54 protein-coding genes (1 of these 54 cut by a window edge) are annotated in these 55,726 nt (G+C 64.2%); 15 read left to right on the forward strand and 39 right to left on the reverse strand.

All coding sequences use genetic code 11. The features are described from left to right. Both Q0105_RS08790 and Q0105_RS08795 read right to left on the reverse strand, forming a co-directional pair. Positions 1-502, reverse strand: a 502-nt coding sequence (locus Q0105_RS08790) for an amidohydrolase family protein (protein ID WP_298210852.1), incomplete at its 3' end; no start/stop codon positions are given. A gap of 22 nt (positions 503-524) precedes the next feature. Beyond that, positions 525-1,217 (reverse strand): substrate-binding domain-containing protein, encoded by a 693-nt coding sequence (locus tag Q0105_RS08795; protein WP_298210854.1) that lies wholly within the window; start codon positions 1,215-1,217, stop codon positions 525-527. A gap of 168 nt (positions 1,218-1,385) precedes the next feature. Here Q0105_RS08795 and Q0105_RS08800 point away from each other — a divergent pair, with 168 nt between their 5' ends. Next, positions 1,386-2,345: a LysR substrate-binding domain-containing protein gene (locus Q0105_RS08800; protein WP_298210856.1), complete on the forward strand. Its 960-nt coding sequence runs from the start codon at positions 1,386-1,388 to the stop codon at positions 2,343-2,345. A 155-nt stretch (positions 2,346-2,500) separates the two neighbouring features. Here the strand turns inward: Q0105_RS08800 and Q0105_RS08805 are convergent, their stop codons facing one another. The 7 genes from Q0105_RS08805 to Q0105_RS08835 form a co-directional block, all read right to left on the reverse strand. Next, positions 2,501-3,415 (reverse strand): NAD(P)-dependent oxidoreductase, encoded by a 915-nt coding sequence (locus Q0105_RS08805; protein WP_298210858.1) that lies wholly within the window; start codon positions 3,413-3,415, stop codon positions 2,501-2,503. A 30-nt stretch (positions 3,416-3,445) separates the two neighbouring features. Then, positions 3,446-4,177 (reverse strand): ABC transporter ATP-binding protein, encoded by a 732-nt coding sequence (locus tag Q0105_RS08810; protein WP_298210860.1) that lies wholly within the window; start codon positions 4,175-4,177, stop codon positions 3,446-3,448. After that, positions 4,170-4,940: an ABC transporter ATP-binding protein gene (locus tag Q0105_RS08815; RefSeq protein WP_298210862.1), complete on the reverse strand. Its 771-nt coding sequence runs from the start codon at positions 4,938-4,940 to the stop codon at positions 4,170-4,172. The genes Q0105_RS08810 and Q0105_RS08815 overlap by 8 nt, the downstream gene beginning before the upstream one ends. Beyond that, positions 4,937-5,899 (reverse strand): branched-chain amino acid ABC transporter permease, encoded by a 963-nt coding sequence (locus Q0105_RS08820; protein WP_298210864.1) that lies wholly within the window; start codon positions 5,897-5,899, stop codon positions 4,937-4,939. The genes Q0105_RS08815 and Q0105_RS08820 overlap by 4 nt, the downstream gene beginning before the upstream one ends. Continuing rightward, positions 5,896-6,768, reverse strand: coding sequence for a branched-chain amino acid ABC transporter permease (locus tag Q0105_RS08825; protein WP_298210866.1), 873 nt, complete (start codon positions 6,766-6,768; stop codon positions 5,896-5,898). The genes Q0105_RS08820 and Q0105_RS08825 overlap by 4 nt, the downstream gene beginning before the upstream one ends. A gap of 244 nt (positions 6,769-7,012) precedes the next feature. After that, positions 7,013-8,197 (reverse strand): ABC transporter substrate-binding protein, encoded by a 1,185-nt coding sequence (locus tag Q0105_RS08830; protein ID WP_298210868.1) that lies wholly within the window; start codon positions 8,195-8,197, stop codon positions 7,013-7,015. Positions 8,198-8,334: 137 nt separating this feature from the next. Beyond that, positions 8,335-9,111, reverse strand: a complete 777-nt coding sequence (locus Q0105_RS08835; protein WP_298210870.1) for a GntR family transcriptional regulator — start codon at positions 9,109-9,111, stop codon at positions 8,335-8,337. A 289-nt stretch (positions 9,112-9,400) separates the two neighbouring features. Here Q0105_RS08835 and Q0105_RS08840 point away from each other — a divergent pair, with 289 nt between their 5' ends. Further along, the gene (locus Q0105_RS08840; protein ID WP_298210872.1) at positions 9,401-10,456 is read left to right on the forward strand and encodes an aromatic ring-hydroxylating dioxygenase subunit alpha; all 1,056 of its coding nucleotides are present in this window, start codon (positions 9,401-9,403) and stop codon (positions 10,454-10,456) included. Further along, the gene (locus Q0105_RS08845) at positions 10,453-11,430 is read left to right on the forward strand and encodes a PDR/VanB family oxidoreductase (protein WP_298210874.1); all 978 of its coding nucleotides are present in this window, start codon (positions 10,453-10,455) and stop codon (positions 11,428-11,430) included. The genes Q0105_RS08840 and Q0105_RS08845 overlap by 4 nt, the downstream gene beginning before the upstream one ends. A gap of 67 nt (positions 11,431-11,497) precedes the next feature. On the opposite strand, the gene Q0105_RS08850 is transcribed toward Q0105_RS08845, so the two are convergent. From Q0105_RS08850 to Q0105_RS08860, 3 genes are all read right to left on the reverse strand, one after another. After that, positions 11,498-11,848, reverse strand: a complete 351-nt coding sequence (locus Q0105_RS08850) for an HPF/RaiA family ribosome-associated protein (RefSeq protein WP_298210876.1) — start codon at positions 11,846-11,848, stop codon at positions 11,498-11,500. Between the two features lie 107 nt (positions 11,849-11,955). After that, positions 11,956-13,965, reverse strand: coding sequence for an adenylate/guanylate cyclase domain-containing protein (locus Q0105_RS08855; RefSeq protein WP_298210878.1), 2,010 nt, complete (start codon positions 13,963-13,965; stop codon positions 11,956-11,958). After that, entirely contained in the window at positions 13,937-17,506 is a 3,570-nt protein-coding gene (locus Q0105_RS08860) for a TonB-dependent receptor (protein WP_298210880.1), read from the reverse strand. Before Q0105_RS08860 ends, Q0105_RS08855 begins: the two co-directional genes overlap by 29 nt. Positions 17,507-17,816: 310 nt before the next feature. Here Q0105_RS08860 and Q0105_RS08865 point away from each other — a divergent pair, with 310 nt between their 5' ends. After that, positions 17,817-18,680, forward strand: a complete 864-nt coding sequence (locus Q0105_RS08865) for a type 1 glutamine amidotransferase (RefSeq protein WP_298210882.1) — start codon at positions 17,817-17,819, stop codon at positions 18,678-18,680. 35 nt (positions 18,681-18,715) lie between these two features. Here the strand turns inward: Q0105_RS08865 and Q0105_RS08870 are convergent, their stop codons facing one another. Beyond that, positions 18,716-19,687 (reverse strand): pyridoxamine 5'-phosphate oxidase family protein, encoded by a 972-nt coding sequence (locus Q0105_RS08870; protein ID WP_298210884.1) that lies wholly within the window; start codon positions 19,685-19,687, stop codon positions 18,716-18,718. 163 nt (positions 19,688-19,850) lie between these two features. On the opposite strand from Q0105_RS08870, the gene Q0105_RS08875 reads away from it, so the two are divergent. Then, positions 19,851-20,774 carry a LysR family transcriptional regulator gene (locus Q0105_RS08875; RefSeq protein WP_298210886.1) on the forward strand — a complete coding sequence of 308 codons (924 nt, stop codon included), beginning with the start codon at positions 19,851-19,853 and terminating at the stop codon, positions 20,772-20,774. Positions 20,775-20,841: 67 nt separating this feature from the next. Here Q0105_RS08875 and Q0105_RS08880 read toward each other — a convergent pair whose 3' ends face one another. The 5 genes from Q0105_RS08880 to Q0105_RS08900 form a co-directional block, all read right to left on the reverse strand. Continuing rightward, positions 20,842-21,210 carry a hypothetical protein gene (locus Q0105_RS08880; protein WP_298210887.1) on the reverse strand — a complete coding sequence of 123 codons (369 nt, stop codon included), beginning with the start codon at positions 21,208-21,210 and terminating at the stop codon, positions 20,842-20,844. A 3-nt stretch (positions 21,211-21,213) separates the two neighbouring features. Next, positions 21,214-21,684: a peptidylprolyl isomerase gene (locus Q0105_RS08885; protein WP_298210889.1), complete on the reverse strand. Its 471-nt coding sequence runs from the start codon at positions 21,682-21,684 to the stop codon at positions 21,214-21,216. Positions 21,685-21,798: 114 nt separating this feature from the next. Further along, positions 21,799-22,899, reverse strand: a complete 1,101-nt coding sequence (locus Q0105_RS08890; protein ID WP_298210891.1) for a pirin family protein — start codon at positions 22,897-22,899, stop codon at positions 21,799-21,801. A gap of 152 nt (positions 22,900-23,051) precedes the next feature. Then, the gene (locus tag Q0105_RS08895) at positions 23,052-23,537 is read right to left on the reverse strand and encodes a DUF1579 domain-containing protein (RefSeq protein ID WP_298210893.1); all 486 of its coding nucleotides are present in this window, start codon (positions 23,535-23,537) and stop codon (positions 23,052-23,054) included. A gap of 37 nt (positions 23,538-23,574) precedes the next feature. Further along, entirely contained in the window at positions 23,575-24,006 is a 432-nt protein-coding gene (locus Q0105_RS08900) for a VOC family protein (protein ID WP_298210895.1), read from the reverse strand. 102 nt (positions 24,007-24,108) lie between these two features. Here Q0105_RS08900 and Q0105_RS08905 point away from each other — a divergent pair, with 102 nt between their 5' ends. After that, positions 24,109-24,762 (forward strand): TetR/AcrR family transcriptional regulator, encoded by a 654-nt coding sequence (locus Q0105_RS08905; protein WP_298210897.1) that lies wholly within the window; start codon positions 24,109-24,111, stop codon positions 24,760-24,762. A 48-nt stretch (positions 24,763-24,810) separates the two neighbouring features. Here the strand turns inward: Q0105_RS08905 and Q0105_RS08910 are convergent, their stop codons facing one another. Next, positions 24,811-24,963 (reverse strand): WYL domain-containing protein, encoded by a 153-nt coding sequence (locus Q0105_RS08910; protein WP_298210899.1) that lies wholly within the window; start codon positions 24,961-24,963, stop codon positions 24,811-24,813. 4 nt (positions 24,964-24,967) lie between these two features. On the opposite strand from Q0105_RS08910, the gene Q0105_RS08915 reads away from it, so the two are divergent. Further along, positions 24,968-25,318 carry a hypothetical protein gene (locus Q0105_RS08915; RefSeq protein WP_298210901.1) on the forward strand — a complete coding sequence of 117 codons (351 nt, stop codon included), beginning with the start codon at positions 24,968-24,970 and terminating at the stop codon, positions 25,316-25,318. A gap of 35 nt (positions 25,319-25,353) precedes the next feature. Here Q0105_RS08915 and Q0105_RS08920 read toward each other — a convergent pair whose 3' ends face one another. Continuing rightward, a complete protein-coding gene (locus Q0105_RS08920; RefSeq protein ID WP_298210903.1) occupies positions 25,354-26,304 on the reverse strand; it encodes a hypothetical protein in 951 nt (316 codons plus the stop codon). 140 nt (positions 26,305-26,444) lie between these two features. Here Q0105_RS08920 and Q0105_RS08925 point away from each other — a divergent pair, with 140 nt between their 5' ends. Then, positions 26,445-27,491, forward strand: coding sequence for a serine hydrolase (locus Q0105_RS08925; protein ID WP_298210905.1), 1,047 nt, complete (start codon positions 26,445-26,447; stop codon positions 27,489-27,491). A 224-nt stretch (positions 27,492-27,715) separates the two neighbouring features. Here the strand turns inward: Q0105_RS08925 and Q0105_RS08930 are convergent, their stop codons facing one another. Beyond that, the gene (locus Q0105_RS08930; protein ID WP_298210907.1) at positions 27,716-28,306 is read right to left on the reverse strand and encodes a DUF1439 domain-containing protein; all 591 of its coding nucleotides are present in this window, start codon (positions 28,304-28,306) and stop codon (positions 27,716-27,718) included. 167 nt (positions 28,307-28,473) lie between these two features. Here Q0105_RS08930 and yjjJ point away from each other — a divergent pair, with 167 nt between their 5' ends. After that, entirely contained in the window at positions 28,474-29,814 is a 1,341-nt protein-coding gene (gene yjjJ / locus Q0105_RS08935) for a type II toxin-antitoxin system HipA family toxin YjjJ (RefSeq protein ID WP_298210909.1), read from the forward strand. Positions 29,815-29,855: 41 nt separating this feature from the next. Here yjjJ and Q0105_RS08940 read toward each other — a convergent pair whose 3' ends face one another. The 5 genes from Q0105_RS08940 to Q0105_RS08960 all read right to left on the reverse strand — a co-directional run bounded on the left by Q0105_RS08940 (position 29,856) and on the right by Q0105_RS08960 (position 32,406). Beyond that, a complete protein-coding gene (locus Q0105_RS08940) occupies positions 29,856-30,107 on the reverse strand; it encodes a hypothetical protein (RefSeq protein WP_298210911.1) in 252 nt (83 codons plus the stop codon). A gap of 166 nt (positions 30,108-30,273) precedes the next feature. Then, a complete protein-coding gene (locus tag Q0105_RS08945; protein WP_298210913.1) occupies positions 30,274-30,408 on the reverse strand; it encodes a hypothetical protein in 135 nt (44 codons plus the stop codon). Positions 30,409-30,514: 106 nt separating this feature from the next. Continuing rightward, positions 30,515-31,261, reverse strand: coding sequence for a tRNA-uridine aminocarboxypropyltransferase (locus Q0105_RS08950; RefSeq protein WP_298210915.1), 747 nt, complete (start codon positions 31,259-31,261; stop codon positions 30,515-30,517). Positions 31,262-31,268: 7 nt separating this feature from the next. Then, positions 31,269-31,877: a class I SAM-dependent methyltransferase gene (locus tag Q0105_RS08955; RefSeq protein ID WP_298210917.1), complete on the reverse strand. Its 609-nt coding sequence runs from the start codon at positions 31,875-31,877 to the stop codon at positions 31,269-31,271. A 148-nt stretch (positions 31,878-32,025) separates the two neighbouring features. Next, the gene (locus tag Q0105_RS08960) at positions 32,026-32,406 is read right to left on the reverse strand and encodes a VOC family protein (RefSeq protein WP_298210919.1); all 381 of its coding nucleotides are present in this window, start codon (positions 32,404-32,406) and stop codon (positions 32,026-32,028) included. Positions 32,407-32,667: 261 nt separating this feature from the next. Between Q0105_RS08960 and Q0105_RS08965 the strand changes: the two genes are divergently transcribed. The 3 genes from Q0105_RS08965 to Q0105_RS08975 all read left to right on the forward strand — a co-directional run bounded on the left by Q0105_RS08965 (position 32,668) and on the right by Q0105_RS08975 (position 35,176). Beyond that, positions 32,668-33,246: a flavin reductase family protein gene (locus Q0105_RS08965; protein WP_298210921.1), complete on the forward strand. Its 579-nt coding sequence runs from the start codon at positions 32,668-32,670 to the stop codon at positions 33,244-33,246. Between the two features lie 233 nt (positions 33,247-33,479). Beyond that, complete coding sequence (locus Q0105_RS08970; protein WP_298210923.1) at positions 33,480-34,607, forward strand: Fic family protein; 1,128 nt, start codon at positions 33,480-33,482, stop codon at positions 34,605-34,607. Between the two features lie 266 nt (positions 34,608-34,873). Further along, complete coding sequence (locus tag Q0105_RS08975; protein WP_298210925.1) at positions 34,874-35,176, forward strand: hypothetical protein; 303 nt, start codon at positions 34,874-34,876, stop codon at positions 35,174-35,176. A gap of 30 nt (positions 35,177-35,206) precedes the next feature. Here the strand turns inward: Q0105_RS08975 and Q0105_RS08980 are convergent, their stop codons facing one another. From Q0105_RS08980 to hsdR, 7 genes are read right to left on the reverse strand one after another with little or no spacing between them, the layout of a single operon-like run. Then, the gene (locus tag Q0105_RS08980) at positions 35,207-36,199 is read right to left on the reverse strand and encodes a DUF5655 domain-containing protein (RefSeq protein ID WP_298210927.1); all 993 of its coding nucleotides are present in this window, start codon (positions 36,197-36,199) and stop codon (positions 35,207-35,209) included. Positions 36,200-36,203: 4 nt separating this feature from the next. Then, complete coding sequence (locus tag Q0105_RS08985; RefSeq protein WP_298210929.1) at positions 36,204-37,040, reverse strand: hypothetical protein; 837 nt, start codon at positions 37,038-37,040, stop codon at positions 36,204-36,206. Continuing rightward, positions 37,037-38,659 (reverse strand): ATP-binding protein, encoded by a 1,623-nt coding sequence (locus Q0105_RS08990; RefSeq protein ID WP_298210931.1) that lies wholly within the window; start codon positions 38,657-38,659, stop codon positions 37,037-37,039. Before Q0105_RS08990 ends, Q0105_RS08985 begins: the two co-directional genes overlap by 4 nt. A gap of 2 nt (positions 38,660-38,661) precedes the next feature. Continuing rightward, positions 38,662-40,230 carry a restriction endonuclease subunit S gene (locus Q0105_RS08995; RefSeq protein WP_298210933.1) on the reverse strand — a complete coding sequence of 523 codons (1,569 nt, stop codon included), beginning with the start codon at positions 40,228-40,230 and terminating at the stop codon, positions 38,662-38,664. Next, entirely contained in the window at positions 40,223-41,296 is a 1,074-nt protein-coding gene (locus Q0105_RS09000) for a PDDEXK nuclease domain-containing protein (protein WP_298210934.1), read from the reverse strand. Before Q0105_RS09000 ends, Q0105_RS08995 begins: the two co-directional genes overlap by 8 nt. Then, the gene (locus tag Q0105_RS09005; RefSeq protein ID WP_298210936.1) at positions 41,293-42,876 is read right to left on the reverse strand and encodes an N-6 DNA methylase; all 1,584 of its coding nucleotides are present in this window, start codon (positions 42,874-42,876) and stop codon (positions 41,293-41,295) included. Before Q0105_RS09005 ends, Q0105_RS09000 begins: the two co-directional genes overlap by 4 nt. Before the next feature lie 24 nt (positions 42,877-42,900). Further along, the gene (gene hsdR / locus Q0105_RS09010) at positions 42,901-46,305 is read right to left on the reverse strand and encodes a type I restriction-modification system endonuclease (RefSeq protein ID WP_298210938.1); all 3,405 of its coding nucleotides are present in this window, start codon (positions 46,303-46,305) and stop codon (positions 42,901-42,903) included. A 721-nt stretch (positions 46,306-47,026) separates the two neighbouring features. On the opposite strand from hsdR, the gene Q0105_RS09020 reads away from it, so the two are divergent. Then, complete coding sequence (locus Q0105_RS09020) at positions 47,027-48,337, forward strand: MFS transporter (RefSeq protein ID WP_298210940.1); 1,311 nt, start codon at positions 47,027-47,029, stop codon at positions 48,335-48,337. A 7-nt stretch (positions 48,338-48,344) separates the two neighbouring features. Here the strand turns inward: Q0105_RS09020 and Q0105_RS09025 are convergent, their stop codons facing one another. Beyond that, a complete protein-coding gene (locus Q0105_RS09025; protein WP_298210942.1) occupies positions 48,345-49,100 on the reverse strand; it encodes a tyrosine-protein phosphatase in 756 nt (251 codons plus the stop codon). 112 nt (positions 49,101-49,212) lie between these two features. Here Q0105_RS09025 and Q0105_RS09030 point away from each other — a divergent pair, with 112 nt between their 5' ends. Then, positions 49,213-50,046: a helix-turn-helix domain-containing protein gene (locus tag Q0105_RS09030; protein ID WP_298210944.1), complete on the forward strand. Its 834-nt coding sequence runs from the start codon at positions 49,213-49,215 to the stop codon at positions 50,044-50,046. Here the strand turns inward: Q0105_RS09030 and Q0105_RS09035 are convergent. From Q0105_RS09035 to Q0105_RS09055, 5 genes are all read right to left on the reverse strand, one after another. Next, positions 50,016-50,354: a DUF2834 domain-containing protein gene (locus tag Q0105_RS09035; protein WP_298210946.1), complete on the reverse strand. Its 339-nt coding sequence runs from the start codon at positions 50,352-50,354 to the stop codon at positions 50,016-50,018. The genes Q0105_RS09030 and Q0105_RS09035 overlap by 31 nt on opposite strands. A 141-nt stretch (positions 50,355-50,495) precedes the next feature. Further along, complete coding sequence (locus Q0105_RS09040; RefSeq protein ID WP_298210948.1) at positions 50,496-50,846, reverse strand: DUF4124 domain-containing protein; 351 nt, start codon at positions 50,844-50,846, stop codon at positions 50,496-50,498. 73 nt (positions 50,847-50,919) lie between these two features. Then, positions 50,920-51,519: a YbhB/YbcL family Raf kinase inhibitor-like protein gene (locus tag Q0105_RS09045; RefSeq protein WP_298210950.1), complete on the reverse strand. Its 600-nt coding sequence runs from the start codon at positions 51,517-51,519 to the stop codon at positions 50,920-50,922. Positions 51,520-51,773: 254 nt separating this feature from the next. After that, on the reverse strand, positions 51,774-52,556 hold the full coding sequence (locus tag Q0105_RS09050; RefSeq protein ID WP_298210951.1) for a helix-turn-helix transcriptional regulator: 783 nt from the start codon (positions 52,554-52,556) through the stop codon (positions 51,774-51,776). A gap of 40 nt (positions 52,557-52,596) precedes the next feature. Continuing rightward, the gene (locus tag Q0105_RS09055) at positions 52,597-55,503 is read right to left on the reverse strand and encodes a DNA topoisomerase III (RefSeq protein WP_298210953.1); all 2,907 of its coding nucleotides are present in this window, start codon (positions 55,501-55,503) and stop codon (positions 52,597-52,599) included. 131 nt (positions 55,504-55,634) lie between these two features. Between Q0105_RS09055 and Q0105_RS09060 the strand changes: the two genes are divergently transcribed. Then, positions 55,635-55,726, forward strand: partial view of an SET domain-containing protein-lysine N-methyltransferase gene (locus Q0105_RS09060; RefSeq protein ID WP_298210955.1) — the beginning only. 463 nt of this gene lie beyond the right edge of the window; the window shows 92 of its 555 coding nt (coding positions 1-92); its start codon is at positions 55,635-55,637; the stop codon falls past the right edge of the window.

The raw sequence follows: 55,726 nt of genomic DNA on the forward strand, positions 1-55,726 counted from the left end.
CGTAGATGGGGTACCAGTGGCGGTCGGTCAGCGGCGGGCTGGTCCAGTGGCCGCCCGAGGGATCGGGGTTCAGGTTGATACCCACGGCGCCGTATTCCTTGACGCACTTTTCCAGCTCTGGGATGCAGGTGGCCGGATCGACACCGGGCGACTGCGGCAGCATGGCCACGGGCACGAAGTGGTCGGGGAACAACGTGGACACGCGGTAGCACAGCGCATTGCAAATAGCCGCCCAGGTGCTCGACACATTGAAGTCGCCGATGTGGTGGGCCATGAAACTCGCGCGCGGGCTGAACAGCGTGATGTCGCTGCCGCGCTCCTTCATCAGGCGCAGCTGGTTGGTCTCGATGGACTCGCGCAGCTCGTCGTCGCTGATGTGCAGATCGGCCACTTTGGGCATGGCCGCCGGGTCTTTGATGCCGGCGATCTGTGCATTGCGCCAGTTCTCCAGCGCTTTGGGGGCCGTGGTGTAGTGGCCGTGGCAGTCGATGATGAGGCTCATTCGGTGTTCTCCTGTCGATGTTCTAGGCGGGCTCCATGCCCTGTTTTCGCTTGGCATCAGCGGCCTGCGGCGATGCCATGTAGGCCAACAGCGCACGCGCCGCATCCATCTGCTGCGACTGCGCGCCGATGCCTGCAGAAAACGTGGTGGTGATCTGGATGGCGGGCGGCAGCGGGCCGACGATGGCGATGCCCGGCACATGCAACAGCTCGCTCAATTGTTGAAAGCCCAACGCCACTTCGCCTTTGGCCACCAGCGAGCCCACGGGCACGCCGGGGGGCGCCTGCACCATTCGGCTGGCGATCTCGCCCGCAATGCCCCAGCGCTCGAACAGTTGGAGCAGGGCCACGCCGCTGGGCCCGGTGGAGACGCTGATGCTGCGCGCCTCCCGCACGGCCCGGCGCACGGCGTCTTCCGAGCCAATGTCGGGCAGCGGCGCACCCGCAGGCACCGCCAGGGCTACGCCGGAGTGCACCCAGTCCACCTTGCTGCCCGGCAGCAGGTGGCCTGCTGCCAACAGCTTGCCGATAGCGTCGGACGCGAGGATGACCACGTCGAAGACCTCGCCTGCTTGCACGCGCTTGGCGGCATCTACACCGCCCACCGATTCAATGGCCGCCTGAATGCCCGACTTCTGCGAAAACCCCGCCACCAAGTCGGCCAGCACCTGGCGTGTGGCCATGGAGGAAATGCCGCGAACCAAGGGCTGCGTCATGGCCTGCTCCCAGTCACAACATGGGTGGCCCAGGCGGTACAAGCGGTTGTATACATCCCTTCGATTGTGGGCAGCAGCGGCCCAAACATGAAGGCGGCACCGCCACTACCAGATATATCATTCCGTGATCGTTGACCTACAGCTATTGCAAATAGCAGAGCCTTACCTATGGACCTCAAGCAGATCGAATACTTTGTGCGGGTGGCCGAGCTGGGCAGCTTCACCCGCGCCTCGGTGGTGCTGGACATTGCCCAGCCCGCGCTGAGCCGCCAGGTGCGCCTGCTGGAGGTGGAGCTGCGCCAGAACCTGCTGGTGCGCAATGGCCGGGGTGCCACGCCCACCGAGGCAGGCAAGCTGCTGCTGGAGCATGGGCGCGGCATCCTGCACCAGGTGGAGCGCGCCCGCGAGGAGCTGGGCCGTGTGCGCGGCGCCCTGGCCGGGCGTGTGGCGATTGGCCTGCCGCCCAGCATTGCCAAGGTGCTGACGGTGCCGCTGACGCGCGCCTTCCGCGTGAAGATGCCCGACGCGGCGCTGGCCATCAGCGAGGGCCTCACGGTGGCCATGCGCGAGTCGCTCACCACCGGCCTGCTCGACATCGCCCTGCTCTACAACACCACGCCCGCGCCCGGCATCGAGACCACGGCGCTGCTGGAGGAAGACCTGTTCCTGGTGCAGCGCCGCAGCAGCAGCGGTGAATCCACCGGGACCGATGCGCAGGCCCAGGCGGCGCTGCCGCTTCATGATCTGCCGCGCTTTCCACTGGTCATCCCCACCCGCCCCAACGCCATTCGCATGCTGGTGGAGTCGGAGCTGGCCGCGCGCGGCAAACACCCGCAGATCAGCCTGGAGATCGACGGCGTGGCCGCCATTCTCGACCTGGTGGCTGATGGCGCAGGCTGCGCCGTGCTGCCCATGAACGCGGTCACCACCTCGGGCAATCCGGAGGCGTTCAGCACCCGGCCCATTCACGTCGCCAGCAGCGATGGCGAGGGAGAAGAAGACGGCGCCCGCCTGCGCAGCAAGCTCTTCATGGCGGTCAGCTCGCAGCGCCCGGCCACGCTCACACAGCAGGCGATGGCGGAGTTGATTCGCAGCACGCTGCAAGCGCTGTATGAAAGCCCCACTTGAGGCATCAGGCCGGCCCGCTTTCCATCAACCGTTCAGGCTGAGCTTGCCTGTCCTGAGCTTTGTCGAAGGGTCGAAGCCTCACGCAGCGCTTCGACAAGCTCAGCCTGAACGGTAGGGGGTGGTTGCAGGGTGAAAAGGAACAGGCCGCTGCAACATCAACCCTTGATGGAATTGGTAGGCACGCTACCCAGCAGCCGATCCGCATAGTCCTGCCACGGCGCGTCCTTGGGCAGCCCTTGAAAGACGCCCTCGCGCGCCAGATCGGCCACCCACTGCTGCTTGGCGGCAATGGCCGATGCCATCAGCGGTGCCATGCCCGCCTCGTCCACCGTGTGGGCCGACTCGCGCATCTCTTCAGCGCGGCGCTGACCGTGTTGCACCACGCGGCTGAAGAAGTAGCTGCCTTGTTTTTGCCAGTCGATGGAGGGAAAAGTTTCGACCAACGTGGGCAGCACATGGTCTTCCACACCGTAGTGGCGGGCCGTGGCGTAGCTCTCGATCACCAGCGCCTCCAACCCCTTGATCATGATGCTGCGGCACATCTTGATGGCGCTGGCCACGCCCAGTTGCTCACTCACCGGCTTGGCATCCATGCCCCATCCCGCCAACACGGCCGCCAGCGCTGCGGCCTGGGGGCCACCCAGCAGCATGGGCACGCGGATGCCGTAGGGCGGCACCGAGGTCATCACGCCCGCCTCCACATAGTGCGCGCCCTGCGCTTCGATGAGTGCTGCCGCTTGCTGCTTGGTGCCGGGCGAGGCGGAGTTGAGGTCCAGGAACACGGTGCCTGCGCGGATGTGCTGCGCGGCCTCTTGCGCCACGGCCAGCGTGCTGGATGCGGTAACGGCCGAGATGATGCAGTCGCAGCGCTCGCACAGCGCACGCATCGAATCCACCGCCACCACGCCCGCTTGCGCAGCGTGCTGTCGTTGCGCATCGCGCTGCGCCAGGTTGGCAAACTTCAGGTCCCAGGCAGCGACGGACGCCACGCCCGGCCGACCCTGGAGGCCCGCGCTGAATATCTTGCCCACCTCGCCGTAACCGACGAGACCGATGTGCGCAATATTCATGGCCGTTGGCATCGTATGGCGTGGCTCGGCTTATCGGGCCACACCCAGCAGGCGGTCGAGCAGCTCGGGCTGCGCGCTCAGCTCGGCGGCCGTGCCGGTGTGCACCACCGTGCCCCGGTCCAGCACGGCGGCACGGTCGGAGATGGCCAGAATGGCCTGCGGATGCTGCTCCACGATGATGGCCGACAGGCCCTCTTCGCGCGTGATGCGGCGGATGGCGCGCAGCAGCTCTTCCACGATGATGGGCGCCAGGCCTTCGAGCGGTTCGTCGAGCAGCAGCAGGCGTGGGTTGAGCACCAGCGCGCGACCCACGGCCAACATCTGCTGCTCGCCGCCAGACAGTTGCGTGCCCAGGTTGGTCTTGCGCTCGGCCAGGCGCGGAAACATCTCATACACCCGCTCTGGCGTCCAGGGCCGTGCGGCGGAGCCCTTGCGGCCGGGGCGCGCCACGGCCGTGAGGTTCTCGTGTACGGTCAGCGACTTGAAGATGTTGCGCTCTTGCGGCACCCAGCCAATGCCCGCAGCAGCGCGCTCATGCGACGGCAGTTTGTGCAGAGCCACACCGCCCAAACTCACGGTGCCCGCATGCTGGCGCGTGGCCCCGGCCAGGGTGTTGATGAGCGTGGTCTTGCCCGTGCCGTTGCGGCCCAGCAAGGCCAGTGTGTCGCCTTCGGGCAGCGCCAGCGAGATGCCCTGAAGCACCACGGCCTCGCCGTAGCCCGCGCTCAGGCCTTCAATGCACAGCAATTCGGTTTTAGACATGGGCGTTCTCCCCATGGCCCAGGTACACCGCCTTGACCCTCGGGTCGTTGGCGATGGTGTCGGGGTCGCCCTCGGTAAGCACCGTGCCGTTGACCAGCACCGTCATGCGGTTGGCGAAGCTGAAAACCAGGTCCATATCGTGTTCGATCAAAAGCACCGACACGTCGGCGGGCAATGCCGCCACGGTCTGCAGCAGTTCCTCGCGCTCGCCTGCAGGCACGCCAGCCACGGGCTCGTCGAGCAGCAACACGCGCGGCTCGCAGGCCAGGGCGATGGCGATCTCGAGCAGGCGGCGCTTTCCGTAGGCCAGCACGCGCGTTTCCTCGGCCATCACCGAGGTCAGGTGGAACTGCTCCAGCAGTTGCTCGCAGCGCTCGGTGACGGCGCGGCGCGCGCCCAACGGCTGCCACCATTTACCGCCCAGACCTTGGTGCTGCGACACGGTGAGCGCCAGCGTCTCCAGCGGCGTGAGGGTGTCGAACAACTGGTTGATCTGGAAGGTGCGCACCATGCCGCGCTGCACGCGCTGGTGCGGCGCCAGGCGCGTGATGTCCCGGCCTTCGAGGATGATGGAACCTTCGGTGGGCTCCAGCACGCCGGTCAGCAGGTTGATGAGTGTGGTTTTGCCCGCGCCATTGGGCCCTATGAGCGCGTGGCGCGCACCTTTTTTCAGGTTGAGCGTGACGTTGTTGGTGGCGGTGATGCCGCCAAAACGCATGACCAGGCCCTGCGCGGAGAGCACAGTGGTGTTGTCGGTGTTCATGTTTTCCTCCCGAACCAGGTCCAGGGGCGGAACAGGCGGTCACGCCCCACCAGCACCAGCACCACGAGGAACAGGCCGATCCAGAATGTCCAGTACTGCGGCGTGACGGACGAGATCACGTCCTGCAGCAGCTTGAAGCCGATGGCGCCCAGAATGCCGCCATAGAGCCAGCCCACGCCGCCGATCACCAGGATCAGCATCACATCGGCCGAGCGGTGGAACTCGAACAGATCGAGCGACGCAAAGCCCGTGGTCTGCGTGAGCAACGCGCCCGCAGCACCCGCCAGCGCAGCGGCCAGCGTGTACACCTGCGCCAGCTTGGCCGTGACAGGGATGCCGATGGCCATGGCGCGCAGCCGGTTGTCGCGAATGGCTTTGAGCATGGCGCCAAAGGGCGATTGCACGATGCGCCGCGCGAGCAGGAAGAAAACGAACAGCACGGTGAGCGAGTACCAGGCGGCCGTGCGGCCATACAGATCGAACTCGAATTTGCCGAGCACGGGGCCCATCACCACACCCTGCAGGCCGTCGGCGCCGCCGGTCAACCAGTCGAGCTTGTTGGCCAGCTCCAGCATCACAAGGCCCACGCCCAGCGTGACCATGAGGCGCGTGAGGTCGGTGCCGCGCATGATGGTGAGCGATGCCACTGCCCCCAGCACCGTGGCGGCGGCAATGCCCACCACCAGGCCCACCAGCGGGTCGGGCATTACATGCTTGGCAAACAGCGCCGCCGCATAGCCGCCCAGGCCAAAGAAGGCCGCATGGCCCAGCGAGACGATGCCGGTGTAGCCCAGGATCAAATCCAGCGACAGGGCAAACAGCGCGACGATGGCGATCTCGTTGATGATGAGTGCATGGCTGGGCAGCGCCAGCGGCGCCACGAAGGCCAGCAGCCACAGCACGGGCTCCCACCAGCGGAAACGGCGGGCCTGCAACAGTGCGTTCTGCGAGGTCATCATTTGCCCCCCTTGCGCACAAAGAGGCCTTGTGGGCGCCAGATGAGGATCAGGATCATGAGGCTGTACACAATGAAAGCGCCCAGCTTGGGGATGTAGTACTTGCCAGCCACGTCGGCAATGCCGAGCAGCAGTGCGGCCAGCAGCGGGCCGGTGATGGACGAGGTGCCGCCCACGGCCACCACGATCAAAAAGTAGATCATGAACTTGAGCGGAAAACTCGGGTCGAGCCCCAGCACTTCAGCACCGAGCGCACCGCCCAGCCCGGCCAGTCCCGATCCGAACGCGAAGGTGGACAGGAACACGATGTTCACATTGATGCCCATGCCCGCAGCCACGCGCTGGTCGTCCACGCTGGCGCGCAGGCGGCTGCCGAAGCGGGTTTTGGTGAGCACGTACTGCAGGCCCACGGTGAGCGCCGCGCACACCGCAATGATGAACAGCCGGTAGTGGCCCATGCCCAGCATCAAGGCGCCGCTACCGATTTCGGTGCGGCCCTTGAGCCACTCTGGCAACTGCATGATCTGCTGCGTAGAGCCCACGAAGTAGTCCACGCTGGCCACGGCCATGAACACGAGGCCGATGGAAAACAGCACCTGGTCCAGATGGGGCTTGTTGTAGAGCGGGCGGTACAGCGTGCGCTCCAGCACCCCGCCCAGCAAGGCCGTGCCCACAAAGGCCAGCGGCAGGCAGACGAGGAAAGGCACATCCAGGCGCTGCATGAGCAGCACGGTGATGTACCCGCCCGCCATGGCAAAAGCGCCGTGCGCCAGGTTGATGAAGTTCATCAGCCCCATGGTCACGGCCAGCCCCACCGCCAGAATGAACAGCAGCATGCCGTAGGCAACGCCGTCAAAAAGAATGGTCAGCATGAAATCACTTCAATGAAGACAAAAAATGAGCCATCGCACTGAGGCCGTGGAGGTGCCGCGAACAGAAAAGGCTATCGGCTCAACGAGCCAGGCCCGGCTTCGACAGGCTCAGCCCGAACGGATCAAGAGAGAACACCGCCCGCAAATACTGGCCCGCCCCAGGCAATGGCCGCCCCGCCGCTCGGGCGGCAACAAAGGGTGGCCGCATCCGGCGGACACACCGAGCGGGTTACGGCTCAGGGAGTTACTTGGTTTTTCCGGGGTCCTTGACGTCCTTGATCACGTCGAACTCCACGTTGTAAAGCTGGCCGTTCACACGCTCCACCTTGCGCAGGTATACGTTCTGCACGATGTCGCGGGTCTGCGCGTCGATGAACACCGGGCCGCGCGGGCTCTCGAAGACCTGGCCCTTCATGGCGGCCAGCAGCGCATCGCCACCGCCCGCGCCCTTGGTGGTTTTGAGCGCTTCATAGATCACGCGCATGCCGTCATAACCACCCACGGCCATGAAGTTGGGGCGCAAGCCTTTGTTGGCCTTCTCGAAGGCTTCGACAAACTTCTTGTTCAGCGCCGAGGGGTGTGCAGCCGAGTAGTGGTGCGAGGTGACCACGCCCAGGGCGCCATCACCCATGTCGTTGAGCTGGTCGTCATCGGTCACGTCGCCGGTGGCAATCAGCTTGATACCGGCCTTGTCCATGCCGCGCTCCAGGAACTGCTTCATCACCGCAGCGCCCGCACCCGAGGGCACGAAAACGAACAGCGCATCGGGCTTGGCATCGCGCACTTTTTGCAGGAAGGGGGCGAAGTCGGGGTTGCGCAGCGGCACGCGCAGGGCCTCGGTCACCTGGCCGCCGTTGAAGGTGAGGCGCTGGTTGAAATACTTCTCGGCGTCGATGCCGGGGCCGTAGTCGCTCACCAGCGTGACCACTTTCTTGATGCCGTTCTTGGGTGCCCAGTCGGCCAGAGCCACAGACACTTGCGGCAGCGTGAAGCTGCTGCGCACCACATAAGGCGATGCCTCGGTGATGCTCGATGTAGCGGCAGCCATGACCACCAGTGGAGTCTTGGCCTGCGTGGCCAGCGGCGCCGTGGCCATGGCCGACGGCGTGATGCCCATGCCAGCCAGCACGTTCACCTTTTCGTTCACCACCAGTTCTTGGGCCAGGCGGCGCGTCACGTCAGGCAGGCTGGTGTCGTCCTTGATGATGAGCTGCACCTTCTTGCCCGCCACGGTGTCGCCGTTCTGCGCCATATAGAGGCGCGCGGCGGCTTCGATCTGGCGGCCGGTGGTGGCCTGCTGGCCCGTCATGGGCAGGATCAGGCCAATCTTGAACACGTTGTCCTGCGCCATGGCAGGCAGCGCGGCCAAGCCGGTGGACAACACCACGGCGGCAGCAGCCGAGGCACGAAGAATGTGGCGTTTTTTCATCGATGTCTCCTGTGAAATGTCGCTGTATACAGAAAAATGCTGGCCGCAGTGTGGCGTGGGCTGCGTTATTTCACAAGCAGAAATTCAAGCATTCAGGTATAGCCAAATGACATAACCCAACCCTTCGGAAAAGCCCCTCAGGCCCGCTCGCGGATCAGCCCCACGCCGGGCAGCCCCTGCACTGCAGAGGCTTGCACCGCCGCCAGCAGGTTGCGCCGGGTGATGCGCGAGTGCTCGCGCATGATGGCCTCGGCCCGCGCGCCTTCGCGCCGCTCGATGGCGTCGAGCGCCTGGCGGTGCTGGTCTTGCGCCACCACCAGCATGTCGCGCGCCTGCGATGAATGCGTCTGCACCACTACAAAGGCCGAGGGCGATGCAAACGGCAGGCCCTTGACCCGGTCCAGCTCGCGCGCCACCACGTCGCTGCCCACCATGCGGCTGAGCAGCAGATGAAAGCGCGCGTTGAGCTCCACATAACGCGAGAAGCCCTCGTCATCCAGCGTGGGCGGGGCCAGGGTGGCGTCGATGGCGTCCAGGCAGGCATGGGCGTCAGCCAGCACGGCGGCGTCCACGCCGCGCTCGGCCGCCAGGCGTGCGGCCAAGCCTTCCATGGTGCCGCGCAGCTCAATGGCGTCGGCCACATCGGTCTCGGAAAACGTGCGCACCGCGTAGCCCCCGCCGGGCAGCCGGTGCAACAGGCCCTCTTGCTCCAGCCGCATCAGCGCCGCGCGGATGGGCGTGCGCGACACGCCGAGCTTTTCGACCAGCGTCAGCTCGGCAATGCGCGCGCCGCCGGGCAGTTGGCCCGCCAGGATCATTTCGCGCAGCCGCAACTGCGCCTTGACCGCCTGCGAGGCACCGGCTTCAGCCGCCTCGCCAATGGAGGCCATGGCCTGGGGTTCGGGGTGTTTCATGGGGCGGGCAGCGAACTGGATAAAGAAGGATGTGGAAGGGGCTGCAAGGCGCAGCGCGCTTTACCCAGAATGTATACATAAACGCATTCAACATCCACCCCACAATTTTTCGCACTCATAAAAAACAAGCACTTAAGTCCCATATCAAAGTGCGATAACTGCTTTACGGGATTTTTATGTATACATAAAAATCGATTTTTTGCACAATCGACCCAGAATATTCGCGATCTGCCGGCTGGCTGTATACCAAGCCTGCGACGACCCATCCACCCCACGGAGAGAGACAAGCATGTTCCCCAAAAATGCCTGGTACGTAGCCTGCACCCCCGACGAGATTGCCGACAAGCCCCTGGGCCGCACCGTTTGCGGCGAGAAGATCGTTTTCTACCGCCCCGCACCCGACCAGGTCGCCGCACTCGACGACTTCTGCCCCCACCGAGGGGCCCCGCTGTCGCTGGGCTCGGTGTGCGAAGGCCACCTGCAATGTGGCTACCACGGCCTGCGCGTGGAGTGCACGGGCAAGTCGGTGTCCATGCCCGGCCAGCGCGTGCAGGGCTTTCCCAAGGCGCGCAGTTTTCCGGTGGTGGAGCGCTACGGCTTCATCTGGGTGTGGCCCGGCGATGCCGCGCTGGCCGACCCCGCCACCATCCACCACCTGCCCTGGGCCGACAACCCGGAGTGGGCCTACGGCGGCGGGCTGTACCACATTGCCTGCGACTACCGCCTGATGATCGACAACCTGATGGACCTGACGCACGAGACCTACGTGCACGCCACCAGCATCGGCCAAAAAGAGATCGACGAGGTGCCTTGCAAAACCCGCGTGGAAGGCGACGAGGTCATCACCAGCCGCTTCATGGAAGGCATTGAAGCCCCGCCCTTCTGGAAGATGGCGCTGCGCATGAACGGCCTGCCCGACGACCAGCCGGTAGACCGCTGGCAAATCTGCCACTTCACGCCGCCCAGCCATGTGCTGATCGAGGTGGGCGTGGCACTGGCGGGCCATGGCGGCTACGACGCGCCAGCGGACAAAAAGGCATCGAGCATCGTGGTGGACTTCATCACGCCGGAGACCGAAACCTCCATCCACTACTTCTGGGGCATGGCGCGCCACTTCAAGCCACAAGACCCTTCGCTCACCACGCAGATCCGCGAAGGCCAGGGCAAGATTTTTTCGGAAGACCGGGAGATGCTGGAGCTGCAGCAACAAAACCTCACCCGCTACCCTGATCGCAAGCTGCTCATGCTCAACATCGACGCGGGCGGCGTGCAGTCGCGCAAGATTTTGGACCGCTTCCTCGCGGCCGAGCGGGCCGCTGCGCCACAGCAGGCGGTGGCCGCATGACCGCGCAGGAGACGCTGCAGGTCCGCGTCACCAAAAAACAGATCGAGGCCGAGGGCATTGCCAGCTTCGAGCTGGCGCGGTTGGACGGCACTGCACTGCCACCGTTCAGCGCGGGCTCGCACATCGACGTGCACCTGCCCGGCGGCAAAGAAGGCGGCTTAGTGCGCCAGTATTCGCTGTGCAACGCCTCACACGAATCACACCGCTACCGCATCGCCGTGCTGCGCGACGCGGCCTCGCGCGGCGGCTCGGTGGCCATGCACGACAGCGTGCACGAGGGCGATGTGCTCACCATCAGCACGCCCCGCAACCACTTTGCGCTGCACCCGGCAGAGCGCACACTGCTGCTGGCAGGCGGCATTGGCGTGACACCGCTTTTGTGCATGGCCGACCGGCTGGCGCGCAGCGGCGCCAACTTTGCGCTGCACTACTGCACCCGCTCGGCCGAGCGCACCGCGTTCGCCAAAGAGATCGCCGCATCGCCCATGGCGCTACACACGCAGTTTCACGTGGACGCTGGCGCCCCCGAGCAAAAGCTCGACCTGGCCGCCGTGCTGGCAGCCCCTGGGCCCGGCAAGCGCCTGTATGTGTGTGGCCCGGCAGGCTTCATCGACCACGTGGTGGCCACCGCCAAGGCCCTGGGCTGGGCGCAGGACCATATCCACCTGGAATACTTTGGCGCCCCCGCGCAGGACACCTCGGGCGACCAGGGCTTTGAGGTGCGCATCGCCAGCACCGGCAAGGTCTATGCGATTGCGCCCGACGTGTCGGTGGTAGAGGCGCTGCGCGACCAGGGCATCGACATCCTCACATCGTGCGAGCAAGGCGTGTGTGGCACCTGCCTCACGCGCGTGCTGGAGGGCGAGGTAGACCACCGCGACATGTATCTGACGGACGAAGAGAAGGCCAGCAACGAGCAGTTCATGCCCTGCTGCTCGCGGGCACGCAGCCCGCTCTTGGTGCTGGATCTCTGAAATACTCCTGATTTGATAGCTGCTAGCGCTTGATTAACAAGCGCTAGAGGCCAATTTCATTCAAATCTCACTCTTCGGACGCAGCCCGGATGGTATCGCGGCCATTGCGGTCCTTCACGCGGCCCAGGTCGGTGTCGAGTGCACGCGCCAGCTTGTCCACCGCGCCGGTGAAAGCCACAGCCATCTTGTCGGCCTCGTCGGTCACGGTGACGGGCTGACGGCCGGTCACGCGGGCCTCGATGCGGCAGCGCTTGTCATTGGCGCCCGATTTGCCCGCATCCAGATCGGCCAGAAACACCTCCAGCCGCGTGATGTGGTCCTGAAACCGCGACAGGCGGCTTTTGGATTCGTCGGTGATCCATTGCGCGAGCGACTCGCCGCCGTGGATGTGGTCGTCGGTGTTGACTTGTACTTGCATGGTCGTGCTCCTTGAAGTGGGTTCCAGGCCTCCATCCTCGCACCTTTGGAGCACCCTGCCGTAAGAACCTGTGCATCGGCGGGTTTTGATGCCGCCCCAAAGCCGCTTCAGAGCTTGTCCAGGGCCACGGCAGGTGACCAGTCAGCCCCTTCCGGCAGAGCCCGCGCCACGGCTACGCGCTCCTGCAAGCGCAGCGCGGCCAGGTCACCGGGCAGACACCGCAGCACCTCCGCCAGGGACTGCATGGCGCCGTCCCAATCCCGGGCATGAAAGGCGTCGAGCGCGGCCTGGCTGGCCTGGCACGCCACCACATCGTCACAGGGCGTGAATACGCGCACAGGCTCGGTCTTGCCCTTGACGATCACATCGTCCAAAGCACGCAGAGCAACGCTGCCCGGTAGTTGTGCCGCCGTCGCCCCCGACAGCAGGATACCGGTGCCAAAGGCCTTGTTCGCGCCCTCCAGCCGGGCCGCGAGGTTCACCGCATCGCCAATCGCCGTGTACGAAAACCGCTGTTCGGACCCCACGTTGCCCACCACCACCCGCCCGGTGTGCAGGCCGATGCGCATGCGGATCGGCGGCAGGCCGCGCGCGGCAAGGTCGCCCACCAGCGTCTGCATGGCCTGCTGCATGGCGATGGCTGCGGCCGCAGCGTGCTCAGCATGCTGAGGGTCGTCCAGCGGTGCGCCCCAGAAGGCCATGACGGCGTCGCCGATGAACTTGTCCACCGTGCCGCCCGTGGCATGCACGATGGGCGTCATGGCATTGAAATAGCCGGTGAGCACCTCCACCGTCTGCTCGGCGCTCAACTGTTCGGACAGCGTGGTGAAGTTGGCCAGGTCAGTGAACATCAGCGTGACCTCGCGCGCCTCGCCACCCAGGCGCAGGAGCTCGGGGTGGGCGATCAGCCGTCCGACCACGGCAGGCGGCAGGTACTGCGCGAGCATGGCGCGCGTCTGGCGGGCCCGCTGGCGCACCAGTGCATAGGCCACCAGCGCCGACGCACCGTACATGGCCACCGCGCCCACCGCAGGCAGCAGGGGCGGCCACCAGATGCGATAGCGCGCAAACAACCACCACGACACCGCCCCCATCGCCACCACCAACCCGACCGTGAGCGAAGCCGCACCCGCCGGGTGCAACCCGCGCCCCGCCCACAGCAGCACCGGCAGCAGCAGCACGGTGAGCGCCAGCGTCCAGCCCTCGGGCGCACTGCGCAAGCCACTGCCTGTGAGGAAATTTTCCACCAGCGTGGCTTGCAGCTCCACGCCAGGGAACAGACGGTCGCCGCCCGCCGTGCCGAAGGGCGAGTTGAACAGATCGCCCTGTGTGCGCGTGATCTCGGTCGCCGTGCGCACCGACCGCCCCACCAGCACAATTTTGTCCTTGAAGAAGCCCGCCGGCAGCATGCCGGGCTCCAGCGCCTGGTAGTACGAGTGCGTCTCAAAGCTGCCACGCGGACCCCGGTAGCCGATCCAGTCGAAATCATGGAGAGGCTGCGCCCGGCCCAGCCCCTCGGCGGCCCGCTGGGCCAGCCGCCGCGCAAAGCCCGCATCCGTCACCGGAGGCCGCCGCACCACAAAGTCGTCATCGGGCTCCACCCCCGCGTCACCCGCATCAGCCCCCACATCCACAAACCGCCGCAGTGGCAGCACGTCCATCCACAGCGCAGCGCTGGGGCTGTCAACCTTCTCACGCATGGAGGCCAGCACCACCGGCGCGGCGCGGGCAATGGCGCGCTCCAGGGTCGCGTCTTCGGCTTCGGCAGAGGGGTCGGCAAAGACGATGTCCAGGCCCACGGCGGCGGCACCATCGGCGTGCAGGCGCTCCAGCAAGGCCGCATGCAGGCTGCGCGGAAAGGGCCAGGCATGCTGCAGCGCCTGGAAACTGGGCTCGTCGATGGCCAGGATCACCACGGGCAAGGCCGAGCGCTTGGGCGCCGCGAGGGCCGTGAACACGTCAAAGGTCTTGAACTCCAGCGCGTGCCAAGGACGGCTGAACGAGGCGGCCACCACCAGCGCCAGCGCCAGCAGGCAGGCCGCCACGGGCCACCAGGGCTGACGGAGCCACACCGCGCGCGGCGCGGCGTCAGAAGCGGTAGCGGGCGTCCAGGACATACCGGGTCTTTCGGCGGTCGGACTTCGGCGCCCACAGGTTCAGCGCGGCCACGCCCACCACCCAGTGCTTGTCCAGCGACTCCCAGAAGCCCATCAGATCCACCCCCCAGCCCGGAGCAATGCGCGTGAGGTTCTCCTTGTCCTCAAAACGCTCGGCCCGGTACACCGCCCGCCCGCTCAGGTACAGACGCTGCGGACTGACCCAGGTGGCTCCCAGCACGGCCGTGTGGCGCGGGATGTAGGGGATGCGGCCCACCGGCGCATCCGCTTCGAAGCTGCGGCTTTCGCTGTCCTGGTAGAGGTACTTGGCGTAACCCGACCAGCGCCTGCTGAACATGTGGTTGACACCTGCGGCCAGGGTCTTGAGCGTGCCCGTGTCGAAACGGGGGGTGTCTTCCAGCAGGTCGGTGGAAGACAGATTGACCAACTGGGCGTTGCGCATTTCCTCCAGAAACGGCAGGCTGGGCGTGCGCAGGTCCACGCCCACGGTACCTGGGTTTCGCACCCGCAGGTGGTCGGCGCGCACGCTCAGAAAGGTGTTCTCGCCCAACTCCATACCCAGTTGCGCCACGGTACGTTTGTGGCGGCCGCCCGCTTCCACCAGGCGGTCTTCGACCGGGATGCCCGCCGTCTCCACGCTGGTAAGCGTGGAGACGCTCAATGGCCGCAGCCAGTCCTGGTAGGCCATGCGCACCGTGGTGCCCGCCGCGGGCCGCCACACGGCGCCGACACGTGGGGTGACCACACGTTCCATCTCTGCGCGGTGCGTCGCCTCCTCGCCCAGTTGCTCCAGGTTCACCAGGTAGTGCCGGGTCAGGCCGTCCACGCGGTGGCGTATCTGGTGCAGGCCCAAGGCGGCGTCCAGGCTCAGCGCGGCATCCAGGCGCTGCGTGGTCGCCAGGGTCAGGCCGGTGTAGCGGCGGTCCACATGGTTGAAACCGTCCACCAAGAGGTAGTCACCAAAGGCACCCAGCCCCGGCAGGTCGGCCACCACGGCGGCCTGCCCCGCAATGAGGTTGTTTTGGCGTTCACGCACATGCTCCAGGGCGACGCTCCAGCGGCTGCCGGGTGCGGTGTCCACCGTGTGGCGCAACTGCAGGTCGTTGAACTGCTTCTTGGGTGCACTGCCTACCCCCATCACGGTCACAAAAGGCGGCGCCAGGTACAGAGTGGGATAGTCCTGCAGCAGGATGTCTTCGATGCTGCGCCCCAGCTTGATCCAGGTCTGCTCGGTGGGGCCCCAGCGGTAGGACATGCCCAGTGCACCCTGCGTGGTCTTGCTGTCCATGCGCGTCTCGGACCCGAACAGGTTTTGGCCTTGAAGGCGCATGTCGAACTGGTTGGCATAGGCAAACAGGTTGATGCGCTCCGTGGGCTGCATGCCCACACCCGCTGTCACCACGCGCGCGCGCACTTCGCCCTGGCCGGCCACCACGGCGGGCCGGTCGTTGACCTGCAGATCAAACGGAAACGCGCGCGCGTCGGCAGACTGCGCCTTGAAGAACCACGACAAGGGCACTTGGCTGTTGTCCATGCCATTGAGTGTGACGGCGGGCGCGCGCATGCGGTAGACATCGTTGTCCAGCGTCACGCCCACCGAACCATGCACGCCAGGCTGCTGCAGCAACGACGAATAGCGCTGGCTCGCGCCAAACGCCATGGGGTCTGCCAGAAAGCCCTGAAACAGCGCTGAGTTCTTGTTGAATTCCCCTGGGTAACGATCGGCCAGGAACAAATGGCTGCCGCCCCAATACGGGTAGAAGCTCTGCTGCGCCAGCTCCAGCGCCCAGTCCTCCATGCCAAAAAAAGCCAGCGATGCGCCCAGGTTGGCGCTGCCCTTTTGATCATTGGCCACCTGGTTGAGCGACTTGAGATAGGGCATGCGCACCACGGCGGCGCGGGCCGCCTCCACCGCCTCGCCAGACTGGAACAGGTCGGTGTGGATTTGCGCGAGCATCATGTAGGGCACCGGGTCCTTGTCGTCCAGGCTGCTCGCCTGTTGCAGGGTCGTCAGTGCGTCCTGGTGGCGGCCCAACTGGTAGTAGGCCACGGCCATCCAGGTTTTGGCGCGTGCATAACGGGGCTCCATCACGCCCGCACGCAAAAAGGCATCCAGCGCCGCCTGCGGCTGGCCCTGCTTGAGGTGCAGCAGGCCCTGGCCCGTGAGCGCCACGTAGTCCGCCGGGTTGTCGCCCAATGCAGAGGCAAAGGCTGTCTCTGCTTCGGTGAACTGGTTCACAAAGGTTTCGAGCGTGCCCAACTCGCCCCAAGTGCCGGGCTGCTGTGGTGCCAGGGCCAGTGCCCGCCGCAGGTTCTCACGGGCTGGGCCAGGGTCTTCGCGCTCAGCGTGCGCGCTGCCCAAACCCTGCCAGCCACGTGCATCGCCTGCGGCCAGTTGCGACGCCTCGGTGTAGGCGGCCAGCGCGGCGGGCGCATCCCCCTGACGCCGGGCGAGCTCGGCGCGCACCAGTGCGAGTTCTGCGTGCGCAACTCCGTGCTCCGGAGCCAGCGTGGCGGCAGCATCCTGAACACGGTCGCCCAGCATCTGCGCACGGGCCAACTGGGCCACCAGGGCAGGATGGACCGGCCAGCGCTGCTGGGCGGCGCGCAGGGTGTCTATGGCCGCTGCGCCTTCGCCTTCCATCAATTGCACGTCGGATTGCATCAGCCAGACCGCCAGCGGTGCGGCCGGCTGCGCCACCTGGCGGGCCAATTGCTCGCGCGCGGCTGCCAGCTCGCCCGCTTGCAGGGCGATGGCGGAATCCAGCGCGCCCCCCCATGGGGCGGGCACGCTGCCACGGGCTTGCGCCAGCGCGGCGCGAGCGCCCGGCAGATCGCGCACCGCCAGAGCGGCGCGCACGGGCACCAGCGCTTCGGGCAAGGGCTCGGCGGCCAAGTGCGGCACCGGGTCTGCGCGCAGCGCGTTGACCCACTGGATGCGGTCGCGCGGCTGGCTCAGCACCAGCTTGACGGGGGCCTTGCCCACTTCAGCGATGGCCGCCTCGTTGGTGCCCACGGACACCTGACCCTGCGCGTTGGCGAACTCCACCGTGCCGGAGAGCACCGTGATCAGTGTGCGGCCATCACCCTCCACACTGATGTCCCAGTCGGTGCCGCGGATCGCCGCCGTGGCGGCGGGGGTCTCCAGGTTCAGGCGGCTGCCGTCGGCGCGCTTGGTCTGCGTCCAGGCCCGGCCCGCGCTAAGCATCAAGGTGGTGATCGGCTGGGCAGGTGTGGCCACAGCCTTGACCTGTAGCACGGTGTTCTGGTGCAGGCGCAGCTGGGTATCGTCGGCAAACACCACCCCCATCCGCGCGGCCTGGCGTGTGCGCACAAAGTCGCCCGCCGCCAGGGCCTGCGCCTGGCGGGCGGGGGCCCAGTCGGCGGCGGTGGCTGAGCGCTGGTCGCCCTGCCCCTGCAGGCTGATGATCTCGGCGGCGGCGCCTGCGGGCACGGCGGCCTGGGCGCAGGCAAAACAAGCGGAGGCGGCCAACAGCGCAAGGGCCGTGAACGCAGGCAGGCGGTTTTTTTGATAGGGCATGGCGTGGCTTTCTCGGAAGGCAGGAAGACAGACGCGGTACCGGAGGCCCCTCCCAGGCCCCACGTGATCAGAAGAAATTATCGCGAGCCACGGCGCACAAGCAGCGGCTGACAACCAGGGGGACAGGCCCATTTCATGAAGAAAGCCACATTTCTCGGCACCACAACGCTGCGTTCTCCCTTCCGCGCCCATCCCGCCCTCCGGCACGGCCCTTTCCTACAGACGCCACACCAGCGCGGTGATACAAATCAGTAGTACCCTGGATCGCAATCACCGCACGCCCCGTCCGTGCCGCCTGGAGCCCCCAACCATGCCTGCAGCCCGCCGCCTCAAAATTGGCCTGTCCGCCTGTTTTCAACACGCCGACCCCGCCCGCCCGCTCTTCACGGGCAAAACCCTGCAGTATGTCGAGCAGTCCATCGCCCACTGGCTCATGTCAGCCGGGGCCATGGTGGTCATGGTGCCTTGCCCCACCGGGCCTACGGCGCGCGGCGACGTGACGCTGGACCACTATGCCGAATGGCTTGACGGCGTGGTGATGCACGGCGGCGCCGATGTGTGGCCGGGCAACTATGGCGAGGAGCCCCTGCGCGATGAATGGGTGGGCGACCGCGTGCGCGACCTGTACGACCTGGCCATGGTCAAGGCCTTTGCCCAGGTCGGCAAACCCATTTTTGGCGTCTGCCGGGGCCTGCAATTGATCAATGTGGCGTTTGGCGGGGCGCTCTACCAGGATCTGGAGACGCAGCACCCCGGCGCACAGTTGCACCGCAACGCCACCACCTACGACCAGCATTTCCACGACATCCACATCGTGCCCGGCACACACCTGTCGCAGCTTTACCCCGAGAAGCCGCGCGCACGGGTCAACAGCATCCACCACCAGGGCATCAAGCGGGTGGCGCCGGAGTTTGTCGTCGAAGCCTTCAGCGAACCCGACGGCGTGCCCGAAGCGATCCGCCTGCAGCCCGCGCCAGGGCGCAGCTACATTGCCGCCACACAATGGCACCCCGAGTTCCACCAGGGCGGCTCGAACACCCTCGACGACACGGCCATCCTGGAGGACTTTTTGTCCGCCTGCGAACAGGCCAAGGCCAAAACATCGCGCCACCGCTCGCCCCTGCGCGAGCGGGCATCGCGGCTGCTGCGTAAGACCTTGGCAAAACAGGAATAGCGCCCTGGCGTTGACCCCGCCGCGCGCTGCGCCTGCTACACATCGGCCGCTTGGTGCCGAAGCGCCTTGAACTGGGGCGCCTCAACGGCTTTTGTCCAACGCCACGGCAACACGTCGGGCCGCCACAGCGCGCGCAACACGGTGAGTTGCAGCACACGCTGCGCACCGGGCCAGGGCGCGCGCGCCGCGTCGTCCCACAGCAGTTCGGCACGGGCCGCAATGTGCAGCAGCCCCCCTTGCACATAGTCCACCACCAACAGGCCAGCCAGCGGGTGCAGCGCCAGGTTGCCCAGCGTGTTGAAGTATTGATTGCCCGGGTAGTCGGGCAAACGCAGCACAACGCCATGCGCGGTCTGCTCGGCGTGCACAAAGCCGGGCTCGCCCCCCCGGTGCGACACATCCAGGCCTTCGTTGCGCGCGCTGCCTGGTTGCGCGCCAGAGGCGCTGGCGATGAACAGCGTATCGGCCTGCTGCACGCAGGCAAGGGCCTGCGCATCGAGTGCCGCGCCCAGCACCTGCACCGGCCCAGGGGGCGCAATCTCAGTGCGCAGGCCCGGTACACGTGCCTGGATGTACTGCGGGCAATTGCCAAAGCTCTGCACCACCGCGATCGACAGGCCCTGCGCACCAAAGGCGGCCACCGTGCCATTCACACGATTGCGGCGCCGGGTGTGCGGCTCCAGCCCCAGAACACCCACGGGTGCACCCAGTGACAGGTTGGCCAGCACCGGGTCGGCGGCATCGGGTGCGGCAGCAATGTCCACCTGCCAGGCGTTGGGGGTCTGCACAAAGCCGGGCGGGCCCGCCAGCATCGTTGCCCAGGGTTGGCCCTGCCCATCCAGCGCGCCCAACAGCAGTGTGGGCAGGTTTTCAAGCAGCAAACGGTGCGCGTCAGGCATGTGGTCGCGCATCACCAAAGGGCCGATGACGGCCATGCGATCGCGCAGGCCCACCCGTGCCTGCAGCGCCTGCTCACCTGCGTGAAAGGCGTCGGCGGTGGTCGTCATGCGGCCGCCTCCATGCATGGGACTGAGCGAAATAAATGAAGTGCGCGGGGTGCCATAAGAAGTCCCTGTGGAAGACGTGTTGAAACAGGCCATGACCTTATCCATTGCGCCAAACGGCGTTAATAGCCATAGTGCGGCTTTCATAATTTCGCGAACCGAAACAATGGACCACCTCGATACCTTGCGTTGTTTTGTGGCCGTGGCCGATGCAGGCGGTTTTGCGGTGGCGGGGCGGCGGCTGGGTTGCTCAGCAGCCGCCGTCACACGCGCGATTGCGGCGCTGGAGGCGCGGCTGGGGGTGCTGCTGTTTCAGCGCAGCACACGCATGGTGCGGCTGACCGAAGCGGGCGAGCGCTTTCTGGCCGATTGCCGCCCCATCCTGAGCGACCTGCACGAGGCCGAGCAGGCTGCCAGCGGCGCGCAGGCCGAGGCGCAGGGGCTGCTGTCCATCACCGCACCACAGATGTTCGGCACCGTGCATGTGGCGCCCATCGTGCAAGGCTTTTTGCAGGCGCAGCCGCGTGTGCAGGTGCGCACCTTGTTCGTCAACCGGCTGGTGCACCTGCTGGAGGAGGGCATGGACGTGGCCATCCGCATCGCGCACTTGCCAGACTCAGGGTTGACCGCTCTGCAGGTAGGGGCCTTGCGGCGGCTGGTGGTGGCATCGCCCGACTATCTGGCGCGCAACGGTGTGCCGCAGCACCCGCAGGATCTGGCGCAGCACCGGGCGATTGCGTTCTCGTTCGACACCCGCGCTGCCGCACCGTGGAAGTTTCGGGATGGACTGATGGGCAGCCCGCAACTGGCGTGGATCAGCAATGCCAATGAGGTGGCCATTGAGGCCGCCGAGGCAGGCCTGGGCCTGACGCAGTGCCTGGCCTACCAGGCCGCCGCAAGCTTGCGCGCAGGCCGTCTGCGCATCGTGCTGGCCGAGTACGAGCCCCCGCCGGTACCCGTGCACATCGTCTACCCCGCCGGACGGCGGGCGCCCGCCAAGGTGCGGGCCTTTGTGGAGTTTGCACGCGAGCTGCTGGCGGCTGTGCCGGTGCTGCAGGGCCGGGGGCTGGCGCGGGGTGGGAGGCGCTGAATTTGATGCTTTTGGGCCGCTACCGCTTATCCATTAAGCGCAACAAGCTATCAATTGAAGAGCATTTCTAGAGAGAAGTGGGGCTGCTAAACCAGACCGCAGCAATAACCAGCGCCAGCACCACACACCCCACCAGGGCAGATGCCGTGCGGCCTGGTATTTCATCCCATTCGAAATGAAGAATGCCGGACACCGTGTCTGCCACGGCATCGGCAGCGCGCGCGCGGAAGATGAACCCCAGCACGGCAAAAATAGCCCCCATGGATTGCACCCAGTGGCGCAGCACCGGGTCCATGCCGGGACCGTCGTAATTGAGCGAATAGGCCAGGCCATACAGCCACCATCCCGCCACGCCGATGAGCGCGCCAAAGAACAGGCCGATCAGCGCATAGCCCAAGCGGTCAAAAAGGCCTTGCATCGCGGCGGCCTTCGTCATCCATCAATGCTGGTGCCCGTGCGCCCCATGCACATGGCGGTGCGCAATTTCTTCCGCACTCGCGGCGCGCACTTCGGTCACCTTGCAGCTGAACTTCAGCGCCTGGCCTGCCAGCGGGTGGTTGCCGTCCAGATGCACTTCGGGGCCCTTGATCTTGACCACGTTGAACACGGCGGGCTGGCCGTCGGCGCCCATGCCTTGCAGTTGGCCGCCCACCTTCACGCCGGGGGGAAACTCGGCTTTGGGAATGGTGCGCACCAGGCTTTCGTCGCGGGCGCCGAAGGCGTCTTCCACGGCCAGGTCGAGCGCGGTGGCAAAGCCCACGGCCTGGCCTTCCAGGGCGGCTTCGACCTTGGGGAAGATGTTGTCATAGCCGCCGTGCAGGTACGACAGGCTGCCCGCGTCCAGCGGCTTGCCCTCTGGCGTGGTGACCTTGTAGGTGATGGTGACGGCAGAGTCTTTGGTGATGGTCATGATGGCGTTGCGCTTTCAGTCAAGGGTGCGGCGCGGGGGCAGTGTGCCGTTTTTTTGCACACCACCCCTGCGGGGATCAAAACCCCGGATTGTCCACGAGGCGCCCGGCGCGGGTCAGGCCGTTGCTATTGCCGTTGCCGTCGCCGCGTCTGCAGGCCGCTCTTCCTCGGCCTGGCCGGGGTAGCGCGCAAACCGCCGCGCCTCGCTGCCGTGCACCGGGTCCTGCTCAGGCCAGGGCCAGCCGCCAAACTGAGTGCGGCGGTAGTCGTTCATGGCCTGCATGATTTCGGCCTGCGTGTTCATCACGAAGGGGCCATACTGCGCCACGGGCTCGCCAATCGGCTGGCCTTGCAGCACCAGGCATTCCGCCACGGTGGCGCCGGTGTTGGTCAGCAGCCAGTCTTGCCCGGCGCGCACTTCCAGCGCGGCGTGGCGGTCCACGTCCTGCGGGCCCACGCGCAGGCTGTCACCCACAAAGAAGTACAGCATGCGGCGCGTGTTGGCCCCCTTGGCAGCGGGCAGCACCCACTGCGCGCCAGGCTCCAGGCGCAAGGTCCAGATCGCCACATCGGCCTCAGGCTGCGAGGCCCAGGACTCGGGCGGCGGCGCCAGCGGCGCGGCGGCACCGGGCAGCGCGCCCGCGACCACCGTCACCGTGGTGGCGCGGCCAGCGTCGTCGCGGTGCACCAGGCGCGGAATGCGCTCGTCCCACAACATGGTGAAGTGGGGCTCCACCATCTTGTTGCGAGCGGGCAGGTTCAGCCAGATCTGGAACAGCTCCAGCGGGTTGGGCTCGGTGGCATTGAGCAGCGGGAACATCTCGGAGTGCTGGATGCCCTTGCCCGCCGTGACCCACTGCACGTCGCCCCCGCCAAAACGCGCGGCCGCGCCCAGCGAGTCGGCATGGTCGATGAGGCCCTTGCGCACCAGCGTCACGGTTTCAAAACCACGGTGCGGGTGGCCGGGGAATCCGGGCACGGCATCGCCGTGGTACATGCTCCAGCCGTCTTTGCGACTGAAGTCGCTGCCGATCTCGCGCCCTTCCAGCGACACGGCGGGCGCCATCGCGCCGTTGCCTGCAGGGTAGGCATCGTCATGGTGGGCGCAGAACAGAAACGGGTCGAGCGTGGGCCACTGCGGACCCAGCAACTGCGCCCGCACGATGGGCAGGCTGGCGGCAGCAGGCGAAGACACGGTGGAAGTAGGCGACGACATCAGAGAAGCTCCTTGGAGTTGCGCCACCGGCTATCGGGCGGCACGCCTGTCAAAGATATGGCCAGATGCGCCAATAGGAAGGGCGCTGCGTGGAACAGTCCCATGCAGTGCGCAGGACAGTGGCGCAGCCCCTTCCGACTCGCCGAACAGGATCAGGCCGCTTTTCGCAGATACCGCGCCCGCATGAAGGTGTTCCAACTGCCATCGCTCTGCAGGCCCGACGAGGTCAGCGTGCGCTCATTCGCGCTCACCAGGGTGATCACGTCGGTATAGCGCGTGGTGGTGCCGTCGCCCTCGAAGCTCGGGCCCTCGGCCTCCAGCGTAAGCACTTTCTGGCTGGCATCCAGCGTGCCCCGGTAGTTCCACATGTGGGTCATCATCGAGCCAACCCAAGTGCCGATGAAGGCGTTCTGCGCAGGGTCGTAGCCCAGCGTCATCTGCGTGCGCGCATTGCCGCCACCAGGCATGGTGCCCGTGCCTTCAAGGGTCACCCACAGGTCGCCCAGCGCACGCCCGTGCTCGGTGCCCTTGGCCTGCGCAGGCGACTCGCCGGGCTCCATGTCGCAGCTCGATGTGCTGGTCCAGTCGCCCAACAGTTGTTGCAGCCAGCGGTGCATGGCGTGAGGTTCAGGGTTCATCATGTTGTCGGTCTCCTTGGGTCCTTTGTTCTGCCGCTCATTGCGGCTCCACCACCACCATCCACGACACGCCGAAGCGGTCGGCCACCATGCCGAAGGCGGGTGAAAAGAAGGTGGGGCCAAACGGCATCTGCACCTGGCCGCCCTCGGCCAGCGCATCAAAGTAGCGCCGGGCCTCGGCGGCGTTGGCGGCGCCCAGCGACAACGAGATGCCCTGAAAGCTGGGCTTGCCCGAGCCCATGCCGTCCGACGCCATGAGCTGCGCCCCGCCCACTTTGAAGGCGGCATGCATGACCATCTCTGGCGTGGGGCCCGCACCAGCGCCCTGCCCGCAGCCCTGCGCTGCGGCAGCCTCGGGGTTGTCCTTGTAGCGCATGAGCATGGTGACCTCGGCGCCCAGTGCGCGGCGGTAGAAATCCAGCGCCTCGTCGCAACGGCCTTCAAACATCAAATACGGCTCAACTTTCACAGTGATCTCCTTGGGTTAAGTTCAGGGAAGTCGGCGTTCAATTGTGAACACCGTCCACAAACGATAGCATAGATAATGGACAGCGTCCACATTCCGTTTTTCATGACCGATTCCTCTCCCCCGCCTTCACCTCCCGCCACGCGCAGTACCTACCGCCATGGCGACCTGCGCCGCGCTTTGCTGGACGCTGGTATCGAGCTGGCGCGCCAGGGCGGCCCCGACGCCGTGGTGCTGCGCGAGGCCACGCGCCGCGCGGGCGTAGCGCCCAATGCGGCCTACCGCCACTTCGCCAACCGCGACGACTTGCTGGGCGCAGTGCGCGCGGCCGCCGTGGCTGCCGCCGCGCGGTTCATGGAGGCCGAACTGGCGCAGGTGCCCACCACCGGCACCGCCACCGCGCAGGCACATGCCAAAGTGCGCGCCGTGGGCACGGGCTACCTGCGTTTTGCGCGCGTCGAGACGGGCTTGTTCCGCACCGCCTTCGGCGGTCGCTTTACCGTGCAGCAAACCCCCGACCCCGCCATGGGCGGCGCCACCGGACTCAACCCTTTTGAACACCTGAGCGCCGCGCTCGACGCCCTGGTCGCCACAGGCGCCCTGCCACCCGCGCGCCGCCCTGGCGCCGAGTACCTGGCCTGGTCCACCGTGCACGGCATGGCGCTGCTCGCCATCGACGGCCCGCTGCGCGGAACGCCGCAGCAAATGCTGGACGTGCTGGAACAAAGGCTGCTGGATATGGTGGTGCGGGGGATTTAGCTTTTTAGACCGCTAGCGCTTGATGAGAAAGCGCCAATAGCTATCAAATCAGGAGCAATTCAATCCATACAGCTGCGCCGTGGCCCGCACCCGCGCCACCAGCGCACGGCGCAGCGCGGCAGGCCGCAGCACCTCGACCTGGGGTGACAGACGCATGAGCTGGCCGCAGGCATGTTCCACCGACTCGATGGGAATGGTCACGGCAATGCGGCCATCCTTGCGCCGGGAAGCCGGGGCTGCCACCACGGCCCGCGCCACGGCGCTGCTGCGCGTGTTCAGCCCCGTGACGCAGCGCTGGAGCATCTACTGGCTCGACAACGCCACTGGCGGGCTGAACCCGGCCACCGGAGAGTTGCGGCCACCCGTGGTGGGAGGATTCCGGGATGGCGTGGGTATCTTCGAAGGCCAGGAATTGTTCGAGGGCCGCCCGGTGCGCGTGCGCTTCGAGTGGTCACAAATACACACCGGCGCGCCGCGCTGGCAGCAGGCCTTCTCTGACGACAACGGCACGACCTGGGAAGTCAATTGGGTGATGGAATTTTCGCGGCCGGTGTGATGCCAGACGCCGGTCACCGCGTGGTCACCACGCCTTCACCGGCTCTCGCCGCCCGTCTTTGCCTCGAAATATGGCGCCCCCTGAATGACCGCGGTGCTGAGCGTGAAGGTTTTCACCGGCACCAGGGCCTGCTCCCCAGGGCGCCCGGCGCTCGCTCTGCCCGGTGCGTGGGCCACGCCCTTCAGCGCCGGGTCGATGCAGCCTTCTCGCGTCTTTTGCAGCAGCTCGGGCGTGATGGGCTCGGGCTTGCCGAAGCGATCGCCCTCCAGATACAGAACACCGTCCTTGAACTGCGCCGCCGGGGTGAGCAGCGGCATGGCGTGCGCGCGGTTGAAGCCCACCCGCACCACGCGGCCCGGCGCATCGCCGCCCGGTGTTGCGCCAGCGGTCTCCAGGCGGTACTGGGTCACCGTCACGGTCTGCGGTTGGCCTTCGCGGGTGGTCTCAACGGTGTCGCCCACATAGAAGTACCGGGCCGCAGCCAGGGGCACGGCAGGCAGCGAGTAGCTGCGGGCCCAACTGTTGATCTTGCGCGGGAACAGCGGGCGCATCGCGGTGGGGGGCTGCTCGTCTGCCGACATGGCAAACACCGGATAGACAGCGTCCGACAACGCATGGCCCTGGAAGTCGAACACCACGGTCCCTGCCGGCGCCGATGCCGCCGCGCCGGGGCGCACGCGCACGGGGAACAGCAGAGGCTCTGCCCGCACCTCCTGCAAACGAATACCGCCACCGGGCGCGGCCTTCCAGTGGCCCGCCGCCAGCATGTCCAGCGAGCCCCCAGAGAAGGCAAAGCAAAAGCTGTTGTCCTCCAGCAGCAGCAACCCCGCCTCGGCTTCCGCCGTGTTGTTCTGAAAGTAGCCCACAAAGGGCTTCTCCACATCGCTGGCGGCATGGGCGCTGGGCGCCACCCAAGCCACGCTGACGGCAATGGCCAGCGTCAGGGCAGTGGCGGTCGCAGGAAAGGCATGGGGCCAGGTGCGCACAGGGGTCTCCGAAGGGTGGGAAGGAAAAAAGCACTATAGCCAAAGCCCCGCGCGCCAAGCGCCAGCCCCGCCTTTGGCTCGCCCAAAGGCTCGCGCTTTTACACTGCGCACATCCCACACGCCCTGCCCGAAGGAGCCCCATGCGCATTCTCTTGAGCGCCCTCTTCGCCTTGCTGGCCTGCGCCGTTCAGGCCCAAACCGCCCCACCCGCCCCACCTGCGAACATGGCGTGGCGCGAAGCATCCACCCCCGCAGAACAAGCGCTGGATGCCAAGGCCTTTCAGGGGCTGGACGCCGCGCTGGCCACGCAGCTCACCGATGTGCAAAGCGCCGTGGTGGTGCTGCGCGGCCGTGTGGTGTACCAGTTCTACCGCGATGGCGAGCCCGGCGCGCTGCGCGACACGCAGTCCGTGGCCAAAAGCGCCCTGTCGGCCCTGGTGGGCGCGGCCATCGCGCAGGGCCACATTGCCAGCGTGGACCAGCGCGTGGTGGAGCTGGTGCCCGAGTGGGCGCCGCTCAACAGCGACCCACGCGCTGCCACCATCACGCTGCGCCATCTGCTGACGCTGACGGCGGGCTTCTCGCTCGACAACACTCCACGCACCCGCGCGGGCACTGCAGCCGCATTGCCCGCCCCCAAGGCCTGGGCGCGGCCGCTGGCCAGCGAACCCGGCCAGACCTTTGCCTATGACAACTCAGTGATGCCCCTGCTGGCCACCGTGCTCGAAAAAGCCACCGGCATGCCCCTGGCCGACTTTGCGCGCCAGCAACTGATGGGGCCGATGGCGATGGCCGAGCCCTCGTACCAACGCGGCCTGCACCTGCGCACGTTGGACATGGCCAAGCTCGGCCAGCTCTACCTGCAGCACGGCCATTGGGAGGGCAAGCCACTGGTGCCCGAGGCTTTTGCGGATGCCTCGGTGCGGGCGCACAACGCGGGGGGCCGCCCGGTGGGGCTGCCCTACGGCTACCTGTGGTGGGTGGTGCCCGGCAAGGCGGCACAGCCCACCTTCATGGCAAGCGGGTTTGGCGGGCAGCTCATCTGGGTGTATCCGCCGCTGGATCTGGTGGTGGCGACCACGTCCACCGTGTCGCCCGAGAGCAGCCAGCGCGGCCACGCACAGCAACTGGTCCGCAAGCATGTCTTTGCAGCCGCTCAGCGCAGAGCGAAATCTGACGCCAAGTAGCCTGATTAGAGCGACGTCAGACTTCACTCCCACACCCACGCACCCGTTCGGGCTGAGCCTGTCGAAGCCGGGGCTTGCCGCGTGCGTGCAAGGCTTCGACAGGCTCAGCCCGAACGGATGGAGGAGAGCCTGAGGCATGCACGCAGTCAGATCAAATGGGCACTTAGCGCTTATTCATCAAGCGTCAATAGCTACTATTTTCATAGCATTTCATTTCCCCACGATCACAACGGCTTGCGCTCAAACGCCACCGACAACCCCTGCGGCATGACCGTGATGGCCCCTGGCTGCAGGCCCAGGCCGTCGAACAGGGCCGTGTCTTGCGGGCGCAGCGTGTGCAGCACCACCTCGCGCAGCGACTGTTCGGCCAGCAGGGGGGCGTAGGTGTTGAGCAGCTCGGTCACGGCGGGCCGCAGGGTGGGGAAGTCGAGCCGCCCCAGTTGGAGCTGGTGGGCCCGCAGCGTGCGGTCGCTGGCCTCGTAGCGCAGCGCAAACTCCACGTCGAACGCGCCCGTGTGGCTGCGCCGCAGCGCGGGGCCTGCGGCCTCTACCACCATGGCCGCGCCCAGGCGGTTCACATCGGGCAGCAGCCGCAGGCGCGGCACCTGCACCATGAGGTTGAGCAGCCCCTGCACCGGCACGCTGCGCGGAAACTTCTGCGCCACCATGTCCTGCAGTTGCGACAGCGGCACGGTGTAGCTGGGCGAGAGGGCTGCCTGCGCACTGCTGCGTCCCGCCAACAGCCAGGTTGCGCCACCCAGGGCCAGGCAGCGGGCGGCGGTGGTCACAAGAAAACGTCGGCGGCGGTGCGGCATGGAAAGGGTCTCCTGGTAGGGGAGGTATGACACGGGTGGCGCCAAAAGGTGCCGCAGAGGGCTCTACCCCTGCATCACACAATATCCCATTTATCTATTCACAAATTCATAAACTTCATTGAATTCATTGGTATTTTGTGTGAATTTATCTATTCATATAATCATTCATGGCCCATCCCAACGATCTCACCTCCAAAGCCCTGCAGGCCCTGCGCCGCCAGGGGGGCGTGCTGACCAGCGCCGAGCTGCAAGAACTGCTGGGCGTGAGCCAGCCCACGGTGTCGCGCGCGCTGGCGCCGCTGATCCAGGCGGGCCAGGTGCAGAAGGTGGGCGCGGCGCGATCGCAGCGTTATGTGCTGCCCCGTGCCGTGCCGGGTGTGGGCAGCGAGGTGCTGGTGATGCGCATCGACGCCGAGGGCCGCCCGTCGCCCTTTGCGCGCATGGTGCCGCTTGCGGGCGGCGCCTTCTGGGTGGACGAGGTCGATGGCGTGAGCGCACGCCACGACGGCCTGCCCTGGTTTCTGGACGACATGCGGCCCCAGGGCTTTATGGGCCGCACCTTTGCCCATGCCCACCCCGCGCTGCAACTGGGCCACGACCCGCTTCACTGGAGCGACGACGACGTGCTGCGCGCCATGGCGCTGTATGGCGACGACCTGCCGGGCAACCTTGTTGTGGGTGAGGCGGCGTTCCAGCGCTTTCACGCGCTGCCCGCGCGCGCGTCGCGCGTGGCGTCGGCGGCCGACTATCCACAATTGGCCGAGCAGGCGATGTTAGGCACACACCCTGGCTCGTCGGCGGGGGGGGAGCAGCCCAAGTTCTGCACCATCAGCGCCGGGCGGCATGTCATCGTGAAGTTCTCGCCCGCAGGCAACGCCCCCGCCGACCAGCGCATGCGCGATCTGCTGGTGTGCGAGCACCTGGCGCTGCGCACGCTGGCGCAGGCGGGGCTGCCCGCGGCGCCCACACAAATCTTTGAAGGCGCGGGGCGCGTGTTTCTGGAGTCGGAGCGCTTTGACCGCACGCCGCTGCGTGGCGAAGGCGACGCGGGCCTGGGGGGGCGGATCGGCATGGTGTCGCTGCAGGTCTACAACGCCGAATACGTGGGCGAGATCGACAACTGGGCCGCCACCGCCAACCGCATGGCCGCGCGCCACCTGCTCACGCCCGCCGACACCCGCACGCTGCGGCTGCTGGAGGCCTACGGCCAGCTCATCGCCAACACCGACCGGCACTACGGCAACATCTCGCTGGTGCTCAAGGACGACGACTGGGCGCTGTCACCCACCTACGACATGCTGCCCATGCTGTACGCCCCCGTGGGCGGCGAGCTGGTGCCGCGTGACTTTGCCAGCCGCCCCCAGCAGCCCACGGCCGCCACGCTGGGCGAATGGGCCGAGGCGCAAAACCTGGCGCGGGCGTTCTGGCAGGCCGCCGCAGCGGACGGGCGGGTGTCGGCAGGTTTTCGGGCCATTGCGGCTGAAAATTCAAGCCATATTGGCCGCTAGCGCTTATCCATCAAGCGCAAGCAGCTATCATTTTTGATGGTTCAGCGCCCCACCACCGACCAGCCTGCTTTCTGATTGGCTTTGTCGTTTTCATACTCCCACGCCGTACCGCAGCGGTCGCACACATAGCGGGTGATGGTGATCTCGCCGTGGTCGCGGTCTTCCCTGCGGTTGCCGCGCTGCACCAGCTCGGCGTGGCCGGGGGCCTTGCGCCAGTTGCGCTGGATGCCCTGGCAGGGCTCGCACAGCGCCATGGGTTTGAGTTCGTTCTGGCGTGCAATGTCTTTGGTCATGGGGCGGGCCTCAAGGGCGGTTCTGGGTCGATGCAAGGGCGGCTACTGTACGCCAGCAAGGCTGGGGCTGCGCGGGCCGTCTGCGGGCGGGTGGGTGCATGGCCACAGGCAGTTCAAGCAAAAACAGGCTCTGGCGCTTTACCATCAAGCGCTACAAGCTATTAATTTAGGAGCAACTATCCGCTGCCAGCTGCTTGGCCATGCGCGCATTGCGCAGCACCACACCACGGCGTTCCACCTGCTGACGCTGCTCCACCACGAAGCCATGGACGGCAAAGAAGGGCTCGGCCCGCAGGCTCACATCGGCCCACAGCCGCCGGATGCCGTGCTGCGCGGCCTGTGCGTGAACAGGGCGCGCAGCGCGGGTTCGTCGCCGGGGCGAAAGTTGCGAATGTGGAGGGGGGTGGTCACGGTGGGCACAGGTCCCGCAGCCGCTGGTGTGTGGGGCCGTCGGCATCCACCGGCAACTGGTGCTTGGACTGGATGTAGTGGTCGGTAAACACGTCCAGGTAAGCGTCCAGCACCTGCGCGGCGTGCGCCTCGCCCGCCAGCTCCAGGCACAGGGCCGCCACCTCGGCGGTGCAGAAGTGGTCTTCGCGCCGCGAGCGGCGCAGACGGTAGCGCGAGACCTGCTCAGGCTGCAGGCTCAGCACGGGCAGGCGGTCGAGATAGGGGCTTTTGCGGAACATCTTGCGCGCCTCGGGCCAGGTGGCGTCGAGCAGGATGAACAGCGGGCGCTTGCCATCGGGTGCGTCTTCAGGCGCTACCTGCGTCACCACCCGCTCGGGCACCACAAATTCGCCGGGGAACACCACATAAGGCTGCCACTGCGGGTCGGCCAGCAGCGCCAGCAGGCCAGGGGCCACCTCGGTGCGCGCCCAGCCAAAGGCGAAGCTGTCGGCCACCACGTCCGCGATCAGCCAACCGGTGTTGCTGGGCTTGAGAGGCTCGATGTCGGCCATCAACAGGCACATGCCCGCCTGCGTGGGCTGCAGGGGGCGCAGCGCGCAGATGCAATGGCTGGGCACCAGGCGGCAGCCTGGGCAGCGCTCGCCCTTGGGTCCGCCACGGGCCAAAAAGGGCTTGGCGCTGCGCGCCAGACGCTCGGTGCGCAGGCGCGAAACGGCATGGGGAGGGAGGGAAGCGCGGGCCATGGGCTCGTCACTGCCCACCAGACTGCTCCAGCGCAAACAGCGGCAAGTCAGCTTTGCGGCTCAGCCACACGCCGCCGCCTAGCTCAATGGCGCCCTGCTGCAGGCCACGCCGGTACAGATCGGCCCGGTGGCGGAACACGCGGCCATCGGTCAAATCCTCGTCGATGATGTCGCGCTCATAGTCCTCGCGCGAGACGGCTTCGACATACAGCGCGCCTTTGCAGAGGTGGCCCAGGTTGTGCAGCGCGGTCTTCAGGTCCGCCGGGCTCAGGTAGGGCAGCACGCCCTGGCAGATCACGAAGTCGAAAGGCTCATCGGCCACATAGTCCACCACCGAGCCCTGCTGCCACCCGAAGCGCTCGCACAGGTAGGGGCTGAACTCCACACCCTGGTAGCTGGCCTGCGGAAAGTGCCGCGCCACGATGTCCTTCCACACCCCGATGCCGCAGCCCACGTCCAGCACACGCAACACCGGCACACGCAGGTACTTGAGGTAGCTGCACACAAAGGTGCCCAGACGCTCCATGTGCTCCGGGTCCATCACGCTGGTTTTCTTGTCGAAGTAAAACCGCTGGTAGTAGGCCTCGTCGAAGATGGTGGCGGTGGCGGATTTCAATGGGCGGTCCTTGTGGTCTCGGGGGTGGCGGGCAGCATTGCGAAGTTGCGGAGTATCTCCCACCTACACAAGCGCCCCACCCGCAGCGCACCTTGTGCTACCGCCCAAAGCCTGGCGCCGGGCGCACCCAGGCCGGGCCTGGCATGCGCTACTTCGCCGGGCGATGCAGCGCGCAGAGCTTGTTGCCGTCTGGATCGCGCAGATACGCCAGATACAGCGCGCCACCTGGGTTTTCGCGCCAACCCGGTGGGTCTTCACACGTGGTGCCGCCGTGGGCCAAACCGGTTGCATGGAACACATCCGCCTGCTCGGGCGACTGCATGGCGAAACCGATGGTGCCGCCATTGGCAAAGGTGGCGGCCTCGCCATTGATCGGCGTGGTGATGCCAAAAGTGCCTTGCGGGCTACGATAAAAATACCGGTTGCGGTTGGCCACCCCAGGGCCAATGCCCAGCGTGCCCAGCAGCGCGTCGTAAAACGCCTTGGACGCCTCCAGGTCGTTCACGCCGACCATCACATGACTGAACATATTTTCTTGTCTCCGTTGGAGCCCCTGGCGGGGCGGGCTATCGACGGGAGGATGTTACTTGCAGGTAAATACCCCGCGCCACACGCGCAGCATTGCCATGTGCCGCCCATCGCGGCGGGGTGACAGGATTTGAATAAAAATAAGGCCTGGCGCTTATCCAGCAAGCGCAACAAGCTATTAAATACATAGCAAATAACTCATCACTGCTGCAGCTATCGACCGATCGACGCCCTGCCCCACAGTCAATGCAACCAACGCCCCATGCCGACCATCCCACACATCACCCCCGTCCCCCTCGACAAAGCCTACCGCCTGCTCAACCACGGGCCCACCGTGCTGGTGTCTGCTGCGCACGCAGGCCAGCACAACGTGATGGCCGCCGCCTGGGCCTGCTCGCTGGACTTTTCCCCGCCCAAAGTGACCGTGGTGCTGGACAAAGCCACCCGCACCCGCGAGCTGGTGGAAGCCAGCGGATTCTTTGCGCTGCAGCTACCCACCGTGCCCATGGCCGCGATGACCGTGGCCCTGGGCACCGACAGCGCCAAAGCCCTGCCCGACAAACTGCAACGCCACGGCGTGGCGCTGTTTGAAGCCCCCACCCACCCCCACGCCCCGTTGGTGCAAGGCTGCGCCGCCTGGCTGGTGTGCCGCGTCATCCCCGAGCCCCACAACCAGCAGGCCTACGACCTCTTCATCGGCGAGGTGATGGCCGCCTGGGCCGACGACCGCGTGTTCCGCCACGGTCACTGGGAGTTCGACACCGCACCCGATGCACTGCGCACGCTGCACTACGTGGCGGGCGGGCAGTTTTATGCGACGGGAGCATCGGTGCGGGTGTGAGCCGTATGGCGGTAGATGCAGCTCAGGTTTTGAGCCACATCCGCAGACCCAGCCCCAAGGGACTCTTTCAAGAAATTGATAGAAAAACCTGCTCAGCGCCCTTTCGGCAGGCGTTAGCAGCTATCAATTTGAAAGCATTTTGACCAACAACTCTCCCCCGGCGACACAGTCTGCGGTGAATACACACCACAATCACCGCACAATTTGCGGTGATTAACCGCCATAATCACCGCATGTGGACCGACAAAGCCCCCCGCCGCCGCACCTACCTGTGGCAACGCTCCGATTGGCCACAGTGGCGTTTTGACGCAAATGCACTGGCTGCCCCGCTGGCCGAAGTTCATCGCGCTCAGGGCCATCTGGCCGGGCGCATGGCCGACGTGGGGCTGGCCCAGCGCGACCAGGCCACGCTGCAAGCCCTGACACAAGAGGTCGTCACCACCAGCGCCATCGAAGGCGACACTCTGAATTTGGACGCTGTGCGCTCCTCCATCGCGCGCCGACTGGGCGTGGACATAGGGGCGCTAACCCCCGCAGACCGGCATGTGGACGGCGTGGTGGACATGGTGCTGGACGCCACCCAGCACTACAGCCAACCCCTGACCGCCGAGCGCCTGTTTGGCTGGCATGCTGCCCTGTTCCCCACCGGCTACAGCGGTCGCACGCGCATCCAAGTGGGCGGATATCGCAACGACGCCGCTGGCCCGATGCAAGTGGTCTCCGGCCCTGTGGGTAGAGAAAAGGTGCACTACGAAGCCCCGCCCGCCGCACAACTGCCCGCCGAGACCGACGCCTTTCTGCAATGGTTCAACGCCCCGCCCACCGGCGACCCGCTCATCCACGCCGGGCTCGCCCACCTGTGGCTCGTCACTCTGCACCCTTTTGACGACGGCAACGGCCGCATCAGCCGCGCCGTGAGCGACATGGCACTGGCGCGCGCCGAAGCCACGGCACAGCGCTTTTACAGCCTGAGCGCCCAGATCCAGCGCGAGCGCAAGCACTACTACGACCAACTCGAAACCACCCAGCGTGGCCCCTTGGATGTGACGCCCTGGCTGCACTGGTTTCTGGGCTGCCTGCTGCACGCCGTTCAGGGCGCAGAAACCTTGCTCGCGGGTGTGCTCGGCAAAGCGCAGTTCTGGCAACGCTGGGCCGATGTGCCGATGAACGCACGCCAGACGCTGGTGCTGAACCGCGTACTGGACGGCATGGAGGGCAAGCTGACCAATGCCAAGTGGGCGGCGATGGGCAAATGTTCATCGGATACGGCGCTGCGGGATATCAACGACCTGCTGACCCAAGGCGTGCTGGCGCGGTTGGAAGGTGGCGGGCGAAACACCGCCTATATCTTGGTCAAATAGGCCGCTAGCTCTTTAAAAACAAGCGGTGGTGGCTATTAAAAATATAGCGAAATCCCACGAAGCAGCGTTGGATCACCTCTGGCCAACCAACGCCTGCTCTTGGTCGGCAGCTGTGCTGCCCTCCCAACCCGAGCGAACAGGCCCACATCGCGTGGGCGGACTACGTGCTTGGGCACCTGCCTGGACCCAGCCCGCTTCATGACCAGTCTGCTGGATTTTGAGGCCATCAAAACCTGCATCGAAGCCTGCTTGGTGATGAGGCCACCTTGCGCAAACAAGACATGCGCCAAGAGTCATTGCACGTTCTGCACGACCTGTTTTTGTGTGGCGAAGAAATGCCGCGTGGCGACTTCAAAGCCATGCTCGGCATGAGCGACCAGGGTGCCACCGATGCGCCGGGCGCGCTGGTCAAGCGCGGCCTGCTCAAGTTCGACCCACCACAAGGCAAGGTGCGCTTCGGCTTGCCGCAGCATGCACTGCACTTTATGCTCCTGCAGCTGTGGCTCGAGGCAGAGGCGGATTTGGCCAATGTTTCATGGGTGAATTGGCTGCTAGCGCAGGTGGAATAAGAACAAACAGCTATCAAAAGAGATAGCTATTCAGTTGACTGCAGCACCCCGCCCCTCATACGCCGCCATGATGAACGGCTTGACCGCCTCCAAATCGGCTTGCGTAGTAAGAGGGACTTCCAAATCGCCCGTGCCCCAGTGCCCAATGTTCGTTACGTCCCGCGCCTTGGCCAGCACCGGCAAGGCAGTGACCGGGTCTACATGCAAATACAGCAGCAAGCAGTTTTTGCGGTGCAATACCACCGTCGCAAAGTTCTTCAGACGTTTGAAGGCCAGGTACAAACGCAGTTCTTTGCGCTGCACGTCGTCACCCAACGACAGCATGTACCCCTCTAACGATGCCAACAGCAACTGCATCGGCTCTGGCAAGTTCAGCAGCAGATCGGCCAACGACTTATCAGGCCCTGTGCTCTTGGCGCCGGTGGGGTCTGCCGCAGCAGGCACCGCATTGACGGCCGTAGCCAGCTTGCTGGCAGTGGATTTGGGCAACTTGGCTGTAGTGATCTTGCTGCCCGTATCGCTGCCCGCGTTGACCGATTCCAGCAGCAGCAAGTCGCCGCCAAACTGCCGGTAGCGAATCAACTCGATGTTGCGGCCAATCTGCTGCACCGCGTGGCCGTCGTACTTGGTGAAGTCCGCCGCAATGCACACCACGCGGGGCGCGCTCCAGTCAATGGTATCTGCGGCAGCGGTGCCCAGCTTGTCCAGCACCAGCAGCTTGAACTCGGCCTTGTGGTCCAGCAGCCAGTCCAGGTAGAACAGGCCCTGGTTGATGACGTTCTCGCCCACCGACCGCTTGTATTCCAGGATCACGGGGCAATTGTTTTCATCCAAGCCCAGCGAATCAATGCGCCCGCCATGCGTCTTGCCGGTGGAATGCTCGGTGGCGATGAAGCGGATGTTGAGTAAGGGCTGTAGGTTAGCTTCGATCAGCGTTTGCAGGGGCTTTTCCAAGTCGGACGCGCTGCCTTGCAGTTCGGTGGCGGTGCCGCTGGTGAGGCGAAAGAGTTTGATGTCGCTCATGGGTTCAGGCCCCGGTTGCAATCGTAGCCGCCCAACTAACGCCACTCTTTCGGAGGCACGCGGCAGCGGTCATAGAAAAAGGAGCGTCGGGCTTTACCATTGCCCTCAGTTCATTTCGCTTGCCTTCAATCTTTACTCGCTCGGCCGGCCCAATATTTCCCGTAGCAGCAATATCACGACATTCTTGGATAAGAAGACGACATTTAGCCCAGATTTTTGCTCTTGCTTCTTCAAGTTTTTCAAAGTCTAACTTCAAGTGAACCACCGTTTTCTCCACACGCTCGCGATCATTTGCATCTGCGTCGTGGTGGGGAACTGCCTTACCCGTTTCTATGAAGTCGAGTAACGGCGGGTCGGCAGGACAAGCCGGATCAAGAAGCATGTGGTTCTCGTTTAGGTATGAGTACCCGTCATACTTTGCAACTAGGCTTCCGGGTTGCAAAGGGAAGTAAATCCCTTTCTTTGAGTTACCCACATTTCCGCAAATGCGGTAGTTTTTCCAGTCGTAGGCTAACCACCAATAGCCGTTTTCGTAGGTGGTCTTTTTCTGGCGCAGAAATCTTTTGCAAGATTTCTTTGGTCGAAAGTGCTCCACATCTCTGTTTGAAAAATGATCTTCGGCCTCTGAAAACCAACATTTATTGTGAGACAGCGACAACAGCCAATCCTTTGTATCACCCCAAATCTCATTCACTTTCGCGTCGAGAATTGCGTCTCTTGCCGCCTTGTTCGGCGCGTTAGTAAGTTGTGCAGTCAGATTTGCTGCCGCTTGAAGCCATGCAGTATCGGGTAACCCGTTCTTTACAGGCCCGTTGCTTTCGAGAAGTGGTATATATCTCATGTCTTTGAACTAAATATCTCGTCAAGTAATGCATCTGCCCTCGCATTTCGCTCGGCGACTTCGGCGGGGGTCATTCCAACCGTTGATCGAAGCTCCCTCCGACGCATCGCGTCGATAAACTCCTTCTCCTCAGGCAAACGATAAGTCCGCATCAGCCCTGCTTCTTCCAATTGACCAGAGAGTTTCGCTAACTCTTCATCCTCTTCAACTGTACGTTTTGACATTGCGGCAAGCTCCTCACGTCGTGACAAGCGTTGCAATATGCTCTTAGGCATTGCCGTCTCAAGTCCAAACACATCGCTGGTCAGTAACCTATCAATACTCATACTTGGCGGCTCATCTTCCGGAGGGAGCGCAGTCGTACCTTGAGGCGTCCTATCGAGGATGCGAACATGAGTTCGCGGATGTGCACTAATCATCAACGGGTTGTGAGTAGCGATCAGAACTTGACTATTGCCAACAGCAGTTGGAAGGACACGAGTATCAATAGGATTCTCATCAATCAGTGCTTTTTCGTCTTCCGGCACCGATGGAAAGAGCGCTCTACTCAGCATTGATCGATACTCATAGGTCCACCGTGGATTTAAGTGAGAATCTGGTTCGTCCAACAAGTACAGCGACTCATCCGACTGCGTAAACAACAGCAGTCCAAATACTGCAACCAATTGCTGCTCACCTTCACTCAATTGGTCAAAACGTACGAGGCTCCCATCGCTGCGACGCCCAACTACCCGAATTTCCTCAATTAAATCGCTGAGATACATGCTTTCCAAATGATTAAAAAGCAACTTGGGCGTCTCGTAAGGCAGCCTGATCTTGTCCAAACTCTCTCTATCTTTAAGATAGAGATACAGTCGCTCGCTACTCTGGCTTCTACCCCGAACGTCGGACTCAGTTAACTCAATATTGCGGATGGGTGCCAGCGATGCCGCCCTTAGCCGATCCATGAAATCGCTGAAGTTGCCTCGAGCGCCCCAAAAGAAATCGTTGCCTTCAGGCCTTGAATTATCACTCGATTTAGCCCAATAAGGTGCCTTCAGTACAAACAACGCGGAATCAAACGACTCAATCCGCAGCAGCTTTTCACGAATGTATTTCGCCAACGCATGTTCTTCAAAGAACAATGCTAAAAGCGCCAAGTTTGCGTAGTCTTTTCTACAGAAGAAAAACCGCCTTACTGCCTCCGAGTCCTTGGTTTCCAAGTTTTTTTGGTAGTACCTCCGTGTTGGTGCTGTGAAGACTTTCTCAAGCCGGTCATTCCAGCCAGAGTAGTAGGCAAAGACATATTTCGGAAGGTATTGATGAAGACCCCGCTTGAATGCCGCAATCGAGATTGATTTGTCATTCACTACGAATTTAATTCGCTCCTTTTCGCGACTTGGATCAGCTTCCACTCGGATTTTGTGGCCGTGACAAAAATACTGTATTTCGTAGGCAAAGCGTTCAACCGGCGCAGCACTTTCCAACGCAAGGAAGATTTCAACAATATCTTCAATAAGGTTCGACTTACCGGAGCCGTTGCGGCCTAACAGCACTGTAATAGGAACAGCCTCATCAAAATTAATTTCCAAATTTTGGAGATTCCTATCCGATGGTATTCTTAGCTTATCAATTCTCATGACTACCCTCTTCGGCTCTTGGGTATTTTGCAAATTTTCGACTCATCTTGAGCATCTACCGTCAAAAGCCCATTGCCAATTTCCTTGCTGAGTTGGGCATAAAAATCATCGATGCCGAGCTTGGATTCTTGCCATAGCTCTTTAGCACTAATACCATCAGCAGCGGAGATAAAAATCTCCAAATAGTTGTCAGGTACCGCCTCTAATTTCATGGTCGCTCCAAAGGTTTCCTCCCCGTTCCACCGATTACCCTCACCCTGTACCTTCACTTTTGAGTTGCCTGGTGCCGCTGCTTTGGCGATACGTTTTTTGGGCGCTGGCAAATCAGCAGCTGTTATGTGATTCAGTAAGTCAATTGCTGATTCGTCTTGCGGGTCTTGCGGAACCAATTCACCGCGAAAGGCTTTGGATAGCACCAATGGGCTTAAGCGCTGGGATTGGTTTCGGGCTGCAGTGGCCCGGACCTCAATGCGGTCAACTAGGGTGAACAATGCTTCGACATGGCGTACGATTTCGGCCTGCTTGTTGAGCGATGGCAAGGGAATGATGATTCGCTCAAGATCCGTTTGCGAGACTTTCCATATACCCGCTGTTGTCTTCGCAGAACTTGCAATTTGCGTGCGGACGCCCTCGCTTTCCCAAACAAGCTGCAAATAGCCGGGCAGCAGTTGAGATACATCTGGACGAAATCTAATCATCGTGTCGGGGAAAGCTATGGGCTGATTACACCCAACGACTAGCCCCCCTCTCCCCACATAGTCCTTTGAGCCGTTACCGCGTGAAACCAGATAGTCGCCGTCATGGACCAAAAATCGATCCGTATCAGCAACATCAGACCAATCACCGTACTTAACCTCATTGAGGTTGACGATTTGCGATTTCAAAGCCGTCAACCGCAATACAGGTAGGCCATTTCCGTCTCGAACCGACTTGCCATTTCTCAATGGCTCAGACAGGGCATCAATGATGGGCGTCATACGCCCAACTACCGCCGAGTCCAACACCGCCTGCCGAAACCGCTTGAGTAAGGCGGGGATGGCGTCGAAGCGGTCGTTGCAGGACTGGATGCGGGTGAGCAGAGTGTCGAGTTGGTTGGCGATGCGGGTTTGCTCGGCGACGGGAGCAAGCGGGACAACGTGTGCACGCACATCTTTAGAACGTACTGCCGGGTAGAGCGCGCCTTGCACCAATGCCGACATGGAATCGACAAACTTGTCTGTGCGCACCAAATAATTGATCCAGCGTGGATCTATGCCTGTAACCGGACGCAACACGTCGAAGCCAGTCGACGCAATTTCTCCGTCCAACTCCTTGGGTACTAAAGCGACGGCATTCAAGTTAGGGCGCGTCATAGAAACCAAGGTGTCGCCCGCAGCAACCTGCTTCCTCGCTCTGCTTGGTGCATCTTTACCAAGTAACTTTTGCGGAGTCTCAATCCTCTTGGTGGTGCGATTGACTGAGCCGATGTCGATGTAGCGAATCGTCTCGTCATCGGCGGGCACGCGCTGTGTCACATCGCTGGTGATGGCAGCGAGGGGAACTTGTGCCCAGCTATCTGGCAACTCACTCATCCACGCCCCCTCCCAACAACACCCCACGCCGCGCCAGCCGCTCGCGCGCTTCCAGTAGGGCTTGGTGCAGGTGTTGTTCCAGCTCGGCCTTGGGTGGCAGCTCGGTCCAGTACTCGGCCACGGTGATGCCGTCTTTGTGCATTTGCAGCAGTTCCACCTGTTCGCGACTGGATTCGGCGCACAGGATGAGGCCGATGGGAGCCTCCTCCCCACTCTGGCGTTCGTGCTGGTCCAGCCATTTCAAATACAGCTCCATCTGGCCTTTGTGCGCGGCTTTGAAGCGGCCCAGCTTTAGCTCGATGGCCACCAGGCGGCGCAGGCGGCGGTGGTAGAAGAGCAGGTCGAGGTAGAAGTCCTCCCCGTCGATGACCATGCGCTTTTGCCGTTCCACAAATGCAAAGCCCCGACCCAGCTCCAGGATGAAGGCTTCTAGCTGGCGCAGGATGGCGGCTTCCAGATCTGCCTCGTCATGGCCCTGGCGCAGACCCAGAAAGTCGAGGAAATACGGGTCTTTGAAGACTTGGGCGGGGCTGGTGCCCAGGGCTTCGACAGGCGCAGCCCGAACGGGTGTGGAGGCTTGCAGACTGGCCAGCTCGGTGCGCTCAAAGGCCTTGCGCTCTATTTGCTGGCGCAGCTCGCGCACGCTCCAGGTGTGGGTGGCGGCCTGGTTGGCGTAAAACTGGCGTGCAGCCTCGGTTTTGAGGGGAAGCAGGTTCACAAAGTGGCTCCAGCTCAATTGTCGCGACAGCGTCGCGACAATTTCGGGCTGCGGGAAGGCCTGGGCAAACTGCACCATGCGGCGCAGGTTTTTGGCCTCAAACCCACGGCCAAACTCTTGCGCCAGTTGATCGCCCACGCGTTGGATCAACTGGTCGCCATATTTGGCACGGTCAGCGCCGCCCAGCACTTCGGCGCGCAGGCGTTCGCCCACACTCCAGTACAGGCGGGTGAGTTCGGCATTCACCGCACCGGCCAGGCGCTGGCGGCTGATGGCGATGAGGGTGCGCAGCTCGGTGTGCAGGTTGGTGGGCAGGCCGTCTGCTGCTGCGGGAACCAGCTGGCTCATGGCTGGGCCTCGTCGGCCGTGGTGTCGTCGGCCAGCAGGTCGTCCAGCGCAGCGTCGGGGTCTTCGCCCAGCTCTTCCAGCAGGCTGCGCAGGTCGGCCATGGCACCGTTCAGCTCGCGCATCACCATGCGGACCACTAATGCGGGTTCGTCGCGCTGGGCGTCTGCGGTTTCGGCGCTGTCGTCTTTGAGCCAGCTGATGTCCAGGTTGTCGCCACGGGCCTTGATTTGCTCGCGGGTGAACTTGCGCCAGCGGCCTGCCTCACCCGTATCCACGCGCTGCGCCAGGGCTGCGGGGCCGCCGCAGGGGTCGTTGCCAAACACGTTTTCAAACTTGTCGCGGGGTGTGCTGGCCGGGGCGTCGGGCTTAGTGCGGAAATACTCGCGGGTGAAGGGAGTGCGCTTGCCAAACTGGGGCATGTTGGCGCGCATGTCGTACACCCACACTTCCTTAGTGTTGCCTTTGTCGGTGGTACCACGGGTGAAAAACAGCACGTTGGTTTTGACGCCCTGGGCGTAGAAGATGCCGGTGGGCAGGCGCAATATGGTGTGCAGGTTGCACTTGTCCATCAGGTCGCGGCGTATGTCTGCGCCCACGTTGCTTTCAAACAGCACGTTGTCGGGCAGCACCACGGCAGCGCGGCCACCGGGGGCCAGGTTGCGGTAGATGTGCTGCAAAAAACAGAACTGCTTGTTGGTGGTGGGGTAGGTGAAGTCGGTGCGGGTGGGCAGGCCGCCGCCTTTTTTGGTGCCAAAGGGCGGGTTGCTGAGGTTGAGCGTGGCCTGGGGCAGGCGGGTACCTTCTTCGCCCAGCGTGTCTCCAAACTGTATGCCGCCTTCAATGCCGTGCAGCAGCATATTCATGAGTGCCAGTCGGTGCGTGTCTTGCACCAGCTCCATGCCGTAAAAGGTGCTGTGGCGGTATTTGCGCTGCTGTGCTTCGGTGCGCTCGTCTGGCGGGTACTTGGTGCGCAGGTAGTTGTTGGCGGCAATCAAGAAGCCGCCGGTGCCCGAGGCAGGGTCCTGAATCACATCGCCTAGCGTAGGCTGCATCACGGCCACGATGCTGTCGATCAAATCGCGGGGGGTGAAGTACTGGCCTGCGCCGCTTTTCTTTTCGCTGGCGTTGCGCTCCAGCAGGCCTTCGTACAGGTCGCCCAGGTCGTCGCGCTGCACGCTGTACCAGTCGAGCTTGTCGATCTCTACCACCAGCTTGGACAAGGTGGCGGGCTTGGTGATGAAGGTGCTGGCGTTGGCGTAAATCTGCTGGACGCTGCCACTGCCGTGCAGGCCGTAGTCCAGCAGCAGTTCTTTGTACATGTCCAGCCGGTCTGGTGCGGATGCGGCCATCAGATCGGCCCAGCGGGTGCCTTCCATTTTTTCAGCAGGCTCGCCTTTCTTGGGCGACTTGTAGATGACCAGGCCGTCTTCTTGGCCGGTCTCTTGCATCATGCGCAAGAACAGCAGGTAGGTGAGTTCGCTCACGTACTGGTGGTAGGTCACTCCATCGTCGCGCAGCAGGTTGCACAGGTTCCATAGCTTGGCGACGATGTCTGACGCCGCAGGGTTGATTGCAGTCATGTAGGGGGATGCGGGGAAAAGCGGTCAGGCGGACTTTTGGTCGTCCGCCCACAGTGCGTCGTTAAATGCTTCCAGCACGGGCTGGAGCTGGCCGTTGAAGAGTTTGTCCAGGCGGGCAAAGCCGCCGCCGTCGCGCTTGAATATAAGGTCTGGGTCGTCCAGCGCTTCGCGGTCTACCAACATATTGGCTTTGGTTTGCGCGGCAATGCGTTTGAGCCAGTCGCGCTGGGGCTGCGTCCAGGGTTTGCCTGCCAAGGGTTTGGTCAGCAGGTCTTGCAGGGCGTGGTCCACGCGCTCGGCGTAGGGCAGCAGGGCGTCGCCCATGGCGGCCTGGCGGATGTAGCCAATGATGCGGGCGGCAATGTCCTGGTTGCTGAGCTCGCGCCAGGCGGTGGCCAGGCGGGTTTCGGTAAAGCCGGCCTGGTCCAGCGCCAGCACCAGTTCTTTGAGCTGCTTGCGCGTGAGATCGCGCGGGCGGGTGAGCACGGTGATGAGGGCGGGTAGCTCGTTGCCGTGGCTGGTGATGAAGTCTTTGAACTCTTTCAAATAGTCTTCTGGCTTGCGGGCCGTGCCGTAGCCGCGCTCGATGCCAGCGAGGGCATCGGGGTGGTCGGAGACAAAAACAGGCTCGCCACGCCCTTCGCGCTTGCGGTCCAGTATTTCGCCCAGCTGAGGGTTTTGAATGAACCAGTTGGCGATGTCATCCACCGACAGGGTGCGCAACTTTTGGATGAAGGCATCGGGCGTCATGCCTGCCTTGGTTTCAAAGTCTTGCGTGGCTTGGGCATCGAGGTGGCGCTTTTTGACCTGCAGCTTGGCCAGGAACTGCTCGCGCACCAGCTCTCGGGCAGCGGGGTCTTGCACGGCCACCATTTCCTGCACTAGCTGCGCAAAGCTGATGCTAGGGTTAACCACCACGGGGCGCATGGCGGTCATGTTGCCGATGGCTTCAAAAATACGCACAGCGTCAAACACGCGGAAGCTGTCTTTGGGGTCGCCGTCAAAGTCGCACAGACGGGTGGCGCGGCCCAGCATCTGGTCGAACAAGATGCGGCTGTTGACCTGGCGCAGGAAGACGAGGTTGCAGATTTCGGGTACGTCAATGCCGGTAGTGAGCAAGTCCACCGTGACGGCCACATTGGGCAGGCGCTCGTTTTTGAAGCGGCGAATCAGCTCCAGCGGCTTGTCGGCGTTGCCCGTGATCTTGATGACGGCATCGTCCTCTACGCAGCCGTACTGGGCCTCAAAAGCGGCTTTGAGCACATCCACCACCAAGTCGGCATGGTCGGTGTTGACGCAGAAGATGAGTGTTTTGCGCTTGCCTGTGGGGTCAATCTCTTGCGCCAGGTAGTTGCACACCACTTCATTGAAGGGGCGGGTGATGACCTTGCGGTTGAAGTCTTCGACGTTGAGGTCGATGGCATCGGGGGCTTTGAAAAGCTCGATCTGGTTACGCTGCGCGTCGTAGACCTTGACCTCTTCGCCCACCTTCCAGTGCATGCCGCCTTTGGAAAGCTCGGTGTAGATCTGAATGGGCGGTTCGTAGTCCACCAGATAGCCATCCACCACGGCCTCGCGGTAGCTGTAGGTGAACACTGGGACGCCGAAGATTTCGGTGGTGTGCAGGGCGGGGGTCGCAGTCAGGCCGATCTTGACAGCATCAAAGTAGTCGAGCACACGGCGGTACTTGGAGATGTAGTCTTCAAAGCCGCGAAAGCTGAGTTCGGTGTCGGACAGCTCGCGGTCTAGCGTGTAGCCGCGATGGCATTCGTCGATCACCACGCAGTCGTATTGGTCTACCGTGGGTGGGGCCACGCCATCGGCAGAAAACAGCACGCGCCGCATCATGCCCTGCACGGTGGCGATGTGGACGGCGGTGTCATCGTCTGGCGCCTGGGCATCCAGCTCTTTGATGCCGAAGGCTTCGGCAAAGGTTTGCAGCCGCTCCATGCGGGTGTCTTTGAAGGCGTTGGCCGCTTGTTCGCCCAAGGCCGACCTGTCCACCAGAAACAAGATGCGCTTGAAGCGCTGCGCTTTCAGTAGGCGATAGATGAGTGCAATGCAGGTTTTGGTTTTGCCAGTGCCTGTGGCCATGGCCAACAAGATGTCGCGCTGGCCCTGGCTTATGCGCGCCTCGGTCTCGCGGATGGCTTTTTGCTGGTACAGGCGCAGTGGAAAGCCGAAGTTGAACTCGGTGTTGTCCAGCTGCTGGTGAGCTTTAACCTCATCTGCCGCCAGCAGATGTTTGAGCCCATCGGGGCTGTACCAGCCGTCCAGCGCCTGGCTGCGGTTTTCGGGGTGGCGCAAATCGCAAAACCAGATGCCGCTTTTGGTGGCCAGCTGGCGCAAGTAGGGGCGCCCGTTGGCAGAGAAGACGAATGGAATGCGATATTCAGACTGTGCACCCCAGTTACGATCATGGAGATGAACCTCGACACCCGCAGTGAATGTGCGGCTGTAGCGCTTGGCCTGCTGCAGGGCACCAGACACATCAATGTTTTTTCGCTTGGCCTCGACCACCGCCATCGGCGTGAGCCCCTGAAAAAGCACGTAGTCGGCAGCACAACCATCACAGGGCCATTCGGCGATGGCGATGTTGCGGCCACGTACTGGGCGAGCCCCTTTGCTGTAGCGCAGGCTTTCACTGTCGGCCTCCCAGCCGGCCTGCTGCAACTGGGCATCAATGATGCGGCGGGTTTCTGCTTCGTCCAGCTGGACTTTCGTGGCGGCTGCGTTGGCGGACTGTAGCAAGGAAGCGTATTGCGTTGCTGGAGCTGCCACAGCGGCGGCTTGCAGGGCAGAAAGTTGGTCGGCCAAACGGGCTTTGGCTGCGTCAGCCTCTGTGGCCAACTGCTCCCAAACAGCACGCTCTTCACTCAATGACGATAGCTGTGTTCGGGTCTGCGCAAGCTCTGCACCCGTTTGCTCATTTTGAGCTTGGTAGCTGGCGACCGCCTGCTGCAGCCGTGCCAGTTCGGCTTGCAGCTCTGCGGCTTCGTTGACGGGGGGTTGTGGCGGAACAAAAGGGCCAGAGCGGTGGTTGGCATCTTTGAACGTGCGATGGAACCACAGCGCAAGCTGCCAGCACAGCTTGAGTGTGGACAGGGCTCCGGCATGGTTGCCTGCGAGCGCATGGTTCGCGGCGTTGCCGTTGACTCGGATTTGATCAAAGACCTGCTTGACCTCTCTGGGCAACGCCCCTTCGTTTTGCAGGCGCCGGATTAGCTCGTACTGGGTTTCGGCAGGGTTCGTCAACAGACCGACTCGGGCTGCCAGAGATTGCGCCAAGATTTCTGAGAATTGCCTCAGTTTGAGCAGGCTGGTGTTGGGGTCTTCCGCAAAGTACCGCTCAGCCAAAGCCCCTAAGCGCCACAACTGCTCCTCGTATGAGTGCAGCATGTCGAAGTTGGACTGAATACTTTGAGGCATAGGTGCTAAGGGGCAGTGGCTACTTTGCGCTAGGCGCGCCGAGGTCGATTTTCACTAAAGAGGGTAATTGAGAAATGGCCTACGACACCGCGTTGCATTGCCCGCCAGCACTAGCCGCTGTGTCGCTCTGGTCGCCGCCACATACAACACCCGCACCGCCTCTCTGTGCACCAACAGCTGAGCCTCTTGCTGTGGCTCCACCAAGCGCAAGTGTTTGCAGATCTTTGACTTCCACAATCGGCCGGCCCCGGCTGGGGTGCAACACGATGAAACCAGGATGCAATTGCCGGAGACCTACGGACACGTCGTACCAAAGCAGGTCGTCATTGAGCTTATGCTCCAGCCGCTCTGCCAGGCGCCGATCGCCACTTGTCATGCGCGATGTGCATGCGCCCAATGCCGATATCAATGTCACCATGCCGCCAGTTGCCTCCCTTGCTGGTGTGATGCCCATGTGTGTATTTGTTAATGCACTGTAGGGGGTGCGGTAGCGGGGCGCAACCTTTGGATGTCAACATCAAGCGACGAAGCTGGCGCGCGGGACCGTGATTGAATCTGCCTCATCAGTCGTAGGTTTAAGTCAAATTGTTCTTTGGCGCTTATTTATCAAGCGCTAACAGCTATCAAAATCATATCAACCGACACGACTTGCTGCAGTCGCCTGTACCGGATAGCAGCACCTATCCCGACCCTTTCAGCCCCTTCAGTTAAATTGCCCCGCATGCCCAACACCCCTGCCGCCGCCCCGGCATCCCTCATCGATTCCCCCCAGGCCGCCTGGCGCCTGCTGACCACGCTGGGCCTGGTGGTGCTGGGCAACAGCAGCATGTATGTGGTGTCGGTGGTGCTGCCCGCCGTGCAGGCCGAGTTTGGGGTGGGGCGTGCGCAAGCGTCGCTGCCTTACACGCTGATGATGGTGTGCCTGGGGATTGGCGGTATCTGGACGGGGCGGATGGCCGACCGGCATGGGCTGATGCCGGTGCTGTGCGTGGGGGCGGTGGCCGTGTGTGGCGGTTTTGTGTGGGCGGGGCTGTCGGGCAGCATTTGGGGGTTTGGGCTGGCGCATGGGTTGATGGGGCTGATTGGCAGCTCGGCCACGTTTGCGCCGTTGATGGCCGACACGGCGCTGTGGTGGAACCGGCGGCGTGGCATTGCGGTGGCGATTTGCGCCAGCGGCAACTACATCGCCGGTGCACTGTGGCCGCCCATCGTGCAGCACGGCATCGAATCCATTGGCTGGCGCCACACCTATGTGTTGATGGGGTTGATGTGTGGCCTGGGCATGCTGCTGTTGGCGCTGCGCATGCGCCAGCGCGCGCCGATGGTGCTGCTGGATGTGTCTGCGGTGCCTGCGTCGGCAGGGGGCGCTGCGACTTCGACTGCGCCTTCTTCCTCCTCGGCACCCACTCCTTTGGCGCTAGACCGCAACCGCCCGTTTGGCCTGCGCCCGGTGCATGCGCAGTTGCTGCTGTGTGTGGCGGGCGTGGCGTGCTGTGTGGCCATGGCGATGCCGCAGGTGCATATCGTGGCCTATTGCACCGACCTGGGTTTCGGCGCGGCCCGTGGGGCCGAGATGTTGTCGCTGATGCTGGCGTGCGGCATTGTCAGCCGCCTGGTGTCGGGGGTGATCTGCGACCGCATTGGCGGCGTGCGCACGCTGCTGCTGGGGTCGGCGCTGCAGGGGGTGGGGCTGATGCTGTTTTTGCCGTTTGACGGGCTGGTGCCGCTGTATGTCATTTCGGCGATGTTCGGGCTGTTCCAGGGTGGCATCGTGCCTGCCTACGCGATCATCATCCGCGAGTATTTTGCGCCGCAAGAGGCGGGCGCCCGGGTGGGCGCAGTGATCATGGCCACGTTGGTTGGCATGGCGCTGGGGGGCTGGATGTCGGGCTGGATTTTTGACGTGACGGGCAGCTACCAGGCGGCGTTTATCAACGGCATGGCGTGGAATCTGTTGAACCTCTCCATCGTGGGTGGTTTGTACTGGCGTGTACGCCGCCAGCGCGCCAGGCCAGAGCACAGCGCCGGGTAAGTTTGGCCTACGCTGCTTGCAGATACCGCCTCGCCAGTTCTTTCTGCGCAGCGGCGTCCACGCCCAGCACATCCACCAGATACGGCTGCAGGCCGCCAAAGTTGTTGTCCACCATGTGCAGCGCGGCGTCCAGAAACTCCTCTTGCACACGCCACAGCACGGCCAGCACTTCTTCGGGGGCGTGGCTGCCCATGCCGGGCGGGCGCTGGTAGAGCGCGTTGGTGAGCAGATAGTCCTGCATAACCACGTTGCGCGGCACGCCCAGGGTGAGCAGGATGAGGGCAGCGGCAAAGCCGGTGCGGTCTTTGCCCGCAGTGCAGTGGAAAACGGTGGGTGCATCGCTGGCCAGCAGCAGGCCAAACAGCTCGGCAAAGCGCGGGGCGTTGTCGTACACAAAGCCCCGGTAGGTGTCTTGCATCAGCCCCACGGCGTCTTGCGCGGTGAGCTGGCGGCCGGTGCGTTGCAGCTCCAGCGCGCGCTGCACCACCGTGGGCTCGATGGCCAGCGGGTGGTGGGTGACGCCGGGCAGCGCGTAGGCATGGGCGGCGCTTTCGGCTTGGCCGCGAAAATCCACTGCGCGGGCCACACCCAGTTCGGCCAGCAGGGCCTGGTCTTGTAGGGTAAGGCTTGCCAAATGGTCAGACCGGAAGATACGCCGCCATTTCACCTGCTGGCCGCCGTGGCCGGTGTAGCCGCCCAGGTCGCGAAAGTTGGTGGCGCCTGCGAGGGGGAGGGATCGGGTGGGGGCTTGCTCTTGCTGCATGGTGCGTGGCACAGATAGGTGTGCGAGGGTTGACGGTGCTGACAAAACAACAAGGATAGTCGGGCCGTGCGGCAGGTGCATGTCGCACGGGTGGCTTGTGCAGAATCCGGGCATGCAGCGTTTTGTGCCCGTCCCCTCCGATTTGCAGCCTTGGTTGATGGCAGCGGTGGTGGTCGACGCCCCTGCGGAACTGGCGCAGTCGCATTTTCCGGCCATGGTGTCGAGCATGCTGGTGGTGCGGCTGGCCGGGCAGGTGAGTTGCCGGGGCGAGCCGGTGCCGCCATCGGCCTGGATGAGCGCCAGCACCACCGCCACGGTGTACGAACACGGCGGGCCTGTACGGGCCGTGGGGCTGGTACTACAGCCTGAGGCCGCCGCGGCACTTTTTGCCAGTGCGCGCGGGCTGGTGAACACGCTGCAACCACTGGCGGAGTTGGCGGGCCCCCGGTGGGCCGAGGTAGAGCACGAGGTGCGGGCGGCAGGGGACGACGGTGCGCGGCTCACGGTGCTGTGCCAGTTCATCCGGCAACTGGTCGCACCGCCGTCACCGTGTGAAGCACGGCGGCAACAGGCGCGGGCCTTGCTGCATGCGGCCAGCGACAACGCCTCAGCCTCGGGCCAGCGCATGGGCCTGAGCACGCGGCAGTTTGAACGGCGTTTTGTGGCGCACTGGGGCATGGCACCCAAGCAGTTCCAGGTGATTGCGCGGCTCAACAGCACGCTGGGGAGCGCCCTGGCCGCGCCCGGCAGCACGGTGGTGGAACTGGCGGCCGACCAGGGCTACTACGACCAGTCACACATGGCGCGCGATGTGCGCAGGCTGGCGGGCCACCCGCTGCAGACCCTGGTGCAGGGCACCCGCAGCCCGCTCACCGCACACTGGCCCTTGCAGGTCGGCGCCCAGACCCAGCCTCCTCAGCCGGTGGAGCCCACGCGCAGGCGCTGAGCCAGGTACAACGGCATCAAAAACGCCAGGCCGATGCCAAAGCAGGCTGCGATATACGCCCAGCGCCACGCGCCCAGGCGGCGGTCTGCCGCCACCCAGGCAGAGAACGCCACGGCGGCCAAATACACGTCGAGGGTGATGCCAGTGGTCAGCGCATTGGCAAAAGCATCGCGCCAGAAGACATCGGGCATCACGCTGCCGCCCGCCAGAAAGTACACAACGTTGAAGTACCAAGGCACGGCCAAGCCCAGGGCGGCCAGCACCCAAAAAAACGTGCGCAGATAGAGGAAGTTGGGGTGGTGTTGCATCGGTGCAGATGGCCTGTTCGCCAGGCTGTTGGTCGTGAATCAAGGCACCGATTGAACGCGCCCAGCCCCCTGGCGGGCTAGGAAAAAAACGACATCCAGGGCAAAGGCCAGCCCACTGCCCTGGGGTTACCCGCCAGCCAGCTACTGCGCTGCAGGAGGCAGCGATGTGAGCGCGCCGTCCACCGGCTGCTCCTGGCTGCCCTTGGGGCAGGGCTGATCGGTGTAAATGGTGCGGCCGTCTTGTACGCACTTGCGCGGCTGCGGGGCCACAGGGCCAGACGCACCAGCTTGCGCAGAACGTGCCTGCGCAGCAGGCCGTTTGTCGGGCGGCAGGGTGTCGGTGCCGGGGCGGGTGATCTTTTTCCAGGCCTGCTCCGTCCACGGCCCGGCGTGGGGCAGCCATTGGTCGGCCGTCCACCACGCGGCGGCGGCGGCTACCAGCAGCAGTGCGGCCAGAAGGGACCAAAGGGCTCGTTCGTGGGGGCTGCGCATGGGGTGGGTCTGCCGTGTGGTGGGTGACCACCGAGCTTAAAACATCACGGCGCCCACCACCGGCCACCCGAGGTTACTGCTGCTTGCCTTTGGCCGCTGGGCGCCCGTAGCGCGCCGTGATCGTGGCCTTGCCCAGGCTGTGGGCGTTGATCATGTACCCGGCCAGCGCAGCGGTGGCGTCGGCAGGCAAGTCGAGAAGCGGCACCTTGAGCGCGTGCACGGTGAAGATGTAGCGGTGCGGTGCATCGCCTTCAGGCGGGCAAGCACCGCCCCAGGCGGCCACGCCGTAGTCGATGCGCACATGACCAGCGCCTGCGGGCAGTTGGGCGCCGCCCACCGCACCCGCATCAGCGCGCATCTCGGTCACGCTGGCGGGGATGTTGACCACCGACCAGTGCCACCAGCCCGAGCCCGTGGGTGCGTCGGGGTCGTACACGGTGACGGCGTAGCTTTGTGTGCCCGCGGGCGCACCGCTCCAGCGCAGGGCGGGCGACTGGTTGTCACCCGCGCAGCCGAAACCTTTGAACTCGAAGCGCTGGGGCAACGTGCTGCCTTCGGCGAAGTCGGGGCTGCTGAGCGTGAAGGCCTGGGCGGCCAGTGCGAAGCCCAGGGTGGCGATGGCGGCCAGAACACGGTGGCGGCGTGGATGGAAATGGGAATGGGGTTGTGGCATCAAAAGGCTCCTTGCGATGGTGGTGTGAAACAAGGCCTTGATGGTGCTGCGCGCCGCGTCACGGCACTGGCCCGGCGGCGTCAAAGGCTGTGCGCGGCGCGTCAAGTGGCCCCGCGCCCGATCAACAACCACCGTTCGGGCTGAGCTTGCCTGTCCTGAGCTTTGTCGAAGGGTCAAAGCCTCGCGCGGCGCTTCGGCAAGCTCAGCGTGAACGGATTTGCTTTTTTTGAATGCCGACCGGCACCACCCCCCACTCAGGGCCGCAGCTGCGAAGGCGGAAATCCAAAACGCTCGCGGAACGCGGCGCTGAAGCGGCTGTGCGACTCGTAGCCGCAGCGCGCGGCGATCTCGGACACCTGCAGCGTGGAGCTTTGCAGCAGCACCAGCCCCGTCTCCAGCCGCACGTCGCGCAGGCATTGGCTCACGGTTTCGCCCTCTTGCGCCAGGCGGCGCTGCAGGGTGCTGGCGCTGGTGGCAAAGGCAGCGGCAATGCGCTCCACCGTCCAGTCGGCCTGGGGGCTCTGGCCGATGAGGCGGCGCACGCGCTCGGCCCAGCCCAGATCGCCCGGCGGGGCAAACACAATGCCCACCTCGGCCAGGAGCAGCAGCACTTCCAATGCGCGGTGCTCGCGCAGCGCCTGCGAGCTGGTATCGCTCTCCAACGCGGCCACGGCACGCATGTAGCTGTCTTCAAACGCGGCGTCAGCCGCCAGGCCCGCGCAGCCTTGCACCGAAGGCACCGCCGCAAACTGGCCAAACTGGCGGCGGAACTGCTCGATCAGTTCGGACGAAAAACACAGCAGCCGCGCCACATAGCGGCCTTGCGGGGCCGGGTCGTTGATGATCTCCCACTGGGCGCCGCGCGGCAGCACAAACACCCGCCCGCTGGGGTAGCGGTGGCCACCCCCCGGCGTGACCAGGTGCTTGGCGCCCGATACCACCCAGCCCACCGAATCCATGCGCACCGTGACGGTGTGGATGCGGTGGTGGACCGTGGTCGCGATCTGCAGCGACAGGGCGGGGGGCTGCAATGCCATGGCGTCAGAACCGGTGCACGGTGGGTTCTCTCACACCGTCTCAGTCACCCAAATGTTGGCCCAACAACCCCGCCAGCTCGAACATGCCCGCGCTGTCTTTGCCAAACACGGCGCGCAGCTTGTCGTCGGCCACGATGGTGCGCTTGTCCTTGGGATCCTGCAGGTTGTGGGCCTTGATGTATTCCCAAAGCTTCTTGACGGCCTCGGGGCGGGCCACGGGGTCGGTGCCGATCACGGCAGCCAGGGCGGCGCTGGGGGCCTTGCCCGCGGCGGCCTTGCGCGGCGCCTTGGCGGCGGTGGTCTTTGCAGCGGCCTTCTTTGCCGGAGCTTTTTTGGCTGTAGCGCTTGTTTTACCTGCCTTGGGAGCTATTGTTTTGGTAGCAGCACCTGGGCGCGGCGGGAACTTGGATGGCGCGAACTCGAAGTTGACCTTGCCTGCTTCCTTGTCCCACGCCAAGTGGGCCTTGAAGGCGCGGCGGGTGCGCATGCTCACAAACTTGTCGAGCAGATCGGTCTTGCCCGTTTCGAGGAGCTTATGCATCTGCTCGCGCTCCACGGGCTGCTGCAGGATGATCTTGCCGCTCTTGAAGGTGCAGCTCGGTGTGGGCTGCGCCGCCGTGGGCACGGCCTTGCTGCACACGTAGTTGCTGCCGTGCTCGTGCACCTCCGAGCCGCAGATGGGGCAGGCGCCCAGCGAGGCGTCGGCAAACTCCACCAGCTCGCCGGATTCTTCGCCCTTCTTGTCGTCGCCAAAGTCGAATTCGAGCTTGTAGTTGTGCGCCTCGTCGTCGTATTTGATGACGATTTCAGACGTGAAGGGCCAGCCCGCCTTGGAGCGGAAGCCTTCCAGCGGGCCGATCTTCTTGTCGCGCAGCAGAGCGTTGGCCTCGGCGGTTTCAAAGGTGCGGCCCGCAGGCGATTTGCCAAAGCTGAACCCGCAGGGCTCGGCGCCGGGCTTGCCCACGCAGGCAAAGCGGCGGTAGTTCTCTTTGACCACACCGCCGCAATTGGGGCAGGGAGATTCGAGCGTGGCGTAGTCGCCGGGAATGGTGTCGCGGTCGTATTCCTTGGCCTTTTTCACCATGCGCTCGGTCATGGCAGCGATCTGCTGCATGAAGGCTTCGCGGGTGAGCAGGCCCTTTTCCATCTGCGAGAGCTTGAACTCCCATTCACCGGTGAGGTCGGCGCGGCACAGCTCCTCCACCTCCAGCCCGCGCAAGAGCGTCATGAGCTGGAAGGCCTTGGCCGTGGGAATGATCTCGCGGCCTTCGCGCAACATGTATTTTTCGGTCAGCAAGCCTTCGATGATGGCCGCGCGCGTGGCGGGCGTGCCGAGGCCTTTTTCCTGCATGGCCGAGCGCAGCTCTTCATCGTCGATCTGTTTGCCCGCGCTTTCCATGGCGCCGAGCAGCGTGGCTTCAGAGTAGCGAGCGGGCGGCTTGGTCTTGAGACCCTTGGGGTCCACGGCGACGGTGTTGACGCTTTCGCCAGGTTTCACGGGCACCAGGTTCTGGCCCTTGTCGCCGTCCTTGCCACCTTCCACCTCGTCGGCCGCTTCCTTGCCGTAGATGGCCAGCCAGCCGGGTTTGACCAGCACTTTGCCTTCGGTCTTGAAGCTGTGCGGTGCCACCGTGGAGATGCGGGTGGTCACCGTGTATTCGGCGCTGGGGAAGAACACCGCCATAAAGCGGCGCACGACCAGGTCGTACAGCTTTTGTTCGGCTTCGGAGAGGCCCGAGGGCGCCTGCAGCGTGGGGATGATGGCAAAGTGATCGCTCACCTTGCTGTTGTCAAAGATGCGCTTGGTCGGGCGGATGTAGTTGCCCGCCAGCGCCGTGGCCGCGTGCGGTGCCAGGTGGCGCATGCCGCTGTCGGCCAGCATCTCGAAGGTCTGCTTGGCCACCGGCAGGTAGTCCTCGGGCAGCGCGCGCGAGTCGGTACGCGGGTAGGTCAGGGCCTTGTGGCGTTCGTACAGGCTTTGCGCCAGGGCCAGCGTGGTCTTGGCCGAGAAGCCGAACTTGCCGTTGGCCTCGCGCTGCAGGCTGGTCAAATCGAACAGCAGGGGCGATGCTTGTGTGGTGGGCTTGCTCTCTTCGGTGACGGTGGCCTGCTTGCCACGCACGGCGTTGGCTATGGACTGTGCCTCGGCGGCAGACCACACGCGGTCGGCGCGGGCCTCGACGTCTTCGCTTTTCTTCCACTTGGGGTCGAACCACTTGGCGGGGTATTCGCCGGCCTCGGCGCCAAAGGTGGCGTGGATCTCCCAGTAGTCACGGCTCACGAACTTGCGGATCTTTTCTTCGCGCTCCACCACCAGCGAGAGCGTGGGCGTCTGCACCCGGCCCACGGTGGTCAAAAAGAAGCCGCCATCGCGCGAGTTGAACGCCGTCATGGCGCGCGTGCCGTTGATGCCGACCAGCCAGTCGGCCTCGCTGCGGCTGCGCGCCGCGCTGGCCAGGCCTGCCATCTGTTGCTCGGTGCGCAGCGCATCGAAGCCGTCGCGGATGGCTTGGGGCGTCATGGACTGCAGCCACAGGCGCTTGACGGGCTTGCCCAGCGGCTTGGCGCCACCGGCGTACTGCTCGATCAGGCGGAAGATCAGCTCGCCCTCACGGCCCGCGTCGCAGGCGTTGATGAGTTCGGTCACGTCCTTGCGCTTGGCCTGCTTGACCACCGCGTTCAGGCGGCTCTTGGTCTTGTCCACGGGCTTGAGGTCGAAATACGGCGGGATCACGGGCAGGTGCGCAAAGCTCCACTTGCCGCGCTTCACATCGAATTCCTCGGGGGCCTGGATCTCCACCAGGTGGCCCACGGCGCTGGTGACCACGTAGCGGTCGTTCTCGAAGTGGTCTTCGTGTTTGTCGAACTTGCCCGCGACGGGGGTCAGTGCGCGCACGATGTCCTGCGCCACCGAGGGTTTTTCTGCAATTACCAGGGTCTTGGTCATTTTGGGGCTCTCGCCAGTCATTCTGGTTGCCCGGGTTCCGGGCGCTTCTACAATTCGTGTCTCACGCGCATGCACACGCATACACGCGCACGCACATACGTGTGCACCATCAAGTTAACAGAGTTTTCGCCATGCCCCGCTCCGCATCGCCTGCCGCCCCCTCTCTCGCACCAGGCCGCCGCATCCAGACCCGGCGCTCCGGCGTGCATGGCAGGGGCGTGTT

It is taken from the genome of Acidovorax sp. (assembly GCF_027492855.1).
GTDB lineage: Bacteria > Pseudomonadota > Gammaproteobacteria > Burkholderiales > Burkholderiaceae_C > Acidovorax.

Coding starts and splice junctions, on each gene's coding strand:
- Q0105_RS08960 (WP_298210919.1), bottom strand. CDS start 32,406: ATGTTCAGTCATGTGATGGTCGGCGTGAACGACCTGGAGGCGTCCAAG.
- Q0105_RS08860 (WP_298210880.1), bottom strand. CDS start 17,506: ATGCCCTATCAAAAAAACCGCCTGCCTGCGTTCACGGCCCTTGCGCTG.
- Q0105_RS08810 (WP_298210860.1), bottom strand. CDS start 4,177: ATGTCTAAAACCGAATTGCTGTGCATTGAAGGCCTGAGCGCGGGCTAC.
- Q0105_RS08915 (WP_298210901.1), top strand. CDS start 24,968: ATGCGGCCATCCTTGCGCCGGGAAGCCGGGGCTGCCACCACGGCCCGC.
- Q0105_RS08985 (WP_298210929.1), bottom strand. CDS start 37,040: ATGAGATATATACCACTTCTCGAAAGCAACGGGCCTGTAAAGAACGGG.
- Q0105_RS09030 (WP_298210944.1), top strand. CDS start 49,213: ATGCAGCGTTTTGTGCCCGTCCCCTCCGATTTGCAGCCTTGGTTGATG.
- Q0105_RS08830 (WP_298210868.1), bottom strand. CDS start 8,197: ATGAAAAAACGCCACATTCTTCGTGCCTCGGCTGCTGCCGCCGTGGTG.
- Q0105_RS08845 (WP_298210874.1), top strand. CDS start 10,453: ATGACCGCGCAGGAGACGCTGCAGGTCCGCGTCACCAAAAAACAGATC.
- Q0105_RS09025 (WP_298210942.1), bottom strand. CDS start 49,100: ATGCAGCAAGAGCAAGCCCCCACCCGATCCCTCCCCCTCGCAGGCGCC.
- Q0105_RS09050 (WP_298210951.1), bottom strand. CDS start 52,556: ATGGCATTGCAGCCCCCCGCCCTGTCGCTGCAGATCGCGACCACGGTC.
- Q0105_RS08795 (WP_298210854.1), bottom strand. CDS start 1,217: ATGACGCAGCCCTTGGTTCGCGGCATTTCCTCCATGGCCACACGCCAG.
- Q0105_RS08840 (WP_298210872.1), top strand. CDS start 9,401: ATGTTCCCCAAAAATGCCTGGTACGTAGCCTGCACCCCCGACGAGATT.
- hsdR (WP_298210938.1), bottom strand. CDS start 46,305: ATGCCTCAAAGTATTCAGTCCAACTTCGACATGCTGCACTCATACGAG.
- Q0105_RS09045 (WP_298210950.1), bottom strand. CDS start 51,519: ATGCCACAACCCCATTCCCATTTCCATCCACGCCGCCACCGTGTTCTG.
- Q0105_RS08990 (WP_298210931.1), bottom strand. CDS start 38,659: ATGAGAATTGATAAGCTAAGAATACCATCGGATAGGAATCTCCAAAAT.
- Q0105_RS08980 (WP_298210927.1), bottom strand. CDS start 36,199: ATGAGCGACATCAAACTCTTTCGCCTCACCAGCGGCACCGCCACCGAA.
- Q0105_RS08970 (WP_298210923.1), top strand. CDS start 33,480: ATGTGGACCGACAAAGCCCCCCGCCGCCGCACCTACCTGTGGCAACGC.
- yjjJ (WP_298210909.1), top strand. CDS start 28,474: ATGGCCCATCCCAACGATCTCACCTCCAAAGCCCTGCAGGCCCTGCGC.
- Q0105_RS08885 (WP_298210889.1), bottom strand. CDS start 21,684: ATGACCATCACCAAAGACTCTGCCGTCACCATCACCTACAAGGTCACC.
- Q0105_RS08890 (WP_298210891.1), bottom strand. CDS start 22,899: ATGTCGTCGCCTACTTCCACCGTGTCTTCGCCTGCTGCCGCCAGCCTG.
- Q0105_RS09040 (WP_298210948.1), bottom strand. CDS start 50,846: ATGCGCAGCCCCCACGAACGAGCCCTTTGGTCCCTTCTGGCCGCACTG.
- Q0105_RS09005 (WP_298210936.1), bottom strand. CDS start 42,876: ATGACTGCAATCAACCCTGCGGCGTCAGACATCGTCGCCAAGCTATGG.
- Q0105_RS08850 (WP_298210876.1), bottom strand. CDS start 11,848: ATGCAAGTACAAGTCAACACCGACGACCACATCCACGGCGGCGAGTCG.
- Q0105_RS08825 (WP_298210866.1), bottom strand. CDS start 6,768: ATGCTGACCATTCTTTTTGACGGCGTTGCCTACGGCATGCTGCTGTTC.
- Q0105_RS09055 (WP_298210953.1), bottom strand. CDS start 55,503: ATGACCAAGACCCTGGTAATTGCAGAAAAACCCTCGGTGGCGCAGGAC.
- Q0105_RS08950 (WP_298210915.1), bottom strand. CDS start 31,261: ATGGCCCGCGCTTCCCTCCCTCCCCATGCCGTTTCGCGCCTGCGCACC.
- Q0105_RS08880 (WP_298210887.1), bottom strand. CDS start 21,210: ATGACGAAGGCCGCCGCGATGCAAGGCCTTTTTGACCGCTTGGGCTAT.
- Q0105_RS08870 (WP_298210884.1), bottom strand. CDS start 19,687: ATGACGACCACCGCCGACGCCTTTCACGCAGGTGAGCAGGCGCTGCAG.
- Q0105_RS08855 (WP_298210878.1), bottom strand. CDS start 13,965: ATGTCCTGGACGCCCGCTACCGCTTCTGACGCCGCGCCGCGCGCGGTG.
- Q0105_RS08930 (WP_298210907.1), bottom strand. CDS start 28,306: ATGCCGCACCGCCGCCGACGTTTTCTTGTGACCACCGCCGCCCGCTGC.
- Q0105_RS08925 (WP_298210905.1), top strand. CDS start 26,445: ATGCGCATTCTCTTGAGCGCCCTCTTCGCCTTGCTGGCCTGCGCCGTT.
- Q0105_RS08835 (WP_298210870.1), bottom strand. CDS start 9,111: ATGAAACACCCCGAACCCCAGGCCATGGCCTCCATTGGCGAGGCGGCT.
- Q0105_RS08875 (WP_298210886.1), top strand. CDS start 19,851: ATGGACCACCTCGATACCTTGCGTTGTTTTGTGGCCGTGGCCGATGCA.
- Q0105_RS08865 (WP_298210882.1), top strand. CDS start 17,817: ATGCCTGCAGCCCGCCGCCTCAAAATTGGCCTGTCCGCCTGTTTTCAA.
- Q0105_RS08800 (WP_298210856.1), top strand. CDS start 1,386: ATGGACCTCAAGCAGATCGAATACTTTGTGCGGGTGGCCGAGCTGGGC.
- Q0105_RS08940 (WP_298210911.1), bottom strand. CDS start 30,107: ATGACCAAAGACATTGCACGCCAGAACGAACTCAAACCCATGGCGCTG.
- Q0105_RS08965 (WP_298210921.1), top strand. CDS start 32,668: ATGCCGACCATCCCACACATCACCCCCGTCCCCCTCGACAAAGCCTAC.
- Q0105_RS08995 (WP_298210933.1), bottom strand. CDS start 40,230: ATGAGTGAGTTGCCAGATAGCTGGGCACAAGTTCCCCTCGCTGCCATC.
- Q0105_RS08820 (WP_298210864.1), bottom strand. CDS start 5,899: ATGATGACCTCGCAGAACGCACTGTTGCAGGCCCGCCGTTTCCGCTGG.
- Q0105_RS09020 (WP_298210940.1), top strand. CDS start 47,027: ATGCCCAACACCCCTGCCGCCGCCCCGGCATCCCTCATCGATTCCCCC.
- Q0105_RS08895 (WP_298210893.1), bottom strand. CDS start 23,537: ATGAACCCTGAACCTCACGCCATGCACCGCTGGCTGCAACAACTGTTG.
- Q0105_RS09035 (WP_298210946.1), bottom strand. CDS start 50,354: ATGCAACACCACCCCAACTTCCTCTATCTGCGCACGTTTTTTTGGGTG.
- Q0105_RS08805 (WP_298210858.1), bottom strand. CDS start 3,415: ATGAATATTGCGCACATCGGTCTCGTCGGTTACGGCGAGGTGGGCAAG.
- Q0105_RS08905 (WP_298210897.1), top strand. CDS start 24,109: ATGACCGATTCCTCTCCCCCGCCTTCACCTCCCGCCACGCGCAGTACC.
- Q0105_RS08815 (WP_298210862.1), bottom strand. CDS start 4,940: ATGAACACCGACAACACCACTGTGCTCTCCGCGCAGGGCCTGGTCATG.
- Q0105_RS09000 (WP_298210934.1), bottom strand. CDS start 41,296: ATGAGCCAGCTGGTTCCCGCAGCAGCAGACGGCCTGCCCACCAACCTG.